Origin of the sequence: Alteromonas antoniana (assembly GCF_019249295.1) — a bacterium.
In the GTDB taxonomy this organism is placed as follows: Bacteria; Pseudomonadota; Gammaproteobacteria; order Enterobacterales; family Alteromonadaceae; genus Alteromonas; species Alteromonas antoniana.
Genome location: NZ_JAESDH010000008.1, coordinates 1 through 57,671, shown reverse-complemented (window position 1 = coordinate 57,671; position 57,671 = coordinate 1). Strand labels below are relative to the sequence as shown.

The 57,671-nt window shown below is 48.1% G+C and carries 51 protein-coding genes, 4 tRNA genes, 1 other RNA gene and 1 riboswitch; of the genes, 41 read left to right on the top strand and 15 right to left on the bottom strand.

Annotated elements, in window-relative coordinates; translation table 11 throughout:
- Nucleotides 1-56: 56 nt before the first annotated feature.
- The 7 genes from csrA (at nt 57) to JKP77_RS08555 (ending at nt 4,387) form a co-directional block, all read left to right on the top strand.
- Nucleotides 57-254 carry a carbon storage regulator CsrA gene (gene csrA / locus JKP77_RS08585; RefSeq protein WP_218310772.1) on the top strand — a complete coding sequence of 66 codons (198 nt, stop codon included), beginning with the start codon at nt 57-59 and terminating at the stop codon, nt 252-254.
- 160 nt (nt 255-414) lie between these two features.
- Nucleotides 415-505, top strand: a tRNA-Ser gene (locus JKP77_RS08580).
- Nucleotides 506-542: 37 nt separating this feature from the next.
- Nucleotides 543-619: transfer RNA gene (locus JKP77_RS08575), tRNA-Arg, on the top strand.
- A gap of 54 nt (nt 620-673) precedes the next feature.
- Nucleotides 674-750 (top strand) — tRNA-Arg (locus JKP77_RS08570).
- 420 nt (nt 751-1,170) lie between these two features.
- Nucleotides 1,171-1,443 carry an OadG family protein gene (locus tag JKP77_RS08565; protein ID WP_218310771.1) on the top strand — a complete coding sequence of 91 codons (273 nt, stop codon included), beginning with the start codon at nt 1,171-1,173 and terminating at the stop codon, nt 1,441-1,443.
- Nucleotides 1,444-1,465: 22 nt separating this feature from the next.
- Nucleotides 1,466-3,253, top strand: a complete 1,788-nt coding sequence (gene oadA / locus JKP77_RS08560; RefSeq protein ID WP_218310770.1) for a sodium-extruding oxaloacetate decarboxylase subunit alpha — start codon at nt 1,466-1,468, stop codon at nt 3,251-3,253.
- Nucleotides 3,254-3,256: 3 nt separating this feature from the next.
- Nucleotides 3,257-4,387 (top strand): sodium ion-translocating decarboxylase subunit beta, encoded by a 1,131-nt coding sequence (locus JKP77_RS08555; RefSeq protein WP_218310769.1) that lies wholly within the window; start codon nt 3,257-3,259, stop codon nt 4,385-4,387.
- A 162-nt stretch (nt 4,388-4,549) separates the two neighbouring features.
- Here JKP77_RS08555 and JKP77_RS08550 read toward each other — a convergent pair whose 3' ends face one another.
- The 6 genes from JKP77_RS08550 to pspF are packed head-to-tail and all read right to left on the bottom strand — an operon-like array spanning nt 4,550 to nt 10,987.
- Nucleotides 4,550-5,356, bottom strand: coding sequence for an ATP-binding cassette domain-containing protein (locus tag JKP77_RS08550; protein WP_218310768.1), 807 nt, complete (start codon nt 5,354-5,356; stop codon nt 4,550-4,552).
- Nucleotides 5,353-6,348, bottom strand: coding sequence for a peptide ABC transporter ATP-binding protein (locus JKP77_RS08545; RefSeq protein WP_218310767.1), 996 nt, complete (start codon nt 6,346-6,348; stop codon nt 5,353-5,355). Before JKP77_RS08545 ends, JKP77_RS08550 begins: the two co-directional genes overlap by 4 nt.
- The gene (locus tag JKP77_RS08540; RefSeq protein ID WP_218310766.1) at nt 6,348-7,241 is read right to left on the bottom strand and encodes an ABC transporter permease subunit; all 894 of its coding nucleotides are present in this window, start codon (nt 7,239-7,241) and stop codon (nt 6,348-6,350) included. Before JKP77_RS08540 ends, JKP77_RS08545 begins: the two co-directional genes overlap by 1 nt.
- On the bottom strand, nt 7,228-8,259 hold the full coding sequence (locus JKP77_RS08535) for an ABC transporter permease subunit (protein WP_218310765.1): 1,032 nt from the start codon (nt 8,257-8,259) through the stop codon (nt 7,228-7,230). The genes JKP77_RS08540 and JKP77_RS08535 overlap by 14 nt, the downstream gene beginning before the upstream one ends.
- Nucleotides 8,256-9,878 carry an ABC transporter substrate-binding protein SapA gene (sapA, locus tag JKP77_RS08530; protein WP_218310764.1) on the bottom strand — a complete coding sequence of 541 codons (1,623 nt, stop codon included), beginning with the start codon at nt 9,876-9,878 and terminating at the stop codon, nt 8,256-8,258. The genes JKP77_RS08535 and sapA overlap by 4 nt, the downstream gene beginning before the upstream one ends.
- Nucleotides 9,879-9,880: 2 nt before the next feature.
- Nucleotides 9,881-10,987 carry a phage shock protein operon transcriptional activator gene (pspF, locus tag JKP77_RS08525; RefSeq protein ID WP_218310763.1) on the bottom strand — a complete coding sequence of 369 codons (1,107 nt, stop codon included), beginning with the start codon at nt 10,985-10,987 and terminating at the stop codon, nt 9,881-9,883.
- Between the two features lie 199 nt (nt 10,988-11,186).
- Here pspF and pspA point away from each other — a divergent pair, with 199 nt between their 5' ends.
- The 9 genes from pspA to maiA all read left to right on the top strand — a co-directional run bounded on the left by pspA (nt 11,187) and on the right by maiA (nt 19,565).
- Nucleotides 11,187-11,876, top strand: coding sequence for a phage shock protein PspA (gene pspA, locus JKP77_RS08520; protein ID WP_218310762.1), 690 nt, complete (start codon nt 11,187-11,189; stop codon nt 11,874-11,876).
- 66 nt (nt 11,877-11,942) lie between these two features.
- Nucleotides 11,943-12,182 (top strand): envelope stress response membrane protein PspB, encoded by a 240-nt coding sequence (pspB, locus tag JKP77_RS08515; protein WP_218310761.1) that lies wholly within the window; start codon nt 11,943-11,945, stop codon nt 12,180-12,182.
- Nucleotides 12,179-12,640, top strand: a complete 462-nt coding sequence (gene pspC / locus JKP77_RS08510; protein WP_218310760.1) for an envelope stress response membrane protein PspC — start codon at nt 12,179-12,181, stop codon at nt 12,638-12,640. The genes pspB and pspC overlap by 4 nt, the downstream gene beginning before the upstream one ends.
- A gap of 190 nt (nt 12,641-12,830) precedes the next feature.
- Nucleotides 12,831-13,631 carry a phenylalanine 4-monooxygenase gene (gene phhA, locus JKP77_RS08505; protein WP_218310759.1) on the top strand — a complete coding sequence of 267 codons (801 nt, stop codon included), beginning with the start codon at nt 12,831-12,833 and terminating at the stop codon, nt 13,629-13,631.
- Nucleotides 13,632-13,791: 160 nt separating this feature from the next.
- Entirely contained in the window at nt 13,792-15,348 is a 1,557-nt protein-coding gene (tyrR, locus tag JKP77_RS08500; RefSeq protein ID WP_218310758.1) for a transcriptional regulator TyrR, read from the top strand.
- A gap of 241 nt (nt 15,349-15,589) precedes the next feature.
- A complete protein-coding gene (gene hppD, locus JKP77_RS08495) occupies nt 15,590-16,681 on the top strand; it encodes a 4-hydroxyphenylpyruvate dioxygenase (protein WP_218310757.1) in 1,092 nt (363 codons plus the stop codon).
- Complete coding sequence (locus tag JKP77_RS08490; protein ID WP_218310756.1) at nt 16,674-17,825, top strand: homogentisate 1,2-dioxygenase; 1,152 nt, start codon at nt 16,674-16,676, stop codon at nt 17,823-17,825. Before hppD ends, JKP77_RS08490 begins: the two co-directional genes overlap by 8 nt.
- A gap of 8 nt (nt 17,826-17,833) precedes the next feature.
- Nucleotides 17,834-18,844 carry a fumarylacetoacetate hydrolase family protein gene (locus JKP77_RS08485; RefSeq protein WP_218310755.1) on the top strand — a complete coding sequence of 337 codons (1,011 nt, stop codon included), beginning with the start codon at nt 17,834-17,836 and terminating at the stop codon, nt 18,842-18,844.
- A gap of 64 nt (nt 18,845-18,908) precedes the next feature.
- Nucleotides 18,909-19,565, top strand: a complete 657-nt coding sequence (maiA, locus tag JKP77_RS08480) for a maleylacetoacetate isomerase (RefSeq protein WP_218310754.1) — start codon at nt 18,909-18,911, stop codon at nt 19,563-19,565.
- 186 nt (nt 19,566-19,751) lie between these two features.
- Here the strand turns inward: maiA and JKP77_RS08475 are convergent, their stop codons facing one another.
- Nucleotides 19,752-20,219, bottom strand: coding sequence for an Lrp/AsnC family transcriptional regulator (locus JKP77_RS08475; protein ID WP_218310753.1), 468 nt, complete (start codon nt 20,217-20,219; stop codon nt 19,752-19,754).
- Between the two features lie 191 nt (nt 20,220-20,410).
- On the opposite strand from JKP77_RS08475, the gene JKP77_RS08470 reads away from it, so the two are divergent.
- A complete protein-coding gene (locus tag JKP77_RS08470; protein WP_218310752.1) occupies nt 20,411-21,469 on the top strand; it encodes a Glu/Leu/Phe/Val dehydrogenase dimerization domain-containing protein in 1,059 nt (352 codons plus the stop codon).
- Between the two features lie 83 nt (nt 21,470-21,552).
- Nucleotides 21,553-21,649: signal recognition particle sRNA small type (gene ffs, locus JKP77_RS08465), an RNA gene on the top strand.
- An 11-nt stretch (nt 21,650-21,660) separates the two neighbouring features.
- Here the strand turns inward: ffs and JKP77_RS08460 are convergent.
- Nucleotides 21,661-21,942 (bottom strand): late competence development ComFB family protein, encoded by a 282-nt coding sequence (locus JKP77_RS08460; protein ID WP_218310751.1) that lies wholly within the window; start codon nt 21,940-21,942, stop codon nt 21,661-21,663.
- Nucleotides 21,943-22,121: 179 nt separating this feature from the next.
- Here JKP77_RS08460 and JKP77_RS08455 point away from each other — a divergent pair, with 179 nt between their 5' ends.
- The 5 genes from JKP77_RS08455 (at nt 22,122) to JKP77_RS08435 (ending at nt 29,706) form a co-directional block, all read left to right on the top strand.
- Nucleotides 22,122-23,222, top strand: a complete 1,101-nt coding sequence (locus tag JKP77_RS08455; protein ID WP_218310899.1) for a tryptophan 2,3-dioxygenase family protein — start codon at nt 22,122-22,124, stop codon at nt 23,220-23,222.
- Between the two features lie 638 nt (nt 23,223-23,860).
- Nucleotides 23,861-26,500 (top strand): TonB-dependent receptor domain-containing protein, encoded by a 2,640-nt coding sequence (locus tag JKP77_RS08450; protein ID WP_218310750.1) that lies wholly within the window; start codon nt 23,861-23,863, stop codon nt 26,498-26,500.
- Between the two features lie 88 nt (nt 26,501-26,588).
- Nucleotides 26,589-27,506: a class I SAM-dependent methyltransferase gene (locus JKP77_RS08445; RefSeq protein ID WP_218310749.1), complete on the top strand. Its 918-nt coding sequence runs from the start codon at nt 26,589-26,591 to the stop codon at nt 27,504-27,506.
- Nucleotides 27,496-28,509, top strand: coding sequence for a sulfotransferase family protein (locus JKP77_RS08440; RefSeq protein ID WP_218310748.1), 1,014 nt, complete (start codon nt 27,496-27,498; stop codon nt 28,507-28,509). The genes JKP77_RS08445 and JKP77_RS08440 overlap by 11 nt, the downstream gene beginning before the upstream one ends.
- A 45-nt stretch (nt 28,510-28,554) precedes the next feature.
- On the top strand, nt 28,555-29,706 hold the full coding sequence (locus tag JKP77_RS08435; RefSeq protein ID WP_218310747.1) for an aspartyl/asparaginyl beta-hydroxylase domain-containing protein: 1,152 nt from the start codon (nt 28,555-28,557) through the stop codon (nt 29,704-29,706).
- Here JKP77_RS08435 and JKP77_RS08430 read toward each other — a convergent pair.
- Nucleotides 29,703-31,265: a tetratricopeptide repeat-containing sulfotransferase family protein gene (locus JKP77_RS08430; RefSeq protein ID WP_218310746.1), complete on the bottom strand. Its 1,563-nt coding sequence runs from the start codon at nt 31,263-31,265 to the stop codon at nt 29,703-29,705. The genes JKP77_RS08435 and JKP77_RS08430 overlap by 4 nt on opposite strands.
- 97 nt (nt 31,266-31,362) lie before the next feature.
- On the opposite strand from JKP77_RS08430, the gene JKP77_RS08425 reads away from it, so the two are divergent.
- The 7 genes from JKP77_RS08425 (at nt 31,363) to JKP77_RS08395 (ending at nt 38,558) form a co-directional block, all read left to right on the top strand.
- Complete coding sequence (locus tag JKP77_RS08425) at nt 31,363-33,183, top strand: tetratricopeptide repeat protein (protein WP_218310745.1); 1,821 nt, start codon at nt 31,363-31,365, stop codon at nt 33,181-33,183.
- A 431-nt stretch (nt 33,184-33,614) separates the two neighbouring features.
- Complete coding sequence (locus JKP77_RS08420) at nt 33,615-34,376, top strand: DUF3450 domain-containing protein (RefSeq protein WP_218310744.1); 762 nt, start codon at nt 33,615-33,617, stop codon at nt 34,374-34,376.
- Between the two features lie 6 nt (nt 34,377-34,382).
- On the top strand, nt 34,383-35,741 hold the full coding sequence (locus JKP77_RS08415; RefSeq protein WP_218310743.1) for a MotA/TolQ/ExbB proton channel family protein: 1,359 nt from the start codon (nt 34,383-34,385) through the stop codon (nt 35,739-35,741).
- A 1-nt stretch (nt 35,742) separates the two neighbouring features.
- Nucleotides 35,743-36,267, top strand: a complete 525-nt coding sequence (locus tag JKP77_RS08410; protein ID WP_218310742.1) for a MotA/TolQ/ExbB proton channel family protein — start codon at nt 35,743-35,745, stop codon at nt 36,265-36,267.
- A gap of 11 nt (nt 36,268-36,278) precedes the next feature.
- The gene (locus tag JKP77_RS08405; protein WP_218310741.1) at nt 36,279-36,677 is read left to right on the top strand and encodes an ExbD/TolR family protein; all 399 of its coding nucleotides are present in this window, start codon (nt 36,279-36,281) and stop codon (nt 36,675-36,677) included.
- Nucleotide 36,678: 1 nt separating this feature from the next.
- Nucleotides 36,679-37,290 carry an energy transducer TonB gene (locus tag JKP77_RS08400; protein ID WP_218310740.1) on the top strand — a complete coding sequence of 204 codons (612 nt, stop codon included), beginning with the start codon at nt 36,679-36,681 and terminating at the stop codon, nt 37,288-37,290.
- Between the two features lie 2 nt (nt 37,291-37,292).
- The gene (locus JKP77_RS08395; RefSeq protein WP_218310739.1) at nt 37,293-38,558 is read left to right on the top strand and encodes a tetratricopeptide repeat protein; all 1,266 of its coding nucleotides are present in this window, start codon (nt 37,293-37,295) and stop codon (nt 38,556-38,558) included.
- A gap of 150 nt (nt 38,559-38,708) precedes the next feature.
- Here the strand turns inward: JKP77_RS08395 and JKP77_RS08390 are convergent, their stop codons facing one another.
- Nucleotides 38,709-40,832: a GNAT family N-acetyltransferase gene (locus JKP77_RS08390; RefSeq protein ID WP_218310738.1), complete on the bottom strand. Its 2,124-nt coding sequence runs from the start codon at nt 40,830-40,832 to the stop codon at nt 38,709-38,711.
- Between the two features lie 65 nt (nt 40,833-40,897).
- On the opposite strand from JKP77_RS08390, the gene JKP77_RS08385 reads away from it, so the two are divergent.
- Nucleotides 40,898-41,338: an acyl-CoA thioesterase gene (locus tag JKP77_RS08385; protein WP_218310737.1), complete on the top strand. Its 441-nt coding sequence runs from the start codon at nt 40,898-40,900 to the stop codon at nt 41,336-41,338.
- A gap of 64 nt (nt 41,339-41,402) precedes the next feature.
- On the opposite strand, the gene JKP77_RS08380 is transcribed toward JKP77_RS08385, so the two are convergent.
- The gene (locus tag JKP77_RS08380; RefSeq protein WP_218310736.1) at nt 41,403-43,175 is read right to left on the bottom strand and encodes a helix-turn-helix domain-containing protein; all 1,773 of its coding nucleotides are present in this window, start codon (nt 43,173-43,175) and stop codon (nt 41,403-41,405) included.
- 646 nt (nt 43,176-43,821) lie between these two features.
- A riboswitch (TPP riboswitch) is annotated at nt 43,822-43,922 on the top strand.
- A gap of 56 nt (nt 43,923-43,978) precedes the next feature.
- On the opposite strand from JKP77_RS08380, the gene JKP77_RS08375 reads away from it, so the two are divergent.
- The 8 genes from JKP77_RS08375 (at nt 43,979) to JKP77_RS08340 (ending at nt 51,995) form a co-directional block, all read left to right on the top strand.
- Nucleotides 43,979-46,036 carry a TonB-dependent receptor gene (locus tag JKP77_RS08375; RefSeq protein ID WP_218310735.1) on the top strand — a complete coding sequence of 686 codons (2,058 nt, stop codon included), beginning with the start codon at nt 43,979-43,981 and terminating at the stop codon, nt 46,034-46,036.
- Between the two features lie 12 nt (nt 46,037-46,048).
- The gene (locus JKP77_RS08370; protein ID WP_218310734.1) at nt 46,049-46,309 is read left to right on the top strand and encodes a YkoF family thiamine/hydroxymethylpyrimidine-binding protein; all 261 of its coding nucleotides are present in this window, start codon (nt 46,049-46,051) and stop codon (nt 46,307-46,309) included.
- The gene (gene pnuC, locus JKP77_RS08365; RefSeq protein WP_218310733.1) at nt 46,309-46,929 is read left to right on the top strand and encodes a nicotinamide riboside transporter PnuC; all 621 of its coding nucleotides are present in this window, start codon (nt 46,309-46,311) and stop codon (nt 46,927-46,929) included. Before JKP77_RS08370 ends, pnuC begins: the two co-directional genes overlap by 1 nt.
- Complete coding sequence (locus JKP77_RS08360) at nt 46,907-47,707, top strand: choline/ethanolamine kinase family protein (RefSeq protein ID WP_218310732.1); 801 nt, start codon at nt 46,907-46,909, stop codon at nt 47,705-47,707. The genes pnuC and JKP77_RS08360 overlap by 23 nt, the downstream gene beginning before the upstream one ends.
- A gap of 116 nt (nt 47,708-47,823) precedes the next feature.
- Nucleotides 47,824-47,900, top strand: a tRNA-Trp gene (locus JKP77_RS08355).
- 55 nt (nt 47,901-47,955) lie between these two features.
- Complete coding sequence (locus JKP77_RS08350; protein WP_218310731.1) at nt 47,956-48,429, top strand: hypothetical protein; 474 nt, start codon at nt 47,956-47,958, stop codon at nt 48,427-48,429.
- 4 nt (nt 48,430-48,433) lie between these two features.
- Nucleotides 48,434-48,877 carry a ribosomal protein S18-alanine N-acetyltransferase gene (rimI, locus tag JKP77_RS08345; protein WP_218310730.1) on the top strand — a complete coding sequence of 148 codons (444 nt, stop codon included), beginning with the start codon at nt 48,434-48,436 and terminating at the stop codon, nt 48,875-48,877.
- A gap of 1,099 nt (nt 48,878-49,976) precedes the next feature.
- Entirely contained in the window at nt 49,977-51,995 is a 2,019-nt protein-coding gene (locus JKP77_RS08340; protein ID WP_000211147.1) for an ATP-binding protein, read from the top strand.
- A 129-nt stretch (nt 51,996-52,124) separates the two neighbouring features.
- Here JKP77_RS08340 and JKP77_RS08335 read toward each other — a convergent pair whose 3' ends face one another.
- Genes JKP77_RS08335 through JKP77_RS08325 form a run of 3 tightly spaced genes read right to left on the bottom strand, consistent with a single transcriptional unit; the run spans nt 52,125 to nt 54,614 of the window.
- Nucleotides 52,125-53,366, bottom strand: coding sequence for a tyrosine-type recombinase/integrase (locus tag JKP77_RS08335; RefSeq protein ID WP_001218618.1), 1,242 nt, complete (start codon nt 53,364-53,366; stop codon nt 52,125-52,127).
- 1 nt (nt 53,367) lies between these two features.
- A complete protein-coding gene (locus JKP77_RS08330) occupies nt 53,368-53,637 on the bottom strand; it encodes a hypothetical protein (protein ID WP_001995600.1) in 270 nt (89 codons plus the stop codon).
- A gap of 2 nt (nt 53,638-53,639) precedes the next feature.
- Nucleotides 53,640-54,614, bottom strand: coding sequence for a ParM/StbA family protein (locus JKP77_RS08325; protein WP_000497807.1), 975 nt, complete (start codon nt 54,612-54,614; stop codon nt 53,640-53,642).
- A gap of 482 nt (nt 54,615-55,096) precedes the next feature.
- Between JKP77_RS08325 and mobI the strand changes: the two genes are divergently transcribed.
- Nucleotides 55,097-55,522 carry a conjugative transfer protein MobI(A/C) gene (mobI, locus tag JKP77_RS08320; protein ID WP_000229427.1) on the top strand — a complete coding sequence of 142 codons (426 nt, stop codon included), beginning with the start codon at nt 55,097-55,099 and terminating at the stop codon, nt 55,520-55,522.
- Between the two features lie 10 nt (nt 55,523-55,532).
- On the opposite strand, the gene umuC is transcribed toward mobI, so the two are convergent.
- Nucleotides 55,533-56,705 carry a translesion error-prone DNA polymerase V subunit UmuC gene (gene umuC / locus JKP77_RS08315; RefSeq protein ID WP_001142610.1) on the bottom strand — a complete coding sequence of 391 codons (1,173 nt, stop codon included), beginning with the start codon at nt 56,703-56,705 and terminating at the stop codon, nt 55,533-55,535.
- Between the two features lie 283 nt (nt 56,706-56,988).
- On the opposite strand from umuC, the gene JKP77_RS08310 reads away from it, so the two are divergent.
- Nucleotides 56,989-57,582, top strand: coding sequence for a Tn3 family transposase (locus tag JKP77_RS08310; RefSeq protein ID WP_000107352.1), 594 nt, complete (start codon nt 56,989-56,991; stop codon nt 57,580-57,582).
- Nucleotides 57,583-57,671: the final 89 nt, after the last annotated feature.

Here is a 57,671-nt window from a genome sequence, read left to right as displayed (position 1 = left end):
CGGGGCGTAATACACTTTGAAAGGATTGTTCGTAAATAAGGAACAGGAGCAAGCGAATGCTTATTTTGACTCGTCGTGTAGGTGAGACCCTGATGGTTGGTGACGATGTGACCGTTACTGTTTTGGGTGTTAAAGGGAATCAGGTACGAATTGGTGTAAATGCGCCTAAAGAAGTATCGGTGCACCGGGAAGAAATTTATATGCGGATCCAGGCTGAGAAAGGTGGTCAGCCCGGCAGTCCCGATAAAGAGTAAGTCAAAAGAAAAGGCTGGTGTTTACCAGCCTTTTTTTATGAGAAAACCAACAAATTACTGCTTTTTTGCACAAATTGCTTAAAATGCCGTCAGGCAGTATTTTTTCACGAAAAAAGGTTTGACTAACCTCAGTGAATCCGTAAAATGCAGCCCCACTTAAGGAGAGGTGGGTGAGTGGCTGAAACCAGTTCCCTGCTAAGGAACCATACGCATTACGCGTATCGAGGGTTCGAATCCCTCCCTCTCCGCCATTATTCGTTGATGGTGGCAGTCAACAACAAGTTTTGCGCGTGTGTAGCTCAGCTGGATAGAGTACCTGGCTACGAACCAGGCGGTCGGAGGTTCGAATCCTTCCACACGCGCCACTACTTTAACTAAGTGTCACCTTTTGTGTTAAACTACAAAAGTAAGCAGTTTACGCGTGTGTAGCTCAGCTGGATAGAGTACCTGGCTACGAACCAGGCGGTCGGAGGTTCGAATCCTTCCACACGCGCCATATTGAATAGCCCACCTTTACGGTGGGCTTTTTCATTTCCGTATGTTGGATTTCCAGTCCCTCGCAGCGCTCGGGTCGTTCGAGCGGTGCAAGTCACTTTCTTAATGCCTCTGACGCATTGTAGTGGCATTCGCAACGCATTATTGCACACCTGATACTGCCATCTACCCGACAACCTCCTTAAGTGGCAGGTTATGGCGGCACTACTAAACTTTACTATGTAATCATTCGTAACTATAGAGCGTATATCCTTGGTGAATGCGCGTTGCGATAATATTTAAAAAAATCGCATAAAATATCAAGAAACGCCCTCTTTGACGGAAAAGTTTGACTAACTATTCAAAAGTGAGCGTAAGGTCGTGTTGTTTTTTATAACCCGACATGATACTTATCTACGTCCTTTAAAATGAGAGAATCGTCATGGCAGCAGAATCCGTCAGCAGTCAACTCATGGAAGCCGCCACCCTGATGCTGGTGGGGATGGTCTTTGTATTTGCGTTTCTGAGCCTGCTAATTGTGGGCGTCTGGTTAATAGCCAAATTTTGTGAAGCGTTCCCCGGAGAGCCAGAAACGCAGCCCTCGGTAAAACGATCTCCTGCCAAACCGATGCCTGCCACAGCGAAAGAAGAAAACAGCAGTGTTGTTGCTGCAATTACTGCCGCTGTCCACATGCACCGTCAATCGAATAAATAACAATTTTACACTGGGAGTTACCATGTCTAAGCCTCTGGCGTTAACTGAGCTGGTTTTACGCGATGCACATCAGTCCTTACTGGCAACCCGCATGCGCATTGAAGATATGTTACCGATTGCCGAAAAGCTGGATAAGGTCGGTTACTGGTCTGTCGAGTCCTGGGGCGGCGCGACCTTTGACAGTTGTATTCGGTATCTTGGGGAAGATCCCTGGGAGCGTATCCGTAAATTAAAGGCGGCCATGCCTAATACACGCCAGCAGATGTTGTTACGTGGTCAGAACCTGCTGGGATATCGCCACTACGCAGACGACGTAGTGACACGTTTTGTTGAACGCGCACATGAGAACGGTGTCGACGTTTTCCGCATCTTTGATGCAATGAACGATGTCCGCAACCTGCAAACTGCAGTCAAAGCGGCAGTTGATTGCGGCGCGCACGCGCAAGGCACAATTTCCTACACGGTCAGTCCCGTCCATAATCTCTCTCTCTGGCTGGAAATGGCGAAAAAGCTGGAAGATATGGGCGTGCACTCGATTTGCATAAAAGATATGGCCGGATTGCTCAAGCCTTATGACTGCGAAGCATTAATCAACGGATTAAAAGACACAGTATCTGTGCCTATCGCTATGCAATGTCATGCTACCACCGGTTTATCCACGGCCACTTACCAGAAAGCGATTGATGCTGGTATTGATATGCTGGATACCGCCATTTCTTCTATGAGCATGACCTATGGTCACTCTGCTACCGAGACGTTGGTAGCGATGGTAGAGGGAACAGAGCGTGATACCGGTTTGTCGTTGCCTGAACTTGAAGAGATTGCCAGCTATTTCCGTGATGTACGCAAGAAGTACGCAAAGTTTGAAGGCAGCCTGAAAGGTGTTGATGCGCGTATCCTGCTGGCTCAGGTCCCGGGTGGCATGCTGACCAATATGGAGAGTCAGCTTAAAGAACAAAACGCACAGGATAAGTTTGATGAGGTATTAAAAGAGATCCCTCGGGTACGTGAAGATCTTGGCTTCATTCCTTTGGTTACACCTACCTCTCAAATAGTGGGCACACAATCGGTGCTGAATGTCCTCACTGGCGAGCGTTATAAAAGTATTACCAAAGAAACCGCCGGCGTGCTGAAAGGCGAATATGGTGCCACCGCGGCACCGGTGAATGACGAGTTACAGGCGCGGATATTGGATGGTGAAGCACCCATCACCTGTCGTCCTGCCGACAATATTGCGCCGGAAATGGATAAGCTGACAGACGAACTTAAAGAACTGGCTCAGGAAAAATCTATCACGCTGGCTGACGAGCAGGTTGATGACGTACTCACGTACGCGTTGTTCCCGCAAATCGGCCTGAAGTTTCTTGAAAACCGCAATAATCCGGACGCGTTTGAGCCAGCTCCTGGCAACGAACCGGAAGAGGCTCCGGCCTCCGCCGCAAAAGCGAATACCAGTGCGCAGGGAAATAGCAGCTACGATGTAAAAGTTGACGGGAAAGTGTATCAGGTTGAGGTTGCCGCCTCCGGCACACTTACCAGCGTTAAACCTGCAAATGACAACTCTCAGGAAAATGCAGCGCCAGCGCCGTCAGGTGACGCACAGCATATTGATGCACCGCTATCAGGCAACGTGTTCAAGATCCTCGTTCAGGCAGGTGACGCTGTCGAAGAAGGGGATGTTGTGATGATCCTTGAGGCCATGAAAATGGAAACTGAAATCCGCAGTGCTTACACGGGAACGGTTTCTGAAGTCCTGGCGAAAGAGGGCGAGGCTGTTGCCAGCGGTCAGCCGCTGATCGCACTGGGGTAATTAATGGATAAGTTAAGTATTCTCTGGAACAGTACGGCGCTGGCGCACTTTGAGTCAGGTCAGCTGGTGATGATGGCGGTAGGGTGTCTGTTACTCTACCTCGCGATTGTCAAAAAATTCGAGCCACTGCTGTTGCTTCCTATTGGTTTTGGGGCGTTGCTCACGAATATACCGCTGGCGGGCTTTACGGAAGTCGGTGGTCTGCTTTATTACATCTATAAAATCGGCATTGATACCGGTGTGTTTCCACTACTCATCTTTATGGGAGTGGGGGCGATGACCGATTTCGGGGCGCTAATTGCTAACCCGAAAATGTTGCTGCTGGGCGCGGCTGCGCAATTTGGTATTTTCGCCACGCTTTTTGGTGCTATCGCGCTGAACATGGTTCCCGGTTTTGAGTTCACGTTGAAGGATGCGAGCGCCATTGCCATCATAGGTGGTGCTGACGGACCCACGGCGATATTCCTGGCGTCCCGGTTAGCACCAGATCTGCTGGGCGCCATTGCGGTTGCCGCATACTCTTATATGGCGCTGGTGCCGATTATCCAACCGCCCATTATGAAAGCGTTGACGACGCCAGAGGAACGCAAAATACAAATGGCGCAACTACGCCCTGTATCGCGTCGAGAGAAGATTATTTTCCCACTGGCTGTTCTTATCCTTACGATTCTCTTTTTGCCGTCAGCGACGCCCCTGGTAGGCATGTTTTGCTTTGGTAACCTGATGAAAGAGTGTGGTGTGGTGGAACGTCTGAGTAAAACTGCACAAAATGAGCTTATAAACGTAGTCACTATCTTTCTCGGACTTGCGGTGGGCTCTAAATTATCTGCAGAAGCGTTTCTTACCGTTGAGACGCTGGGTATTCTTGGACTGGGAGCGGTTGCATTCGGTATCGGCACAGCAACCGGTGTGATCATGGCGAAAGTCATGAGCCGGCTTTCCGGCGGAGCGATTAATCCGCTAATTGGTGCCGCAGGTGTATCGGCAGTGCCGATGGCAGCCCGCGTAGTGAATAAAGTCGGTCTGGAGGCAAACCCGCATAACTTCCTGCTTATGCATGCAATGGGACCGAACGTAGCAGGCGTATTAGGCTCCGCTGTAGCCGCCGGCATTTTGTTAGCGCTGGTGGGCTAGCAACCCAACCTTTAATGTATTGGTGGCTTAAATGGCGTGCCCGCAAGGGGACTCCGTTTTTATTGCCTGTTGGGTAATGTAATTGGCACGAAAACGCCACTGGCAAATATCCTATGTGAACTAGCGCTTATCTCACATAAGACAGATTAAAGAAGAAAGAGATCAGCGCAGAGTTTGCTGCGGCACCAGCGATTGATAGGCCATAATCAGCTTTTTGGTGAGTTCATGCTGAGGCCACCTGAAAATGGTCTCCGTTTTGCCCGACTCAACAATTTCACCGTTTTCCATCACCACAATTCTATCGGCAATATGGCGGACAATGCCCAGATTGTGAGAAATGAAGATAAAAGCCAGGCCCATTTCCTGTTGCAGCTTGAGGATCAGGTTTACGGTTTGAGAACGAATGGAGGGATCGAGTGCCGCAAAGGGTTCATCTGCAACCAGGACTTTAGGTTGCAGCATAATAGAGCGGGCCAGCGCCACGCGCTGTTGCTGTCCATCTGACAGCATATGGCGGTAGTAGTAGTAATGTTCCCGCAGCAGTCCGACCTTTTTTAACGTCTCTTCGATGACTTTTTTGCGCTCAGTTTCAGACAGTCTGGTGTTAAGCCGAAGCGGCTCATCCAGGATCCGGCCAACCGGGATCCCAGGATTCATCGCTTCACTGCTGTGCTGAAAGATCATACGAATGTCATGTGTGCGGGATTGCTCTGTCGCGGACGTTTTCACCCGGGCATTATACAGCTCGTTATTAAGCAGAATTTCACCATCGTCAGCAGCCAGGGCCCCAACCAACAACTTAGCCAACAGCGACTTTCCGGCACGGTTTTCACCAATAATTGCAATGGTTTCACCGCGTTTCACGGTCATGTCGATAGGACCAAGCTTAAAAATTTCCGCACGCTTTAGCCAGCGTTTGGTATCGCTGTGCCGAAAAGTGAGTCCTTTTACCTGCATCACGTCTGTCATAACTTCTCCATGTGCAACGGGAAGTGACAATTATAAGTGTGATCGTGAATTCGACGAACAACAGGGGTAACAACGCAGTCGCGTTGTGCTCTTGGACAGCGCGGCCCTAAACGACAACCAATTGGCATATGCTGAAGGGGGGGAATAGTGCCCTCCAGTGTCGGCAGTGTGGATTTTGGCGGCAGGTTAGTCCGGAAACTTGGCGCACTATCCAGCAGCGCTTTGGTGTATGGATGAAGTGGGCGCTTACGCAGGTGTTTCATTTTGCCAGACTCAACTGTTTGTCCAGCATACAGTACGGTCATGGTATGAGACATACTGGCAATCGCAAGCAGGTCATGACTGACAAATAATATCGATAACGACTTGGTCTGATTCAAACGGGTGAATAATTTCAGAATTTGTGTTTTTGTCGTTGTTTCCATGCCCCGGGTGGGGTCATCGGCAATCAGCAGTTTGGGCTGAGAAACCAGCGCCATCGCAATCATAAATTTCTGACAGATGTCGGTAGGCACCTGGTGGGGATAGGCGCTTAGGTAGTGTTTGTGATATTTAATGCCAACCTTATGAACGGTGCTGACCGCAATTTTTTTACGGTGTTGTTTGCGTTGCCAGAACCAGCTGCCTTCGACAAATTCATCGGGGATCCCTTCTTCCAGCTGCTCGCCTAATGTTGCTGATGGATCCAGTGCCGTTACCGGGTTTTGAAACACCACGGCAATATCCCGACGCATGACTTCCCGACGCTCTTCAGCAGTCATGCTCAATAAACTTTCTCCTTTCCAGCTTAACCGGTCAGCGGTCAACCGCCACTGCCCTGGCAGCGCGCCGGAGATAGCAGACACTATCAGGCTCTTGCCTGAGCCAGACTCTCCGACCAACGCCCGAATTTCGCCACTGTTTACGGTAAGATTCACTTTATCCAGTGCCTTCACCATGCCCTGACCCGTATCGATTTCCAGCGTCAGGTTTTTAATGTCTAGCATTGGCATTAGTGGCTTAACCTCTTACGTAATGCTGAACGCAACCCGTCACCGACGATATTGATAGCCAGGACCATCAGGAAAATGGTTAGTCCTGGCAGGGCAACGTTCCAAGGGGCCAGATAGGCGACATCCAGACCGTCAGCCAGAATGGCACCCAGCTCAGGCAGGGGGGGCTGTGCACCCAAATTGAGAAATCCCAGCGCAGAGATGTCAATAACAGCGATAGACAGAGCCAGTGTGCCTTGCACTACCAGCATTTCAATCATGTTAGGCAAAATGGAGTTGAAAAAGATTTGTCGGTTACTGGCGCCGTCCAGACGGGATGCGAGTATGTATTCTTTTTTCATTTCTGCACGGACGAACGAGCGGGTGTGATGAATAAACTGGGGAATGAGTGCCAGGGTAATCGCCCACATACTATTTACCAGGCCGGTTCCGAGGATCGCCACAATAATGATCGCAATTAACAGGGTTGGAATTGCCATCAGGGCATCAAGCAGGTGATTGATAACACTGGAGCGTACTCCCCGCATCATTCCGGCAATAGTGCCGATAGTGACCCCTACCAGCATTGCCAGTAAGACCAAAATGATACTGCTGCCCAGCGTTACCCGGCAGCCATAGATAATTCTGGAGAAAACATCACGGCCCAGCGCATCCGTACCAAACAAATAGCTGATACTGCCGTTAACCTCCCAGCTTGGCGGGATGAGCAACGCATCAATGTTTTGCGCAATCGGATCGTGGGGAGCCACCAGAGGAGCAAACAGAGAAAAGAACAGAAATATGCCCAGGACGATCAACCCTACAAACGCGACATGGCTGCCACGAAACTCGTGCCACGTTCGCTGAAGTGGTGACGGATGATACTCTTCTTCGTAAAGACTAAACTGTGCCACGTTCGTATTTTTCCCTGCTGGGGTCGATGAGCCGGTTAAAAAGGTCGATGAGAATGGTCAGTGTAATGACCAGAGTAGATACCGCAAGCATACCGATTCTGAGGGCCGGATAGTCGCGCTGATAAATTGCCTGTATCAGCCAGTTCCCAATGCCTGGCCAGGAGAATAATGTCTCTACAATCATGGCATTGGTAATCAGCGTGGTAATCTGAATTGCCATAAGCGGCAGAATAGGAAGCAGGGCATTGCGCAGAATATGCCGAGAAAATATCTGCCATCGTGACAAACCGCGTGAACGGGCAGCAGTGATATAAGGGCGACTAAGCACATCGATTACGGAGCGCCGGGTTAGTCTGATCATGGCTGCAGTGGTGATAATAGCGATTGCCAGTGTTGGCAGCACCATGTGATGCAGCGCGTCACGAAATGCCAGGCCGCGGTCAATGCCATCGGCAAGCAAGGTGTCGATAAGAATAAAACCGGTGACGTTAGGGATATCGAAAAGCAGGCTGATCCTGCCAGACAAGGGGGCGATACCCAGTTCAAGGCTGAATACCAAAATGAACACCAGCGCCAGCCAGTAAACCGGAAAAGAATAACTGAAAAGGCTGATCGAATTAATGGTGTGATCAGCCGTCGTATAGCCTTTCATGCCGGCGTAGTAACCCACTGGAATACCAATAACGATAGCAATGAGCATAGCGTAGGTACTCAGCTCAATCGTGGCAGGCATCGCAATACCTATTTCATCGCGCAGCGGCAAACCAGAAATAAAACTGTAGCCCCAGTTACCACTAAGAAGCTGGCCGATATAATGAATAAACTGAAAGAAATAGCCCTGATCCAGCTTGTACTGCCGCGCTAACGCCTCACGCTGAATCTCATTCTGTGGCGTGATGCCGGAAAGGTTAGTCAGCACATCACCAGGAAACAGATACGCCAGCGAAAATGATAATGCAGCCAACACCAGCAGGGTCAGTACAAAGAGCGTGAGATATCGGGTAAGGATGGTAATCACTGTGCTTTTGAAACCCCGCCAAATCTAACGCCACCGTAAGGGTTAATGGTCATGCCCTCCAGCTCATCTCTGTAAGCTCTGTATCGATAAGCATGGGCTATCGGTACGATGGGTAGTTGCTCATAAAGTAATCGGTTTACTTGTTGGTAAATCGCCTTACGTTGCGCTGTATCTTCAGTTTGTAGCGCCTGATTCAGCAGCTTATCATAATCGTTATTACACCACATGGCGCGGTTCGTCCCTGAGGGGATAGCGCCGCAGCTGAGCAGCGGACGATAAAAGTTGTCCGGATCGCCGTTATCCGCTGACCAGCCAATCAATACCGAGTCATGAAGCCCTTCGCGTAAATGGCGACGGAACGTGGTCCAGTCATAGGTGACAATGGTGGCTCGAATTCCAACATCTGCCAGATAGCGCTGTATCAACTCTGCCATTTTAGCTGCATTTGGGTTATAGGCGCGTTCTACCGGTATTGCCCAAATTGTCATGGTAAAGCCCGGTTCTACACCGGCATCATCGAGTAGCTTGCGAGCCAATACGGGATTGTAAGCGGTATCGTCAGCATCAGCCTGATAGGCCCAGCTTGCCCCGGGCAACAGGGTTTTAGCTCTGGTCGCACTACCAAAATATACCGCTTCCAGAAGCGTGTTCTTATCAATTGCAAACGCGAGAGCACGGCGCACATCGGGGTTGTCGAAAGGAGGGCGTTGGGTGTTAAAGGCCCAGAATCCGATATTTAGCCCGGGCTTTTCTGCAAGCAGCAAGTTTTCCCGGTTGCGAATAATTTCAAGCTCAGTTTGCGCAGGAAAGGCAATTGCGTCGCACTCACTGGTAATCAGTTTGGCCAGGCGTAGTGAGCTTTTGGGAGTGATATCGTAAATCAGTTGTTCAGCGGTAACTTCATTTTTCCAATAGTTGTCGTTGCGCTGATACCGGATGTAGTGATCTTTACGGTAGCTGTCGAATTTAAAGGGGCCGGTGCCAATGGGGAAATGGTCAATTCGCTCAGGAACGCCACGATTCAAAAGGTGTTGAGCGTACTCTTCGGAGAGAATAACCGAGAAGTCGGTAGCAAGGTTTGCCAGAAACGAGCTGTCTCTGCGCTGCAATGTTATCTCGACCCGGTAACCATTAATTCTTGAAACACTGGCAATATTTTCAGCCAGTCCCAGGCTTTCGAAATAAGGATACCGTCCACCAGATACGTTGTGATATGGGTGTGAAGGCAATCGCCAGCGATTGATACTAAACAACACGTCGTCGGCATTGAATGTGCGGCTTGGCGTAAAGTATTCGGTGGTGTGAAAGTTGACGTCTTTTCTTAGCTGAAAAGTGTAAGTTAACCCGTCATCAGAAATCAGCCAGCTCTCTGCAAGGCTGGGTATGATGCGGCCGGTGTCTGGTTCGAAATCTAACAGTCGACCATAAATCTGATGGGAAGTGGCATCAGATGTAGTGCCGGACGTGTCCAGCTGGGGATTAAAGTTCACCGGGTTGCTTTCAGAGCAATACACAATACCAGACTGGTAAAACGAGTCCTGTGGACTCTTAGAGCACGCAGCGACGCACAGCGCAGTGGTCAGAATGACACAACAACGTCTGACAAAACCTGCAAACATGCTCAGGATCCCATTGATTCTGCGGAAGAGTCCAACAGATTATATTTCTTTAGATATCCTCGCAACTGATGATAAGTCAGACTGAGCTTTTCGGCGGTCTTTTTCTGGTTGTACTGACTGTCTTCCAGAGCCTGCTGAAGCATTTCTATCTCAAACTGCTGCGAACGCTCTTTCAGGTCAATGGGGTAGCTGAATGACTCTTGAGACGCTACCACTGACGGCTCGTTCGCCGCAATGGGCTCTGCAGCGTCGCTAGTCGCATCCGCAGCGACTGCCGGTGCAGGCGTGCTGATCCGGTCAGCTGTCTTAATACGTGACGTGGGACGGAAGGGGGAGTCAAATGGATCCAGCGCTATCTCATGAACCGGCAAATGCGGGTTATTCGTGCGATATACCGCTCTCTCAACGACGTTTTTTAATTCACGGATGTTGCCTGGCCAGTCGTATTCGAGCAGTGTGCGTTTTGCTTTCTCGGTGAAACCGCTGAAAAGCTCCATTTCCAGTTCGCGGGCCATATTGATAGCGAAATGCTCTGCCATCATCATAATGTCTTCACGGCGCTCGCGCAGAGGGGGAATGGTGATAACATCAAACGCCAGCCGGTCGAGCAAATCGGCGCGAAATTCGCCGGCGTCAGCCAATGCAGGTAAGTCTTCATTGGTGGCGGCAACTAAACGAACATCGGTTTTAATCGTTTTGCTTCCACCGACACGCTCAAACTCACCATACTCAATAACCCGGAGCAGTTTTTCCTGTATAAGACCTGAAGTATTGGCCAGTTCATCAAGAAATAACGTGCCGTTGTGGGCGACTTCAAACCGCCCTTCACGCCGCTTAGCCGCGCCGGTAAATGCGCCGGCCTCATAACCGAACAGCTCACTTTCTAACAGGCTTTCATTTAGTGCGGCACAGTTCAGCTTTATGTAGTTCTGATCCCAACGCTGTGAGAGATAATGCAGACGGGCTGCAATCAGTTCTTTACCCGTGCCTCGTTCACCTATCACCAGTACCGGCTTATTTAACGGGGCCAGTTGAGAAATTTGTTCCAGTACTTCCAGAAAACTGTTTGCCTGGCCCAGTAAATTATCCTGCTGTCGGTAGCGACTCATTAATTCCCTCAAAAGTTAGTCATTTCGACCAATTAGTAGTGTAGTTTAAAATGGCGTTAGATTCGACAACTATTTGCAAGAGAAAAAATTCTTAAATTACAACAGGATAAAAAAGGAGTGTGGTTGGCAAGCAATTTGAATAGTTATATCCAACGAATGCCATAGTGCATGTTTTCACCACGAGTTAGAGGTAAATATTATGGGTATCTTCTCGCGTTTCACTGACATAGTGAACTCAAATATCAACTCATTGCTGGATAAGGCTGAAGATCCTGAAAAAATGGTTCGCCTCATTATTCAGGAAATGGAAGACACGCTGGTTGAAGTGCGCTCTGCATCAGCAAAGACACTGGCCAGTAAGAAAGAGATTGTAGCGCAAATCAGTAAGTACGAAACGGATGCGGAAGACTGGGCTGCGAAAGCGGAACTGGCCCTGAGCAAAGATCGTGAAGATCTGGCTCGTGCCGCACTTCAGGAGAAGAAGAAGTCTGCAGAAGCTGCTGAAGCACTGAAAAAAGAGCTGGGAATTGTTGAAGAGCAAATTTCTAAGCTACAGGACGAAATCAGCCAGCTGCAGGAAAAACTGGCAGATGCGAAAGCACGTCAGAAAACCATCATCATGCGTCAGAAAACTGCGAGTTCGCGTTTGGAAGTTAAGCGCACGCTGGACAGCTCAAAAGTTGACAATGCGATGGGACGCTTCGAGCAGTATGAGCGTAAGATTGATGACCTGGAGTCACAAGTTGACGCTTATGATCTTGGCAAGAAGACGCTGCAGGATGAATTTGCCGATTTAGAAGCCGGTGATAAGATTGATGAAGAGCTTGCTGCTTTGAAAGCCAAAGTGAAAGGCGGCGATAAGAAGCCTGCAAAAGCAAAATCAAAATAAGAGTTTGTACCCCACGCGTCAGGATGACGCGGGTCAACACATCACCGTCTTAGAGGAGGTATGGTTATGGAAGAGGGAATTGTAGCTTTAGTTATCGCGCCGCTGATTATTTTCATGATTTTCGTCGCGCCTATCTGGCTTATTCTGCACTATCGCAGCAAGAAGCAGGTAAATCAGGGCTTAACGGCAGAGGAATATGCGTCGCTACAGGAGCTGGCAGATAAAGCTGAAAAGATGTCAGATCGCATAAAGACGCTGGAAGCTATCTTAGATAGTGAATCGCCAGAGTGGAGGAGCCGGGCATGAGACACAGCAGAACGCTTTACCGAGATACCGAGCACGCTCGTATCGCCGGAGTTTGCGCAGGAATAGCTAACTATTTTGGAATTGAGCGCTGGCTGGTAAGGATTCTGGCGGTCACAGGCTTTTTCCTCCTCGCAGGACCATTCATGCTGGTTGCTTATGTTGCAGGGTGGTTTATCCTGGACAAAAAGCCGCAAGGTCACGAGCCGGTTGTTACGAAAAAATCATCAAATGTGTTTCAGCATACCGGAAAAGGATGGAGAAACGTTATCTCAGCGGATGGTGATGATTCTCAGAAAGTCTCTGTTAAAACGAAGGTTTGGCAGGCCGGTGAACCCCCTAAGCAAGCGTTTCATGATATCAGCAAGCGATTTACTGAGGCTGAAAACCGTTTACGGAGTATGGAGCGTTATGTCACCTCCCGTGAATTTCAGCTAAACCGTGAGATTAGCAAGCTGTAACGTTTTTAGTACACCTCTGAAGGCAGCATCCCGCTGCCTTTTTTATTCCCTTCCTCAAAGAATCGTTACTGATATGTAAATTTGGTGTTACGCCGGTTGCGTAGCCTGAAAGTAAAGCGGGGCTTCTGCGCTGCCGTATTTTCATTAGACTAGCTCTCATCCTATGTCACGAAATGAAAGGTTTTGCTAAATGGGTAAAACGACGCAGTATAAGTCGCGAAGTTCAGACGAGAACGGCATCATCCACTGGAGCGATGAAGAAAATCAGATTTGGTCAGAGCTGTATGCTCGCCAGATTGATCTTATTAAGGGCCGGGCATGTCAGCAATATCTGGATGGGCTGGAGCTGGTTGGATTGTCTGAAAATGAAATCCCGCAGTTGCCAGATATTGATAAAGTACTGATGCGTGAGACCGGATGGCAAACTGCCGAAGTGCCTGCACTTATCAACTTTACCGAGTTTTTTCGCCTGCTGGCGAACAAGCAGTTTCCGGTAGCGACCTTTATTCGTACTCGCGAAGAGTTCGATTACCTGCAGGAACCGGATATCTTTCATGAAGTCTTCGGGCATTGTCCGTTGTTGACCAATCCGGCCTTTGCGCATTTCACTCACACCTATGGCAAATTAGGTCTGGCGGCGAGTAAAGAAGACCGCGTGTACCTGGCTCGTCTTTACTGGTTCACCGTCGAATTCGGTCTGGTGAAAACCGGAGATGGTCTGCGTATATATGGTGGCGGGATCCTGTCCTCTCCCGGAGAGACAATTTACGCACTGGAAAGTGATACGCCTCAACGCCATCCACTAACACCACTGGATGCACTCAGAACGCCGTATCGTATCGATATCATGCAGCCGCTGTATTATATTCTTGACCAGTTTGACGATCTGTTTTCGCTGGCAGAAATGGATATCATGAGCCTGGTGACTGAAGCCAAAAAGCTGGGATTATACGAGCCACTGTTTCCGCCGAAAGAAAAGCAGGCAAGCTGACCAATATTGTTGTAACAACAATACTCTGAATAGCGTGTCCGGCGAGCTCTGCACCGGACACTCAACCCCCCCGATTTCCCTTCGTAAAAGTAACAAAGTATTGGTTCTTAGTTATAAAGTTGTGATAAGCTGTAAAAATAACTTTACATAAGAATTGGTTATGCGCTTAGAAATAATATGCCAGGACCGCCTGGGCATCACACAGGATGTATTAGATATCCTGGTTACACATGAAATCGACCTGCGCGGAATTGAAATCGATCCTGCAGGAAAAATCTTTCTCAATTTCCCGAATATCGAATTCGCCGACTTTCAGCATCTGATGCCACAGATCCGGCGAATCGATGGCATTGATGACGTCAAAACGACCCCTTTCATGCCTGGTGAAAGAGAAAAGAATCAAATTTCTGCCATCCTGCGCACGTTACCCGATCCGGTGTTTTCTATTGATACAAAAGGCCAGGTGCTGATGTGCAATGAAGCGGTTACCAGTGGTCTGGAAATGAGTTTTACAGAAATTGCTGGCGCTGAAATTGCCGATCTGGTCAAAGGCTTCAATTTTGGGCGCTGGATGGAATCGAAGAAACCCGAGCATCAGACAGCAAAAGTAAAGTTTATACAGCAGGATTATCTGGCAGACGTGCTGCCAATCTATGTGCCAGATGGCGATAACAACCCCATTATGGCTGGCGCTGTGGTTATTCTGAAATCTGAACTTCGGCTAGGCCAACAGTTCAGCGCTTTCCATCAACCGGAAACGGACAGCTTTGAGCGATTCATTACCGCGTCATCCGCGATGCGGAAAACGGTGAAAGAAGCGAAGCAAGTCGCGGATCTGGATGCGCCAATTCTGATTTTTGGTGAGACCGGAACCGGAAAAGAAATGATTGCCCGGGCCTGTCATCAGGCAAGCCGTCGTAATGGCGGTGAATTTCTGGCATTAAACTGTGCGTCATTGCCGGACAGTGTGGCTGAAACCGAATTGTTTGGTTACGCCGCTGGTGCATACAATCAGCCAGATGGAAAAGCCGGGCTGCTGGAGCTGGCAAAAGGCGGGACACTGCTTCTGGATGAAATCGCAGATATGTCGGCACAGCTGCAGGCTAAGCTGTTAAGAGTGCTGGAAGACGGTGAATTCAGGCGCGTGGGTGATAATAAGCCGGTAGAAGTTGATGTTCGCTTTGTCTGTACCACCTGCCGCGATTTAGGCCAGTTAGTAGAAGAGGGGCGCTTCAGAAAAGAGCTGTATTACCGTCTGAATGTACTGAGTCTGATGATGCCATCACTGAAAGAACGTCGCGCCGATATTGTTCCGCTTGCTGAAACCTTCATATTGCAACACAGCGGAAAACTCGGTCGCCGTCCGGCAAAGTTGAGCAAGTCCTGTGTTGAGTATCTACAGCAATACCCCTGGCCGGGCAATGTGCGTCAGCTTCAGAATGCGCTGTATCGTGCATTGTCGCTGTTGGACGGTAATGAGATCACCAAAGAAGATATTCAGTTACCCAGTTGTGCCCCCAGCGTAACTTACATCGATGAGAACTTTGATGGCACGCTGGATGAAGAAGTGAAGAAGTTTGAAAAAGACCTGCTTCGTCGTCTTTATCCGTCTTATCCCAGTACCCGTCAGTTGGCGAAAAAGCTTGGTTTGAGCCATACCGCCATTGCTAACAAGCTGCGCGAATATGGCATCAATAAAGGCACTGTAAAATTTTAGGTACGGTTTGTCACTTCAGCTTTACGCCTTACAGCCTTTGTGAGGCGTGATTTACCGCGTCATTTTCATTTCTTTCCCTCTGTTCATTTTTCTATACGCTTTTTACCAGCCGTTTGCCAATAGCCATGTGATGCCGCGCTCTTCTCTGTATGTAAAAAATGATGCCTAGTATGCAAAAGAATTGTTAAGACGCATGGCAACATTCGTTATTGCCGTGCTCTTTACGCGAAGGAGCATAAAAATGACAACGACTGATTACTCTTACAATCCACTGGGCACTGATGGCTTTGAATTTGTTGAATACACAGCGGCAGACGAAAAAGGAATAAACGACCTGAAAGCGCTGTTTTCTTCATTAGGATTTGCTGAAGTTGCGCAACATAAATCCAAGCGGGTCTGGCTGTTTAAGCAGGGTGATATCAACTTCATCGTTAATGCCGAACCTGCCTCTCAGGCAGAAGAGTTCGCGCGTCTGCGTGGACCAAGTGTTTGCGGTATGGCTTTCCGCGTAAAAGATGCGGGGAAGGCGCTGAAGCATGCGCTGGAAAATGGTGCTAAACAATTCGTGGGTAATTTAGGCCCGATGGAACTGAACATCCCGGCTGTATACGGCATTGGTGAAAGCACACTGTACTTTGTCGACCGCTACCAAGAGCAAAATATTTACGAGGTCGACTTCAACTTTTATGACGGCTGGGAAGAAAAATTAAAAGAAACCAGCGCGGGGCTGGAAGTATTGGATCACCTGACGCACAACGTGCGCCGCGGCAATATGGCGGTATGGGCAGATTTCTACGAGCGCATCGGTAACTTCCGTGAAATTCGCTACTTCGATATCGAAGGCAAACTTACCGGCCTGGTAAGCAAAGCGATGACGTCACCGTGCGGCAAAATCCGTATTCCTATCAATGAGTCGTCAGACGATAAGTCACAGATTGAAGAGTTCATTAAAGAATACAATGGTGAAGGTATTCAGCATATTGCCTTGTCTACCGACGACATTTATCAAACGGTTCGCGATCTGAAAGCACGTGGCATGGCATTCATGGATACGCCGGATACCTACTATGAGCAGGTCAACAACCGAGTGGAAGGCCATGGTGAAGATCTGGACAAGCTGCATGAGCTGAAGATCCTTATTGACGGTGCACCGATGAAAGACGGGATCCTGCTTCAGATATTTACTGATACCGTTATCGGGCCGGTGTTCTTTGAAATTATTCAGCGCAAAGGCAACGAAGGTTTTGGCGAAGGTAACTTCAAAGCGCTGTTCGAGTCTATCGAGCAGGATCAAATCCGTCGTGGCGTAATCAACGAGAAACAAGATGCGTAACTGGATTAAATTCCCTGCCGCGCAGGGAACCCACTCCCGACAGGCGCATGCGGATTTTCCGCAAGAGGGAATTTATGAGCGTGAACTGGGCCGAAATGGTTTCTTTGGTCCGGCTACACATATGCATCATAAGCATGCACCTACCGGCTGGGTAGAGTGGGAGGGCGATTTGCGTCCTCGTGCCTTCGACTTGAATCAACTGGAAGAAAAGGCCAGTTCACCTGCCACTAACAGCCCGTTTGATGCGCCGGTAATCCTGTTTAATGCGCATTGCCAGTATCGTCTGTGGCATTGTTCAGAACCGATGACCACACTGGCACGCAACGCCGATGGTGATGACTTGCTCTTCATTCATGAAGGGGAAGGCGACCTGTTCTGTGACTATGGTCACATGAAGGTGGTGCAGGGTGACTATGTGGTATTGCCACGCTCGACAATGTGGCGACTGTCTCCGCATCAGCCGATGCAGATCCTGCTGATAGAAGCTACGAACGACAGCTATCAGCTGCCGGATAAAGGCATGCTGGGCGGACACGCTATTTTTGATCCGGCGGTACTGGATATTCCGCAGATCAATGATACGTTCCTGGCGCAACAAGACGAGAACACCTGGCATGTAGAGGTGAAGCGACATCAGGCGCGTTCACGTATCACCTATCCATTCAATCCGCTGGATGCTGTTGGCTGGCATGGTGATTTGTCTGTCGTAAGGCTGAACTGGCGGGATATCCGCCCGCTGATGAGCCATCGCTATCATTTACCGCCGTCGGCGCATACCACTTTTGTGGCGTCGCGCTTCGTTGTATGCACCTTTGTGCCCCGTCCTATTGAGAGTGACCCGGGTGCATTGAAAGTGCCGTTTTATCACAACAACGACGATTATGATGAAGTGCTTTTTTATCATGAAGGCGATTTCTTTAGCCGGGACAATATAGAGAGAGGCATGGTGACTTTTCACCCTGCCGGGTTTACTCACGGTCCGCACCCTAAAGCGTTTGCAGCTGGTATGGCACATAAGAAGACATTTACCGACGAGGTCGCAGTCATGCTGGATACCCGCGACGCCCTGATGTTTTCTGACGATGCTGCCAAGGTAGAAAATCCCGATTATGTATACAGCTGGCGTGCCGACGATAAAAAATAAGGAAGACTATGAAATTCGCAACATATAAAAATGATTCCCGTGACGGCCAGTTAATGCTGGTGTCCCGCGATTTGAGCCGGACGTGTGAAGTCTCAGACATTGCTTCTACACTCCAGCAAGCGCTGGATGACTGGAAAAACCTGGCGCCTAAACTGGAAGCCCGTTATCAGGAATTAAATGATAATCTCATCGACAGCGTACCGTTTCAGGAAACTCGCTGTGAATCGCCATTACCCCGGGCTTATCAGTGGGCGGATGGCAGCGCTTACGTGAATCACGTCGAGCTGGTTCGCAAAGCGCGTGGCGCAGAAATGCCGGAGAGTTTCTGGACCGACCCGTTAATGTATCAGGGGGGCTCGGATGACTTTATAGGCCCCAATGAAGACATTATTCTGCCTAACGACGAGTGGGGAATTGATTTTGAAGGGGAAGTGGCTGTTGTGACTGACGATGTGCCCATGGCCTGTTCTGCAGACGAGGCAGCCTCGCGTATTCGTTTGCTGATGCTGGTGAATGATGTGTCACTGCGCGGACTGATTCCCGGCGAGCTGGGCAAGGGCTTTGGATTCTTCCAGTCGAAGCCTGCCTCAAGTTTCTCACCGGTAGCGGTAACACCGGATGAACTGGGTGAAGCGTGGAAAGACAATAAAGTTCACCTTCCGCTACGCTCTACCTATAACGGCGCATTGTTTGGCAAGCCTGAAGCGGGTGAAGATATGACTTTCGACTTTGGGCAACTGGTTGCCCATGCCGCGAAATCCCGCAACCTGGGCGCGGGTGCCATCATCGGCTCCGGCACCGTATCTAACAAGCAGGGTACTGACCATGGTTCTGCTATCAGTGAAGGTGGCGTGGGGTATTCCTGTATTGCAGAAGTACGGATGATTGAAACGATCCGTGACGGTAAGCCGTCGACACCGTTTATGCAGTTTGGGGATCGCATTCGCATTGAGATGCTGGACGCAGCCGGAAATTCTGTTTTCGGAGCGATAGAGCAGCAGGTCAAGCCGCTGAACTAAGACTATAATCAGAGCATGGTGGATAGGATCGCCATGCTCTGTGCAGGCTTTGTGGAGTAACACTATGAGTCTTACGTTATACAGTTACTGGCGCTCTACTGCGTCATACCGAACGCGAATCGCACTGAATCTGAAAGGACTGGAGTACGAGATTAAACCCGTGCATCTGGTCAAAGATGGCGGGGAGCAGCATCTTGAATCCTACCATCGTCTGAATCCTGCTGAGTTGGTTCCCACGCTGGTGGATGAAGACGAAGACATAATTCTGAATCAGTCACTCAGTATCATCACGTTTCTGGATGAGCGCTATCCTGAACCCTATCGGCTATTACCGCAACATGCTGTTGAAAAAGCCCGGGTGACCGCATTGGCACAGGATATTGCCTGCGAAATTCAGCCAATTTGCAATTTGCGTGTGCTTAATGCGCTGAAATCCCGATACGGGGCCTCGCAGGACAATGTCTCGCAGTGGGCGGCATACTGGATAGAGCAGGGGTTTAAAGGAATAGAGCAACGCTTACAGACGCAGGCCGGAAAGTACTGCTTCGATTTTGATGTCACGCTGGCAGACGTATGTCTTGTGCCACAGGTCTATAATGCAAACCGGTTTGGCGTAGATATGGGGAATTTCCCGTTAATCAGTAAAATCGCAGATAACTGTAATCAGTTAGAAGCGTTTCAGAACGCAGCGCCTGAAAATCAGCCGGACGCCCCCCGGTAGTCAGAACAAGTTAAAAAAAAGCGCCATCTGGCGCTTTTTTCATTTGAGGGTGCTCGTTATGTATAGTGCTGACACGCTTCACATTATCAGCGATGGTATCAGTGGTATGCCTGCGCGAAAATAGACCATCAGCCTCTCTAACAGCCTCAACCACGTAGATGCTGCCTAGCTTTTGATGCAAACAAGTTACTGGTTCTTTATTGGCAGTTCAGTAGTGTTTTTCACCTGCTTTAATGCGAAGGTCGAGCTTAAATGGTCTACCAGGGGCAGGTGAGTCAGTTTGTTCTTGAGCAGATACTCATACTCCTCGATGCTCTCCACGATGACCTTAAGCAAGTAATCTTTCTCGCCGCTGGTGGTATGACATTCTACGATCTCATCAATCGACTGTACTGCATTTTCGAAATCTGTCAGTGAGTCACCGTCATGATTCTTCAGAGTCACGTAAATGAAAACCGATACGCCCAAATTCAGTTTTTTGCTGTTCAGCAACGTTACTTTCTTCAGGATAATGCCATCGGCTTCCATGCGTTTTACACGACGCCAGCATGGGGTATGAGAGAGGCCAACCTGCTGACTCAGATCGGCCATGGATACAGTTGCATCCTGCTGTAAAACGCGAAGGATCTCGCGGTCAAACTTGTCGAGTTTCATTAACGGCTATTCCACACTAATTATGATGGCTATTATATATTAAAATTATTTATAGGATACATATCCTAGCTTAGGAATACTTACAAAGATTGCATTTCAGTTTGTAAATTCCATTAACAAAGTTCGCAACGCATGTCCTCAACCAGTTGAACTACTATATTGTAAAATTCAAGCAACCTATTTGAGCGACTATGTCTGTTTTTGACCATTCTGAATTCGATAACCACGAACACGTAGCTTTTTATCATGACAAAGAAGCGGGTCTGAGTGCGATTATCGCTGTGCACAACACCAACCTAGGTCCTGCATTGGGTGGTTGTCGAATGTGGCCTTATATTAACAGCTCAGAAGCACTGACAGACGTTCTTCGTTTATCTAAAGGCATGACGTATAAGTCGGCCATGGCGAACCTTGAACTAGGCGGTGGCAAGTCTGTAATAATTGGTGACCCGCGTAAAGCCAAAACACCCGAAATGATGCGCGCAATGGGTCGGTTTGTTGATTCTTTAGGCGGCAAATACTTTACAGCGGAAGATTCAGGCATTGCAGTAACTGATTTGCAGGCCATGGCGGAAGAATCTCCCTATATCGCCGGCGTAAATGCACGCTATCACTACAACGGCGAAAACGCTGACGGCAACCCGGCACCATCCACGGCTTATGGGGTGTTTGTCGGTTTGCGTGCTACCGTTGACTATGCAATGGGAAGAAGTCTTGAAGGCGTTTCCGTTGCGATTCAGGGCATGGGACATGTAGGTTACCGTCTTGCAAAACATCTTCATGACGCTGGCGCGACGCTGTTTGTCACCGACATCTACCCGGAAGGAGTAGAGCGAGCGGTGAAGGAGTTTGGTGCAACGGCGGTAGCGCCGGAAGAGATTTTCACGCTGAACGTAGACGTAATTGCACCGTGTGCACTGGGTGCAGCCATTAATGACGAATCGCTGCCAACCATTAAAGCCAAAGTGATTGCTGGTGCAGCAAACAACCAGCTTGCCCGGGAAGAAATGGGAGAGTTGTTACGTGAAAAAGGGATCCTTTACGCACCAGATTATGTGATTAACGCCGGTGGCGTTATCGATATCTTCCATCAGCGGATGGAAAGCTCATCTGACGACGCGTTGCGGGCCCATCTGGAGAACATCGGAACCACATTGAAAGAAATTTATGCGCGTTCTGATGAAGAAGGGAAAGCAACCAACCGGGTTGCCAATACCATGGCGGAAGAACGATTTAACCGCAAGGGTTGAAACCTTCATAACAAGTCGTCATAATGCGCCGCTCAGTTCATACAGACACTCTGTTTTGAACTGAGCCAGTTTCTATGGTGGGCTCTTGGTCCTCCCGCAATGATACTCTGTGAATCCGGTCAGGCCTGGAAGGGAGCAGCCGCAGCAGACGACTCATGTGCCGGGATGTGGCTGGGAGTCTGCCACCCAATCTACGCTTTTTTCGGTTTTCTGTCGGCTGCCTGGTCGAGAAACTTCATCGCCTTTGTCACCGCATGTTCGACGTTCATTTCCATTTGCTGTCTTTCACTTTGCGGCAGGTAAAACGCCATGTCCACTTCATAACGAATATAGCGTGGTGGCACCTGGTTTAACGCAAGACAACACAGGTCAGCCAGGTAATCCGCAGACTTGGTTTTATCCAGCTTGAGATCAGTGATCCTCTCCAGTACAAGATGTTCATAATAGTTATGGATATCATCGTCCAACTTCATTTTTCAGATTCCTTTACAGTGGTTCTCTATACCTTATAGCTGGTTCTCTGTTGATGTCGAGAGCAGGGTGGTAAGATTCGGCAAAAATCAGTGACAGCGGTGCTTGCTCTTGCTATTGGCATGACGCGTTCCTACGGACAGTGCACTGAACACTAACAATGCAAATCTGCGAGAACATGATGAAAAGAAACACCACGCCGGTTTACTACGGCGATTACCTGCAGTTAGACAAATTATTGGGTGCCCAGTCACTTCAGAGCACGAAATACGGTGAGCCCGCTCATGATGAAATGCTGTTTATTATTGTGCATCAGGTTTACGAGTTATGGTTTAAGCAGGTGTTGCATGAACTTAACGCGGTCATCGATACTTTTAATACTGATGAGGTGAAAGACCAGCAGCTCATCAGCGTGGTGCACCGCCTCAACCGCATTATTCAAATTCAGCAGTTAATGAATGATCAGATAAGCGTGATGGAGACAATGACGCCCCAGCAGTTTTTGTCTTTTCGGGACTTGCTGGTGCCTGCCTCTGGTTTTCAGAGCATTCAGTTTAAGCGTCTGGAAATCTCACTTGGCCTGAAGCGCGAATACCGTATTGATTTCGACAAACAGAGTTTTTACAACCGGCTTAGCGATGAAGACAGAAGTTTACTGGAGTCGCTGGAGAGCAAGCCCAGCCTGTTTGAGTTGATTGAGCGCTGGCTTGAGCGATTGCCGTTGCTAAAAATGAAGGACTTCGACTTCTGGCTGCATTATCAAAGTGCGACAGATGAGTTGCTGTCGAATGACAAAGAAATCATCGAAACGAATGACACGCTGACTGATAAGGAAAAGCAGCAGGAATTAAAAGACTGGCAATCAACCAGGGAAAATTTCGATGCGCTATTTAATGAAACCAGATATTCGGAATTACAGTCAGAGGGCAAGTTTCGTCTCAATCAGCGCGCCATGCTGTCGGCACTGTTTATCAAGCAATACTCCGAGGAACCCATCTTCAACCTGCCGTTTCAGGTAATTACCGCGTTAACGGAAATAGATGAAAAGCTCACTATCTGGCGCTACCGACACGCTATGATGGTGCAGCGCATGCTGGGAACAAAAATAGGAACGGGTGGCTCATCAGGACATCAGTATTTGAAGAAAACCACAGAATCTAATCGTATCTTTCTGGATTTCTTTAATATGGCTACATTCTTACTTCCAAAAGATATGCTGCCGCCACTGCCGGATGAAATATCCCGGTACCTGGGGTTTTATCTGAGCGCAGACAGAACCTGAGTACAGTGCGCTTACAAATGTTGATTTCCGGGAAGGCAATTTGTAATTGCCTTCCCGGCGTAACCAAAACGGATTAATCAAAAGAAGCGGGAGTGCACGTTAATGCAAACGTGGCCCCCTAAATTTTCGTAGAAAGCCAACAGAAATCAGTTTGCAGCTTATCTGACGGGGAGTCGTTTTTTGACAATCTGTCCATTTATTTGTTTTCCACTCACTCTAGCCCAATTCAGTATTTTTCACTGCGAAAGATTGAGACATAGCTGGCACAGAGTTAGACGGAGTATTTTGTCGACGTGAACAACAGTGAATTATTGGAAAAAATGCAGTAGGGCAGAAATAAACGATGTGGTGAGGGAATGTATTTTTGTTTCGCAGTAGTATGAAAAGTAACCGTATTTTTACCGGGAAAGTAAATCAAGCGTTAATAAAGGTGGAGGTGTAAGTTAATTTTTACAGCTAAACGATAAATGACTGAAAAAAAATTGAACTTTTAAAACCCGCTCGTCCGATCACAGTTGACCCTCGTCGTTGTATGTGGTTATTATCATTCCTGAGGCTTAGACCTTATAAATAATAAGTCGTTCCAAGCGATTTTAAAAACACACACTAAGAGTTTTAGTGGTCCAGGGAGACAATACATGTTTACAAACTCGAAACTGGCAAAGTCAGTTAAGCTGGCTTGTGCTTTTGGTGCTGCGTCTGCAGCCATGATCGCACCTTCTGCTTTCGCACAGGCAACTGCTGAAGTTGACGCTTCTGCAGATCAACCAATTGAGAAAATCTCGGTAACAGGTTCACGCATCAAGCGTACAGACCTTGAAGGTGCTTCACCTGTTGTTTCAATCACTGCAGCAGATATCAAACTGGAAGGTGACTTCACAGTTGCGGACGCACTGCGTTCAAGCTCACTGAACTCTTTCGGTTCTTTCTCTGAGCGTTCAGGTTCTTCTGCACAATCGCAAGCCCAAATTAACCTGCGTGGTGCTGGCGCACGTCGTACACTGGTTCTTCTGAACGGTCGTCGTTTCCCAGGTTCACCAACACTGGGTGGTGCTTCTGCTAACCTTAACGCCATTCCAATGGCTGCCGTTGAACGTATCGACATCATGACTGAAGGTGCGTCTTCAATTTATGGTTCAGACGCAATGGCTGGTGTTGTAAACATCATCCTGAAAGACAACTTTGAAGGTCTGACGTTCAACATTGGTGCTGGTCAGCGTGACCAGGACGAAGGCACAACGTCACAAGAATTCTCTATCGTGGGCGGTTTGTCTAACGATAAAGGTAACATCACGTTCTCATTCGACCACCAAAAGCGTAAAGGTATTTCTGATGCAGACCGTTCTTACACTCAAGCGAAACTGGGTGATTTGGATGGCGACGGCGACATCGAAGCATATACTGCTGATGCCCCGGGCTGGTCTATTTATGGCGCAACAGTAGCGTCACCTGACTTTTCTGAAGCGCAAGCTTCACCAATCTGTGACGACTTGATTGCTGAATACGGTAACGACGTATTTGCAAAAGTTGATGCAAACGAAGACTGGGGCCCAGGTTCTACGTACTGTATGTATGCGTTTGCTAACGTTTCATACAACACCGCGTCTATCGACCGTAATACACTGTATGTAAATGCTAACTATGAAATCGCTGACGAAGTTGAGTGGTTTGGTCAGGCGATGTTCGTACAAAACTCTTCATTTGGTCGTTATGCACCACCTGCGGCTCCGTGGAGCAACATGGCTGCTGACAACCCTGCTAACCCTTATGACGAAGCAACTACAGGTTACTGGCGCTGGGTTGGTATCGGTACTCGTGACGGTAACGTAGACGACTACAACCAGGATTACACTACTGGTCTGCGTGGTACGCTTGACTGGCAGAATGCTTCTTGGGAAGTTTACTACCACTACAATATGGCTGATAACAAGTCTGTAGGTGAGTACTACCTGTCTTATGGCGGTCTGGCGTATAACGAAGCAAACGGTATCGATCTGGGTTCAGACGAAGGTGTTGCTAATATGAAGACAACGACGTTGCAAAACTCTGGTTCTACATTTAACCAGTACTTTGCCGGTCTTGGTTTCGACATGTTCGAACTGCCAGGTGGTCTTGCTGGTCACTACGTAGGTGCAGAGTACTTCGAACAAACTTACGAAGACATCTACGACGGTCAGTCTGAAACTGGTCTGGTTGGTGGTTCTGCTGGTAACTCATCTTCTGGTGAGCGTGATGTAACTGCGTTCTTCTTCGAATCAGTACTGCCAGTAACTGATACCGTAGAAGTGAACATTAAAGCGCGTTACGATGACTACTCTGACTTCGGTGACAAAGTTTCTCCAGCAGCATCTGTACGCTGGGAAGCAATGGAAAACCTGGTTTTACGTGCATCTTACTCTGAGTCTTTCCGTGCTCCAGGTCTTGATCTGCTTAACGCGGCGACGACGTTCTCAGCGGAAGGCGCTATCGACGTTGTTAACGGTTCTACAACTGAAGCTCAGTACGATACCTATTACTCTGCAAACCCTGACCTTGGTGCAGAAACGTCTGATTACACCAACTTAGGTATTGCATACGACTTTAACGACAACCTGAGCGTTAAGCTTGACTACTTCATGCTGTCTATCGACAACGTGATTCAGTCTAAGACTCTGCAAAGCCTTATCTATGATGAGCAAGCAGGTCTACTTCAGTCAGTCGCTCCAGATGCAGATGTATCAGGTCAGACTTTCTATCTGAAGCGTGCATCTAGTGGCCGTCTGATCGAAGCAGGTACGTCTTACTTTAACGGTATTGGTTTCGAAATCGAAGGCTTCGACTTTACTGTTAACGCTAACGTAGAAACGGAATTCGGTGACTTCCGCTTCCAGAACGTTCTTAGCTACATCATGACTTATGACACAGAAGTGGGTGGCGTAGTACAGGATATCGCTGGTTGGTCTGGTACTCCTGAGTACAAGTCTGTAGCAACGCTGGCTTGGTCTCTGGAAGATCACTCTATCTCTTGGAACCTGACTTACACCGACAGCACCTCTGAGTTCGAGCGTGATACAACTGGCGACGGTTATTATGACGAACGAGAAGGCGAACTGGACAGCTGGTTAATCCACAACGTAACTTATACTTACGACATGGGTAACTACGGTGCGGTAACCTTCACAGTTAACAACCTGACTGATGAAGATCCGGTACTGTCTTCTGCGGGCACTTGGGATGACCAAGACCTGTACAACAACTTCGGTCGTGACTACCGCGTAGCTTACCAGGTAAGCTTCTAATAGCATGAACGAGTTGTCGTAAGACAAGTCATAAAGAAAAGGCCGATTTTTATCGGCCTTTTTTATTACATAAAAACAGAGAGTAGTGATGAGTAATTACTGGACGGACTATTGGCAACAAGGCCACCTGACCTCCTTCGGCGAAGATTTAACCAGAAATTACACTGGCGATGTGTTATCCGGGTGGGTGCAGTTTTTTGCCCAGGTGAAAAATGAATCGGTAAATGTGGTAGATATTGGCACAGGTAATGGTGCCCTGATTGATATTGCGGTGAACACCGCAGATTGCAAAACCCCACACTTCTTTGGTGTCGATTTCGCAAAGCTGAAAATAAGCAGCGAGCTGGATGCTGACAACATCACGTTTTGTCCCCAGACGTCTGCTGAAAAGCTGCCGTTTGACGATGACAGTGTACATATTGTGGTTTCGCAATTTGGAATTGAATACAGTGATTTATCTGAGTCGGTGCCGGAAGTGGCCCGGGTGCTCGATGAAGGCGGCAAAATACGGTGGCTGATGCATGCCAGAGAGAGCTCCATCGTCAAACCTAACAGTGCGATTTTTGATGCCATCATTGCGATGCAACAGGACAGAGGCCTGCTTTTCGTTCTGCGTCAGTTAATTAACGCCCTGGCTAAATTTGGTCCACAGTCTGCGCAGGCAGAACAATGCCGGAATGAACTCAATGGTGCTATTCAGCAGTGTGTTCAGCACAACGCTCAGGGGCTGCACGGCACCGGTTTCCCGGCGTTTCTTAAGGCGGTTATGAATCCGTCGGTGCAGTTTAGAGACAAAAAGCACATGCTGAAAGTGTTCGAGACGGAAATGAAAGGGCAGTTCGAACGCCTTAGAGACCTTATTGATACATCACTCAGCGAGTCAGAGTTAGCGTCCTTACTCGAATTACTAAGCGCAAATGGATTCGAGAACGTTTCCAGCAGCCTGTTTATGCAGGACACAAAGAGTGTGGGTTATCTGATAACCGGAGTGAAGCGTGGCAGCTAGTTTTACCCGCCCGGTATTTATTATTGCCTCGCCTCGCTCTGGTAGTACATTATTGTATGAGACGCTGGCAAAGCATCCTGAGCTGGTTTCGTTGCAGGGCGAAAGTCATGCTGTTATCGAACATATTCCCGCGCTCAGTACCGTAGCGCGCGGGTTACATTCGAACAGTCTCGGAAAAGACGATGCTACCGACGACATTCGATGTACGCTTACGTCACGCTTTCTGGCGTCGGCGAAAAATGCTGATGGTTCACCGTACCAGGGGGATCGCGAAGGCGTAAGATTCCTTGAGAAAACGCCGAAAAACGCACTTAGGGTGCCGTTTCTTCACGCGTTATATCCTGATGCGCTGTTCGTGTATCTGGTACGCCAGCCAGTGCCAAATATTTCCAGCATCATTGACGCCTGGCACTCGGGCAAATTTGTGACCTATCCTCAACTGCCTGGGTGGCAAGGGCCCTGGTCGCTGTTATTACCACCAGACTGGCAAAAACTGTCAGGTGGGGCAGTAGCAGAAACGGCGGCATTTCAGTGGAAACAGGCAAATTTACAGGCGATTGCTGCATTCGAAAACCTCCCGCAATCGCAGGTCCTCAGCGTCAATTATGACGATTTATGTCGCACGCCGGGGCAGTTAGTAAATCGCATTTGCGATTTCATCGATGTCTCGTCATCTGCAATCGACGTCAGTAAACTTCCGCTTTCCAGATATACATTGAGTGCGCCCTCTGAGACAAAGTGGCACCGCCATGCACCGGCGCTGGAAAATGCTATCACTGGCGTTGAAGACATTGCAGAGAAAATAAATGTGTTTCTTGAACGCGATAAGGCGTCGGCAATAGCCATCGAGCCAGAACTGCATCGTGTTGCAGAGACGATGCGCAGTCAGACACGCCATGCAACAGAGAATCAACGGCCCTCAACCGGCTCGCCTCAGCGCAATGCGCCTTGTCCGTGTGGTTCAGGAAAGCGTTACAAGCAATGCCATGGTAAGCTTTCATGATGTTTATTATCTTCTTACCCTCAATTTTGTTGTAGAGGATTTCCCATGAAGCTACCTCACGAATTTATCCGACTTCCACTTGAGTTTGATGCGCAACTGCTGGCCCAAGAGGTCGGGGCTATCGACAGCGCGCTATGGCGTCCACATCACGAAGGCTTTAAGGGAAACTATTCAATTCCTCTCGTCTCAGTTAACGGCGAAGATAACAACGATTTCAAAGGGCCAATGGCAGCAACCGACGTGCTGAATGCCTCACCCTATTTGAAAAAGGTCATCGCCAGCTTTGGTGAAGTGATTGGTCGCTCCAGGCTTATGGCATTGGACCCGGGGGCAGAGGTACCTGTTCATTCGGATATTAATTATCACTGGTATAAACGCGTGCGCATCCATATCCCGATAACCACAACGCCGGATGTTATATTTTATTGTGGAGACAAGTCGGTCAATATGCGCGCCGGAGAAGCATGGATATTCGATTCCTGGAAGTATCACCGGGTCGTCAATGCGTCGGATATTTTCAGAGTGCATCTGGTGATTGATATTTGTGGATCCTCAACTTTCTGGGAGATGGCAGAAAGAGGTAATGTACCCTGGCTGCCACAGCGCACGCCAACCGATGAGTTTACGTTTATCAATAACGATACAGCATCCGCCCCAACTGTACTTACTGAGCAGTATAATACCCCGCTGGTAATGAGCCCGGGGGAAATGGAGGGGATGGCACAGGAACTCTTTTCTGAATTGGCAGACGCCAGTGACAACCCGAAAGAAGAGGAAGCCGTATTTGTTAATGCGGTAAAAGGATTTTGCCAGGACTGGCGGGTATTGTGGTCGCAATATGGTCTGAATGAGGCTGGATGGCCTCACTACCATGCCCTCAGACAACGCGCCTTCGAGAGCGTGAAACACTTCGACAGTGTGCTCAAACTGGCAAACGGAACACAGGCACCGAGGATGTTTTTGTTCTGTATGATCGATCCGGCGTTGAATGTTGAGGTAAAGGACAGCTTTTTAGGGCATCAACCAGCCACGACAACACCAAATACACCGCAAGCACCAGGTCGCGCGACGTCTTCAGATAAGCGTCAACAAAAGACGTCAGTGTCTGGCGATATAACAGCGCCGGCAAGTCGCACAGCGCCATGTCCCTGCGGTTCAGGTAAGCGTTACAAGAATTGTCATGGAAGGTTGGTTTAACCGGACTGTTTCAGGAGAGCCTGACGCTTACTCTCCAGTGCTTCGGGACTGATTGCGCAAGCCGCAAACAGGCTCCGGTAGCGCTCGCCGCTTCCCAGGCTTTTATTGTTCACCGGCTGACGGACCTGACTGGCGCTGGGAGTCAGCACCGGCGAATCCATGTCATAAAAGCGAAGGCACTGGGCCTCAAATGTAAGGCCGCACGTATCGAGCAACTGCGAGATAGTGGCGTTGGTATCCCCTACAAGTTGTTCATAGTCGACGATGTTGACTGCCCCGGGTAAGCGGGTGCGCCAGAAATGCATGAGATCATAAAAGGCATTGGTGTACGAGGTCAGCTGTTCTGGCTGAAAGGCATAATCATTCCCTTTACTGAACATCTGACGGTATAAACTCGCAAGATTGTCCATTACCGGGCGTGACAAACAAACGATCTTCGCCTCAGGGAACAATGTATGAATAAGACCAATGTGAACAAAATTATTCGGATTCTTGTCGATAAATCGTGAAGCCTGACCAAGCGGGTAATGACCTGCTTGCTGCAGATAAAATGCGCGACATCGCTGCCTCTCATCCTCCGGAAGTGCATGCAGTGTCTTCGGGTAAAAGCCCTTTTTCGCCAGATACATCGCGATCCTCTCCATGAACGGCAATTCGTCGGTTGTTGCCACCTCCGAATGTGCAGCCAGGATCTGCTCGGTCAGCGTGGTGCCGGAACGTGGCAAGCCGACAATAAAGACAGGCTGAGGAGTCTGTTCACTTTCTGGTAAAGCAGGGATGTCTGCTCTTACGTCTGTGGCTAACCGGAGAAAGCCTTCCTGATTGAAAGGGCGTAACCCGGACATCAACTGGTTTGCCTGCTGAAGCAGCGCCACCGCATCCTCTGAGCCTTGTTGTTCTGCCACACGCTGACGCGCAAATGTCAGAAGCGCAGTCTGATATACGCTCGACAACGTCACATCGTCCATTGACTGAATATCTTCATCGCTGAACCGATACGCTTTCAGATCGGCCAAAGACCAATAGCCTGTGCCGGCAAATTGCGGCTCAAGCTCTATATATCGGTGATAGGCTTCGGCTGCGTTCCTGGTATCGGAAAGTGCCTTGTTGGCATGCCCAAGCTGAAGCTGAATTTCTGCCTCGTCAGGCGCGATAGTGGCGCAGCGGGTCAGCACACTAATGGCTTCTTTTACTTCCCCGGTTTGTAGCAGCAACTGACCAAGATGAATATGTACAGCGAGATTATCGGGTTGGGCATCAGCAATACGCGCAATGATCTGTTTTAAGGAAAAGTGTAATTCAAATTGCTGTAAGGCGGCTATCAGGGCATCGAGCGTGTCAGAAGTGAGGTCACTGTGTTGACTTAGCTGGGTGAGAATCGACGTCCCAGTCAGGATCTCATTTTGCAGCAGCGCGATGCGTGCATCCCGTATTTTCAGCTCCGGCGAGTCAGGGAATTGCCGGCGAATTTTGTTAAGTGCCAGCATGGCTGAAGTAAGGTTGCTCTGGGCTAGTGCGTTGTCTGCCTTTGCAATTAACCTTTGACACCGATCATCCATTTTCACACTTCTCTTTTTGTTGTTTTGCGTAAGATGGTATCTTTTGTACTGCACAAATAACAGCACCTCAATGAATATCAGGGAGTGAAACCAGAACATGAGTAATTCACAGCAGATTCAGCAGTATTTTAATCAGGCCGTGCAGCTCATGCAGCGAAATGATTTTACCGGTGCGTTGAAAATTTTCGTCGCGCTTGAAAACACAGGTTGGAAAGACTTTCGCTTATTCCGTCTCACCGGGATAGCGTATGAGAGATTGCAGCGAAACAAGCTGGCATGTGACTATTTCAAGCGTTCGCTGACAGAAAACCCTGCCCAGCATGACTTATTCTCCTCATTAGCTCGCCTGCAGGCTGCCCTGAAAAACTACCCGACAGCCAGAGAATGGCACCAGAAAGCGGTATCGGCGGCCCCCGGAAGCGACGCGTATACAAAATTTGCTGCGTTTCTGCTGTCTGATGCAGTAGGGGAGGCTGATGAGGCGCTAAGCTGGTTAAATAAAACAGGTCCGGAAGAGGCGAACTCTGAACGCGTGTTGTTACTGAAAGCGCGGGCGTACGAGCTAAAACACGAATTCGAACAACAGCTTTCAACGCTACAGACTGCCAGAGAACAATTCCCGGATTCTAAAGCGGTATTGACGGCGCTTGCAGGTTACTACAATTCAGCAGGGCAAGACGACAGGGCGGAACAGGCTTACAAAGATGCTTTGGCGCGCCCACATGTCAGTGACAGAGACTGGGAGAACCTTGCCATGTTCTTACTGGGTAAACAGCGTGCTGATGAGGCTGTCGGCGTTGTTAAAAAAGGCTTAACAGCTTTTCCACAATCCCGGACATTGCTCAGACTTTTGTCATCCCTTCGCTACGAAATGGGCGAGGAGGACTATCTGAGTGACTACCGACACACGCCGCTTACCCATCAACCTCTGCCTGTGGCACTGGATTACGTCGATCAGAGCATCAAAGCTGGAAACTATGATCAGGTTGCAGCGGTATTGCAGAAACTGATCGGGCAGCACGGCAACAACCCTACGATATATCAACGTGTTGCGCTACTTGCCTATGAACAGGCTGACTATTCAAATGCCATAGAAACGTTTAAGGCATTAAGTGAACACACGCCAGAAAACGACAACCTGAAAGAGTGGCTGGTGAAAGCCCTCATCGCTGATAGGCGGGTGAGTGCGGCGCAGCCTTTTATCACCCAGCTTATTGATGCTGACCCCCGAAATCAGATTTTCTGGGCATTGCAGGCAACAGCCTGGCGGCTAACAAATGACGAGCGTTATCACTGGCTGTGTGACTACGACAAGTTAGTTAAGGCAGTTCCTTTGATTACGCCATCGGGCTACGCTAATACTGCGTCGTTTTTGGATGCGTTAAAGCCCGCTCTGGTCGCATTGCACACAACACAAAGACAGCCCCTTGAACAAACACTGAGACAGGGAACACAAACCACCGGAAATTTACTGGATAATTCAGATCCTGTTTTGCAGTCGTTAAGAGAAGCATTACACAACACCGCCAATGCGTCGTTAAGCGACTTACCCAATGATGCTTCTCACCCCACACTTTCCCAAGCTGGTCGCAAAATTGATTTCTCTGCGAGCTGGTCAGTGAGGCTAAAGGATCAGGGGTTTCATATCTCACATGTACACCCTAAAGGTTGGTACAGCAGCGCGTTCTACGTAGACTTGCCTGACACAATCAACGAATCCAGCAAGTCAGGCTGGTTACATCTGGGGAAACCAGGGATCGCGGTACAGGGAAATATTGACGCTGATCACTGGATTAAACCAGAGCCCGGAAAGCTTGCATTGTTCCCTTCTTTCGTGTGGCACGGCACCGAGCCTTTTCAGGCCAGTCGGCATAGATTGACAGTGGCTTTCGACCTTCGCGCTGCCTCGCATCCCTGAACATTGCTTTTTGCTGATTTCTTGCTATCACTTTAAGCAGCGTTGACGCCATGACCGGATTCATCCATGATGGATATATCGGTGGATTCGTTAACTGTGTAATTTTTTTACAACAATTGGTGAATAATTCGTCGTTTTCAGACAACTTTCAATGAGACCTACTCATGGAATGTCCTCTGAACCCCAGTGAATTGGGTTGCTGTTGGTCATAAGGTGAGCAAAAGCGCTCCTCGGACCGGGTGTTAAGAGGGTGTTACTTGACTACTCCGAGTAATCCATGTGACTATTAGGAGTTCGTAGTGTTGGCGTAGTCGCGACAATTACTACCTTCCTGAAACAAAAATTGTGAAAGTTTATAAGCCCCTTGCCGGAAAGTTTTTCCTTAGTGGCGAGGATTCAAATAAGAAATTTGGTTGGGAACTATGTCCAAAATGAGCAAGAGAACTCTTATTGCTTCTACTGTGATGGGTGCATTCGCACTGACAGGTAGCGCAGTCTCTGCAGATACGCTTGACGATCTTCACAAAGAGCAAGCTAAGATCCACGCAGCTGCAGCGAAATCTCAAGAAAAAATCAACACGTTGTTTGAGCAGTCTCAAGAGCTGTTGGTTGAATACCGTCAAACAGTCGATGAGACTGAGAACCTGAAAATTTACAACGACTACATTGCAAGCCTGGTTGCTGACCAGCAGCGAAGCATTGACTCGTTGCAGCGTCAGATTGACAGCATTGAGCAAACTAAACAGGGCATCGTACCACTGATGTTCCGTATGATTGACAGCCTGGAAAGCTTTATTAAGCTGGATCGTCCTATTCACCTGGACGAGCGTTTAGAGCGTGTTGAGCGTCTTCGTGACCTCATGGCTAACTCTAACGTTACCGTTTCTGAGCAATTCCGCCAGGTAATTGAAGCGTATCTGGTTGAAGTTGAGTACGGCACAAAAATCAATTCTTATCAGGGTACGATTGATGACAACGGTACTGAAGTAACTGTTGACTTCTTTAACCTTGGCCGTACGGCGCTGATGGCTCTGTCTCTTGATCAGAGTGCAGCCTGGGTATGGAACAACGAGACCCGCGCATGGGAGCAACTTGGTGACGAGTATCTGTCATCAGTTGTTGAGGCAGTTAAAATGGCGAACAACGTCGTACCTGCCGACCTAATCAAACTACCAATTAGTGCAGCGGAGTAAGTGTTAATGAAAACTGTATTCAAATCTCTTGTAGCCGCTGCAACGATGGCGGTTGTCGCAACCGGCGCTCAGGCTCAGGAAGCAAAGAGTCTGCAGGAGCTGCTAGACCAGGTTCAAAAGAACCGTGTTTCTGAAGCGCGCATTAACCAACAGCGTGAAGCTGAGTTCCAATCAGCACGCGCTGATAAGCAAGCGCTTCTTCGCAAAGCGCAAGCAGACCTTCAAGCTGAACAAGATCGTGGCGATCGCCTGCAGCAGCAATTCTCTGACAACGAAGTAACGTTGAACGATAAAGCCGCAGAATTAGACCAGGCGACTGGTACGCTGGGTGAGATGTTCGGTGTAGTACGTCAGGCAGCTTCTGAAGCTTACGGACGTGTTTCTACTTCTCTGGTAAGTGCACAGTATCCAGGTCGTGATGACTTCCTTGCAGAAATGTCAGAAGAGTCTAAAGGCCTTCCTAACATTCAGGAACTGGAAGACCTGTGGTTTGCACTGCAAAAAGAAATGACTGAAGGTGGCCAGGTTGTTCGCTTCAGCACACAAGTGGTAAACCTTGACGGTGGTACATCAGAGCAAGAAGTTGTTCGTGTAGGTACGTTCAACCTGGTTGGCCAAGATGGCTACCTGACTTACGACGTTGAAAACGAAGTAGTTCAGCCACTGGGTCGTCAGCCAGATAGTCACCTGGTAGCATCAGCAGAAGATCTGCTGGACGCCACTTCAGGCATGGTTCCTTTCTACGCTGACCCTTCTCAAGGCGCGATTCTGGGTCTGCTTAAGCAAAAGGCGACATGGTCTGAGCGTTATCACGCAGGTGGTTACGTAGGTTACACCATCACGGTTATGCTGGTAATTGGTCTTCTAATCGGTCTTTATAAGCTGGTTACGCTGACTGTCACTGGCGGCAAAATCCGTTCACAGCTGAAAAACCCAGGTAACCCTTCTGAAGGTAACCCTCTGGGCCGTATCCTGAAAGTGTATCAGGAAAACAAAAATGCGGATGCTGAGAACCTGGAACTTAAACTGGACGAAGCGATTCTGCGTGAGCTGCCTTCAATTGAAAGTGGTATCAACGTAATCAAAATCTTCGCAGCGATTGCACCTCTGCTGGGTCTGTTAGGTACGGTACTGGGTATGATTGCAACGTTCCAGACAATTACACTGTTCGGTACGGGCGACCCTCGTATGATGGCAGGTAGTATCTCGATGGCTCTTGTGACAACTGCACAAGGTATCATTGCCGCGTTACCTCTGATTCTGACTCACAGCATCGTAGCGTCTCGCAGCAAGTCAATCGTTCACATTCTGGATGAGCAAACTGCGGGTATCGTAGCGGCTCATACAGAGGCGGAGAAAGCGTAATATGGTATACCTGATTGGATTAATGGAATCGGTCAGGGACTTTATCGCTACCGGCGGTGACGTGTTGTATTTCGTTGCCGTCGCGCTCTTTCTCATGTGGGCATTAATGATTGAGCGCTACTGGTATGTAACTTCGGTTTTCCCAAAGGTGAAGAAAGACATCATCCAACGATGGGATAACCGTAGTGATACCACATCATGGTATGCGCATAGAATCCGTGACGCGTGGATTTCTCAGGCGTCAGACGATCTGAACGCTAGAATGCTGATTATCCGCACATTGATTGCAATGTGTCCTTTAATCGGACTACTGGGAACAGTAACCGGTATGATCAGTGTTTTCGAGACAATGGCAACGCAGGGAACCAGTAATGCACGCTTGATGGCATCTGGTATTTCCATGGCAACAATCCCGACAATGGCGGGTATGGTTGCGGCGCTGTCCGGACTGTTTATCAGTTCACGTCTTGAGGCTAAGGTGAAGATGGCACGCGAAGGCTTAGTTGATAGCCTGCCACATCATTAGAGAGAGAGATTATGGCTCGAAAAGTCAGAACCGAGGAAGAAGACGCGCAGATTGACATGACGCCAATGCTGGACATCGTGTTTATCATGCTTATCTTCTTTATCGTTACCACCGTTTTCGTAAAGGAAGCTGGTATCGAAGTTAATAAGCCAGACGCGAGCCAGGCGGTACTTCATAAGAATGCCAATATCTTCATCGCAGTAACAGAAGATGGCACCGTTTGGTTAGACAAACGTGAAGTATCACCGGACAGCGTTAGAGCGAATATAGAGCGACTGTTAACGGAACAGCCAACTGACTATGTCATCATTCAGGCTGACGTTAAGGCCAAGCATGGTCTGGTGGTGGAAATCATGGACCAGGTTAAAGCTGCAGGCGTTGATCGCGTATCGGTAGCAGCAAGGGGATAAAATGGCACGATTTATCGTATCTATATTATTAGGTGCAGGTGTTGCATTTGCCTTGTTTGTCTTAATGGCGAAGTTGATTGAAAACTCGTCCAGACCAGCAGATGAAGTACCGGAAGCGCCCGTTATTGATATTGTCATGCAGGAGCCGGACGACGAAACGCAGACGCGTACTCGTGTTCCACCTCCGCCTCCACCACCGCCTCAACAGCCGCCTAAAGTGCAGCCTGTTGAACCTGAAGCGGCAGAACCGGATGCAGATGGCTTTAGCCTGAACATCCCTTCTATCGACACAGGTGGTGTGGGAGTAAACATTGGTGCTGTTGGCGCGATGCAACGAGATGGTGAAGCTACACCTATCGTTCGTATCGATCCAAAGTATCCACCGGAAGCTGCACGTGACGGTAAAGAAGGTTGGGTTAGACTTTCCTTTACCATCAACGAGGTAGGCGGTGTTGAAGATATCGAAGTTATCGATTCTGAACCACGTCGTATTTTCGACCGCGAAGCACGTCGTGCATTGCGTAAGTGGAAATACAAGCCTAAGATCGTTGAAGGTAAGGCGGTTAAACAGCCTGATATGTTCGTACAGTTAGACTTTAAACTGGAGCAATGATCATGATGAAACGTACATTCAAAATGTCAGCCGTTGCTTTAGTCATGGGTTTCGGCGCTGCCATTGCTGCTCCTGCAGCGATGGCGCAGTCTGCCGCAGTAGTTTGTCCTGGCTATGAAAAAGGGAAAACCACGCTGGTAGGTGAACGTACTGGTAAAAAGGTACAGAAAGCGTTTGAAGCTTATAATGAAGACCGTGTAGATGAAGCACTGCAAATTCTGTATGACATCGACACGTCAGACGAGTTTGATAAGTCTTACGTTGGACGCTTTATTGGTAACCTGCTTGCCGCTCGTGAAGGGCAAGGCACAAAAGCATTGGGTTACCTGACCGATTCAGTGCAACCTAAAGTACTAAACGACACTGAACATGCCCAGACGCTGAAATTGATTGGCGATTTGAGCATGCAGGAAAACAAGTACAACGACGCCGTTAAGTGGTACAAAGAATGGATGGACTTTACCTGTAAGGAAGATCCAGACGTTTATACCCGCATGGCGCAGGCATATTATGAGTCTAAGCAATTAGATAAAATGGTAGACCCTGCTGATAAAGCGATTGCGCTGTATGAGAAGCCTAACAAGAACCCTTACGTTCTTAAGCTGACTTCTTACTATGAGCGTAAAATGTACCCAGAGACAGTGGCTGTAGCAGAAGAACTGGTTTCTAAGTTCCCTGAAAATGGTCGTTGGTGGACACAGCTTGGTTTCTTCTACATGCTAGTGGAAGACTTCAAGAAAGGTTTGTCTACGTTTGATTTAGCTTACGAACAGGGTTTCCTGAAGAAAGCCAATGAAATCAAAACTCTGGCTCAGCTTTATGCGACAAACGGCGTTCCTTATAAAGCAGCGAAGTTGATGGAAAAATATATCGACTCTGGTCTGCTTGAAGATAATGCGGACATGTTAGCGAGCGTTGCTAACTCGTACCACCAGGCCAAGAACTATGACCTTGCAGCAAATTACTACGGTAAAGCTGCGGCGAAGAGTTCAGACCCTGAACATTATCGTAAGCAAGGTACATTGTTACTGGTTGCCGAAGATTACGACGGTGCGATCCGTGCCCTGAACAACGCGCTAGACCGTGGTGCTGAAAATCCTGCGAACATTCACTTCTCGTTAATGGAAGCGAATTTCTACAAAGGTGACTTCAAAGCCGCTTACGAGCATGTACAGGAAGCGAAGAAAGATCGTTCTATGCGCCGCAACGCGTCAGCATGGGAACCGTACATCAAAGAAAAAGCGAAGAACCGCGGGATTAACATTTAATTCTCCGGTATCGCAAAAAAAGCCCCGAATGGGGCTTTTTTTATGTCTGTTATTCATGTCAATGGCAAGCCGGCTGACGGGTAATCTATGCCTGGAACACCAAACAAGATGTTAAACACACTGGTCATGGTCATTCACTGCTGACATCCGTCATTTGTCGTTACTAATTGTTATAACTTCCCGCAAGGTTAACGCCCGGCTGACCTCAGATTGCAATGCGTGCTTTACCTCTGATTTGCTCGGTAGCGAACCATGACGTTGAAGTGCGGCAGCATCAAACGGGTGGTTATGCAGATATTCCAGTAAAGAATAGCCGTTATGAAAAGAGGCGGTGTCTCTCTGAAGAGAGGGGCTTCTGCGAATGATGCCTGCGAGCCAGTGCAAGCTCCCCAGACAATGCACCGCGTCGCGGGTGCCGGTAACAAACTGCTGAAGCTTGGTAATATGTAGTGAAGTAAGCCAGGCGGCTACCTCTTTTAGACACGTTTTGTTCTCAGATGACGACGATGCGATACCTAATGCGATATCTTCTTGTGACTTTATCGCATGCAGCTGTAGTTCAAGGTGTTTTGCCTGCTGGCTGATAGCGCGAAATACCAATGCACTGGCGTGACCACTGGCTTTATCTTTCTTAACACCGTGCTGGATAACGCGAAAGCTGTTAGCTCGCCAGAATCGTCCCAGTGCATCAGTAAAACCAAATGAGCTGGTAATGGCGTCAATGTTGTTCCGCGTGGCATCATCTGCAATTTTCGCCAGCATCTGGCTACCGTATCCTTTATTCTGTCGCTCAGGCGCCACTGCAATGCGATTAATACGCCAATAGCGTACGGTAGCTGCAAGGGAGTCGCTAAGCATCAGGGCGATTCGTTGTGCGCTCAGGTGACCTTTCACTCGTCGTACACCACACGCAATCCCTGTTGCAACCTCTTCAAGTGGTTTACCACCCTCAATATTAATTACGGTAGCGCCGACAACATCATCACCCAGGGTAGCCAGCAGCAATTTGATATCAGGGGCATCAAGAAGGCGCATCAGATCGTCGGGTGTAGTCTGATAATGTGCCTGAACGAGTAACTGCATGACACGGTGCACAACTGATTGTGAGAGCGCTGAAAAGTCAGCCCAGTTCAGCTCCAGTTCGTGATTTTCATCAGCGCGGTACTGCATTCGGTTTTCGGAGGAAAAGAGCAGGCCAGCTGCGGTAAGGCGCTCTAGTGGATCGTCCGTAAGCCAGCGAATAGGCGTTGTCAATTGATAGTGCACCGCATTGGTTTCAGACACATAGCGCGGAAGAAAACGGTGGAGAAAACCCTGGCCGCTGCCTTCATAGCCATCCGTTGTGGTTGCCAGGACAGTGCGCGCTGGCTGTGTAATTAATGTCTGAATTTGAGGAAGCGGTAGCGATGCCGCTTCGTCGATTATCAGAACCGACGAGGTGCACGTAAATAATAGCGGGTTATCAGGCGCTACCCAGGTCAATGTCATGTTATTCGACTTATGCGTAAAGCCACCTCTGAATGTTTCAGTGAGGTCAGCTTTCGTTCTGAGTCTTGCAAACAATGGCTGTACCGATTCATAGTGCTTGCTTGTCAGCATAATGCTATTGCCGCTTGCTAATAGCGAGGCGGCGATTTCGCCCAACAGCGCTGTTTTGCCTCTGCCTCGGGGCGCGGTAATGATGGCATTGGCATCAGTATCCAGCAGCGCTTTATAGGTCTGGCTCTGGTCGCGGGTGATAAACCTGTCATCAGTTTCTGGTTGAGGACATATCCCATGCGTTACCGGCATATATTGATGATGCGCATCGACTATCGCAACGGCAGGATCATGACGGGCAAGTTCGATCCAGTGATTAATATAGCGGCTTTCGGAAAGTTGCCAGCCATGACTGACAAAATGCGTATCCAGAACATCGCGGTGACAAGGCCAGTCTGAAAGTGGCGGACACGCGATAATCAGTCTGCCTCCGTGACGTACTGTTCCGGCAAGCGCCAGCAGTGCGGAGGGGCGAAATGGCGTGAACGCATCGTATACCGCCACATCAAATTCCTGGCCCAATAGTCTGCGATATTGTGCTATCGGTACCTTAACAGCATTCTCAGGGGCATCATCTCCCATCCAACACAAGGATTTCGTCTCTGGCGCATAAGCGAGCAGGTCTTTTGCCTGTGTTATCGCCTTATCATGGCTTAAGAGCAAACACTGGCGATGCAGGCCTTCAGGCTTACCGATATCGTTAGTGAAAAATACCCAGTTGACTAGCTCTTGCACGCCATACTCACTGTTTTGCTGTATACTGAACGCGTGATTTTAACCATTAACTGCAAGGAATTCGAATGCGCTTTCTATCTCGCCGCCTGGTGATGCCAAATGATCTTAACTATGCCAACTCATTATTTGGTGGCCGGGCTTTGGAGTGGATTGACGAAGAGTCAGCAATTTACGCAATCTGTCAGCTGGAAACCAATTGTCTGGTGACCAAGCATATTGGCGAGATTAATTTTGAGTCTCCGGCTATGCAGGGAGATATCGTCGAGTTTGGCCTTGAGACAAAAGGCGTGGGCAGAACCTCAATTAAAGTCAGCTGCCTGGTTAGAAATAAAGCGACGAAGAAAACGATTTGTCTTGCTGATGACATTGTTTTTGTCAAGGTGGATCCGGTAACCAGACAGCCTGTACCTCATGGTAAAACACTGGAAGGCTTGAAAACGCAAACCGAAGAAGAGGTTCGCAGTCTGCATCTGTTGCCTAAAGATAACGTGGAAGATAAGGACTAATACCAATCCGAAGTAGTGTGCGCTCACTCAGAGCTGATAACACACTATTGCTGATGGGTATAAATTACAGTCCAGCCAGAAGGGCGCGCATTGCTTCCTGCTCAGCTTCAGGTAATGCAGTGTATTTATTCAACTGCACATCGGCATGCGCTTTCCCGAACAATAACGCCGTTACAGTGAGATCATGAGTCGCAACGATACGGTACTGTTGTGGTGTTATTCTGGTATCGTTGCCGGCATGGCAAAGCTTCCATAGCTGCTGATTAATATTGCTGGTAAACCCCCAGCGAAGCAACATCAGTGATGTGGCTCCGTAAAGACAAATCCCGTAATTGGTTTTGATGTCCTGCGCAAACTGCGCAAAGTTGTCAGCCTGTTCCCAATGCTGCAATGCGCCCTCAACATACAGACAGTCGCTGTGGAAAACGATTAACAGTGACAATAAGCCAAACAGCAGTAATTGTCGGGTTTGGATACTTTCCGCATTGTCCTCAGGCTGCCCGAATGTGTCGGTGTAAACCCGATCGCTGAGTAGCATAGCATCGGTCAGTAGTGTGACGTCACGAAAACGGCTCTGTGCGGTCAGTAGCTGCTGCGCTGAAAATATCACTGCGATATTTTTGATATTGCCCAGGCCCAGATTTCTCCCAATTGCCTGCTCCAGCGAGTCAGGTGTTCTGCCGAAGGATGCGCGGCTGGCTTTGCCCATGACATGCGCATGAAAAATAGGATCTGTTTCAATAATACTGACTACCTGAGACAGTGACATTTTGTCGTCGTCCAGTGCCAGGAGTTGACTGACGGTATCCGGCAGTGGGGGCAAATGTTCCACAATATCCAGTAAATGCGTATTGCCCTTTTGAAAGCGCAACCTGTTACCCAGCTGACGTACCTGACCGGCGTTAATGCCGCTGTGCTCTTTAAAGCTGCGATCGAATGAGCGCCGGTCTGAGAAGCCAAGGGTGGTAGCGACATTCTCGGTTTTTTCTCCGGCCAGCAACAGCTGGCATGCGCGGTCGTGAATATAGTTTTTCAGGGCCCGGCTGAAGCTGATATCTTCCTGCTTCAGTTCTTTTCGTAATGCTGACTCGCTTCTTCCGAGGCTCTGCGCAACGTTTTCCAGCCTTATTCTTGCAGGATTAGGGCTTTTTTCGAAAATCGCTTCAATACGTTGCAACGTAGATAACACGGGCTGAATGTTCAGAGACGACGACAACACGGATTTAAGCTGCGCGCTGTGATAAAACGAGGGGGTTTTCATCCACGATGACGCAAACGTTAGCGTGACAGTCTCCGCGTCTAGCATGGTTGCTGAACTCAGATTGGTGAAAAGAAGTTCGGTGGTCTTGCTGTCAGGCAGCTTGATATGGATGAAATCAAATTTTCGTCCCGCCAGATGTCTGGCGACGCTTAGCAGAAAATAGGCGAACAGGGCTTCGAGCTCAACAAACTGCGACGGCTTCCAGGTGACAGTGGTTTGCTCACTGTCGGTGCAAAAATCAAATCCGGCGTCGCTCCTGAACAGTTTATTCTGGAACTGACGCAACGCCTCAAACATTTCCGCCACATTTTTCGATGCGGTTAGAAACATGATTAAGGTACCCATTTTGTTGAAGTCCAGATACCCAATCAGTGACCTGCCAATTACCGGTAACAATTCTGGGGGCGTCAGCCGGGAAATCAGGCTGGCCAGCGCAGCCTCATTCAGATTTCCTGCTTCAAGGCGCTCCAGCAGGGTGAACGCGTAGCTGTCATCCTCAGTCTGCGTTTGCGTGTCCCTGCGCAGGCTGAGAATGGCACGCACCATGGCCGACCAGAAAAGCCCTTTATTTTCCACGATAATCCTTCATGTCGTCCTCTTGGTGTTGTAACGGTGTCGCCATACCTGCAATGACACCGCCGTCCTTTCGCTTACCGCGAGCGTTACTTCGATTTCTCATTTCGCGTTGCCGGCTCAAATACGGCTTATGCTTCCCACCAGTCATTCCATTTTATTAATTGCCTTTAAAAAGAAGCAAGTGGGTTTGGTTCGCGTAAGCAAATAAGCGTGTTAGTCCTATGGCTACCAACTTCTCTGACATTAGCACAGGGCGTGGCAGGGAAACAGCTACCCGGACGCTCAGGCGTCAGAATATTGATAGAAACTGTCCTATCCTGGCAAAGAGGTGTCCTATCTTTACGTCACCGATGCAACCTATAATTCTCAGTAACGTGACACGCTTTCTTATTAAGAAGCTGTTTCTGAGTGAAACTTCATACGACACTAATGTGAATGCTCACTCACTGCTTTGAGTACACGGGCATACCGCCAATTTGTCCTGACTTCCCAAAGCAGCAATGGTCAACGATGCCAAAAGACATCAAACCAACATGGTCACTCCGACATTACAACGCCCGCTACCTGTCCGTAGACGGGCGTTTTTCTTTTCCGGCAGCTTGATTCATGCGCCAATACTGATAGACTCGCCGCTGTTGATGAACATCAACACACCAAGGGGTGCCGAAACCGGCTGAGATCCACAACGTGGGAACCCTTTTACCTGATCCGGATAATACCGGCGTAGGGATGGTTTACACAATTAGCCACATCACCTGCCGACATGCCGGATCTTTTTTTCTTCAATGAAATAAGAGATCCAAATGAACAAAACTGTTTTACTTCTTTCTCTGGCCTCGTTACCCGCACTGGCCCAAACTCAGGATGCCGATGTTGAACGGATCACTGTCACCGGGGATTTCCGCCAGGCTACGCTTGATCAGTTAAGCAGCAGTGCTTCTGTCATCGATCAGGCCCGTCTTGCTACCCGACAGGCAACGCATCTCGACGGTATGCTGAATATCGCACCTAATGTGAACTTTGCGTCAGGCGCGTCTCGCGGTCGGTTTATACAAATTCGTGGGATCGGTGAGCGCAGCCAGTTCGCTGAGCCTATCAATCCGTCTGTGAGCTTTCTTGTCGATGATTTTGATTTTTCCGGCCTTGCCGCTTCCGGTGTGTTGTTTGATACACAGCAAGTTGAAGTTTACCGGGGACCTCAGGCTACACTTTTTGGTACCGGCGCGCTGGCCGGAGCGATAAAAATTCAGAGTCACCAGCCGGGAAGCGATGCGCCGTCGCACGCCGAAGTGCGGGTGGCTACAAAAGACAGCTATCGCGTAGAGCTCGCTCATGGCGATAATATTACAGAGGACGTCGCGTATCGCGCCGCCCTGATGCACAACCGCAGCGATGGCTTTATTGAAAATACCTTCTTAAACCGCGAGGACACTGACAATATCGATGAAAGTGCGGCGCGGTTGGGGATCACGGCGCAGGTCGATGATCGCACCACCTTCACGGCCAATTATCGCTGGTACGATATCGACAACGGCTATGATGCGTTCTCTTTGGATAATACCCGCGAGACGTTGTCGGATGAGCCGGGGTATGACTTACATCAGACCCATGCAGTGAGCGCAAAGACGCAAACACAGACGGCGGGTGGGCAGTTAGATCTCATCTTCACACATGCCTCACACAATATCGCCTATGGCTATGACGAAGACTGGACTTACACCGGTTTTCATCCATGGGGCTATACCTCGTTCGATGCCTATTTCCGGGAAGTAGAAACGCAAACCGCAGAAGTGCGTTTTACGTCTAACGATTCCGCCGCTTTATTTGACGGCAAAACCGCCTGGATAATCGGTGCGCTTTACAAAGGCAGCGAAGAAGATCTGCTGCGCGAATACACTTACGCCGATGGTGACTTTCTTAGTGTATACGAGCCCGTCACCACCTCTGCTTACGTTCAGACAGATACCCGTTTAACGGACAACCTGACGCTTATAGCGGGTCTGCGTGTAGAAAATTATGATTTTGAATACACTGACAATCAGGGGCTGGATAACGCACATGACACCACGATGACCGGCGGCAAGCTGGCCTTGCAATATACGCAGGGTAAGCACTTCTGGTACGGCAGTATCTCACGAGGCTATAAAGGTGCGGGTATCAATCCGGATCAGCAGGTGAGTGACGAAAAGCGCTTTTTCGATGCAGAGTATAACTGGAACTACGAAGTGGGCGTAAAGGGGCCACTGTTTTCTCCGGATATCATGGTTCGCGCAGCCGTGTTTCATATGGAGCGGGACAATACCCAGGTAAATGACTTTGATGTTCAGGTAAGGGAAGATGGCACGCCGGAGTTTATCGACATTATCGATAATGCCGACCTGGGCACTAATCAGGGCGCAGAGGTGGAGTTTACCTGGCAGGCAACAGAAAACTGGTTGCTTGAGGGGAGTGTAGGGTACCTTGATGCGACGTTTGAGGATTACACGACCGCAGATGGCACTTTAGTGGAGAAGCAAACTCAGGCACAGGCTCCAAAGTACACGGCAAACCTCTTTAGTGAACTGGCCCTGAGTGACAGTTGGTTATGGCGCGCGGACATTGATTTCAAAGATGAATACCGTTTTTCTGATGGCCATGACGTGACCTCACCTTCCACTACGCTGGTGAACTCCGAGCTGGTTTGGCTGTTGGATAACTGGACGGCGACGCTGTGGGTGAACAACGCGTTTGATGAAACCTATTATGTTCGCGGCTTTGGCGGCTTCAGCAACGATCCGCGCGACTTTTACGAATTTAATGAACCTTACTATCAGCTGGGTGACGGCAGACAGTATGGTATTACCGTGCGTTACACGTTTTAAGGAGAGTCGATTATGCAGGTTATGGTTGAATTATCGTTATACCCGTTAGTGGATGATTTCATTGGGCCGATAGCGGCATTTATTGAGCGTCTCAATGGATACGACGGGTTGTCTGTTATGACTACCTCAACCAGCACGCAGGTTACCGGCGACTATCCGCTGGTTATGCAAGTGCTGGGAGATGAAATGCAGCGAACTCACGAGGAAGTAGGGCAGGCAATTTTTGTCGCCAAGTTTCTAAACTTTGATGCGATGCAAAGCAGGAAGGGCTAATGGAGAATGCAGGCTCTCAGTTCCTGGAACAGTTGCTGGCGACGTCGTTGCCCGAATGGGTTGCGGTATTACTGGCGCTTGCCTATGTCTGGCTGGCGGCACGTCAGAACAGCTGGTGCTGGGCCTGCGCATTTTTCAGTACCGCCATTTATACCTGGCTTTTCTGGCAGGTTACGCTGCCGTTTCAGTCTGCTCTGAACCTCTTCTACATGGTGATGGCCGGTTATGGTTATTATCAGTGGAATAAAGGAGATAGTGACGACAGTACACCTGTGCGATCCTGGCCCTGGTGGTGGCATGCGTTGCTTGTGCCCGGGATCCTGCTCATTGCCTGGCAGCTTTCTGAACTCGCGGCATCACAATTTAGTAGTGAACATTTGTATCTTGACGCCAGTATTCACTTGCTAAGTGTGGTAACCACATTTATGGTTGCACATAAAATATTACAAAACTGGCTGTATTGGTTTGTCATTAACCTGGCATCGGCATACTTGTTTGCACAGACAGGGCTGATGTTATCAGCATGTCTGTTCCTCGGTTATGTGGGCTTTTCAGTCTATGGATACCGCGAGTGGTTGAAGCAATGGAAGATGCAACATGCAACAAGAACGTATACTTAGCGCGCTAAAGGAACCGCTTGGTCTGTCTGAGGATGCACGTCTTATCCCTCTGACCGGTGGCGAGGTAAATCATGTTTATCGCTTAACCGATAGACATAAGGACCTGGTGGTTAAATGGACCGGTGAAGACGCATTCAGCGGTATTAACCGGTTTCACCAGTTTGTGCTGCAAGAACAGGTGTCACAGAGGTTGTTGGCACCTGAGCCCGTGTGGCTAAGCGATGACGAATGCCTGTGGGTAGAAAAGTTCATTGAGGGCCCGACGTTGTCGCGCTCAGGTACCGATATTCCGGCGGCGCTGGGGCGGATACTGGCGTCGATCCACGACCAGCCTATTACCGCCAGGCCCCTTCAGCTTACAAAACGGTGGCAACACTATATTGATTCTGCCAAGCTTTCCTCAACCGATCCGAGAGTGCATCGTGCCAACGAGTTGAACGAGCGCTTACATCTGGATTACGAGGACGATGGCGTGTTAGCACTGTGTCACAACGATTTATCAGCAGACCACATTGTGTGTGGCGAACACTCTGTGATTGTAGACTGGGAATACGCCGCGATGGGCAACCGCTACTTCGATCTCGCCGGTTGTGCGCTCATCAATAAACTGAGCGATGATGCCTGCGACGAGTTATGTCAGGCCTATGCACAAGCGGCATCGGTTGAAATTGATACGGTGTTAAGGCTATTTCGTCAGCAACGCGAAGTCGTGACTGTGACGAACGCCCTGTGGGAAGCGGCATTAAATGTACAACTGAAAGGAGCAAGAACCGCCTGATATGCAGCGAAACGCTCGATTAATCAACGAATTGGTTAATCGTTCAGCGTTAGAGTGCAAAAGGAAGTAAAAGTGCTTTACCTTTCACATTGCATACGTATAATGCTCACCGCGCTAGGGGTGTAGTTCGAATTGGTAGAACAGCGGTCTCCAAAACCGATGGTTGGGGGTTCGAGTCCCTCCACCCCTGCCATTTTCCTCTCTGTTAAGATACACTTTGTTTCATCATTCTATCTTAAGATTTCTGTATGTCTTTGCTGACTGACTATCAACGAGCCGCGTTAGAAGTAATGGGTATCCCTGTGTGGGTGTCGCAATCTGAACAGCACGCGGCATCGCCACAAGAAACCGTCACAGATACGGTTCCGGCGACACCTAAGTCAGCGACACCAGCAGACAGAGCGGCAAAGCTGGCAGCACTGAGAGCACAGGTTTCTTCAGCCAACACTTCGCCGGATACGACCGAAAATGCTTCTGTTAGCGACGCGCCAACAGCGCCGCATACCCGGGCACTGTCTGCGCAGGAAGTAAAGGCCGCTGGCAAACTACTCAGTGATATTCAACTGGCTGCAAGTGCTGTCAGTTTTACTGAGAATACGCTGGCGTTTGAGGTGGGTGAACAACTTAGCACCACCCCAGACAGAATCACGTTGCCATGCCCCCCTGAAGCCCTGACCGCAAAACAAAAGCGCGCGTTGTGGAAAGCGATAAGTCAGGCGTAGGTATATGTCGCTCCAGGTGCAACCACTTACTGCCGATTTTCTTGCAAACGCTTACCGAATTCATCAGCAGGCACAGCCTCGACCGTGGTCGCTAACTACCTTTGAAGACTGCACAACAGCGCCGTATGCCGGGCTGGTGGCAACCGTTGATGGGCAGGTTGTCGGCTACGCCGTGTTGTTGTTTGTTGCTGATGAAGGCACGCTGATGGACATCGCAGTAGATAACGCCTTTCACCGGCAGGGCATTGCTAACGCTCTGATGGATAGCAGTATTCTTATGTGCGAACAAAAACAGATGGGGTCATTGTGGCTTGAAGTCAGGGTGAATAATCCGGCTGCGGTTTCACTGTATGAAAAATACCAGTTCGCCCATATTGAAACGCGCAAGAAGTATTATGATACCCCTGAGGGAAAAGTCGATGCGCATATTATGATGCGCAATATCTGACCGCTATCTATTTGACATCTGACGACACTCTTTATGCACTCCGGGCTACATGCTCATCGTTTCCTTTGCTATCTCAACACCATCTATCGTTGCATGTGATACCACTGCGCAATAGTGTGTGAACAGCCGGTAAGTGTCGCCAAACACGTCAAATCGATTGCTCACAACGCTCAGGCATTCAAATTCACCCCATAAGCGGGTACAATTCGCGCCCTCTCTATTAACAACGATTCAGAACGCTGCATGTCATTAGCTCAAGAAATTGCAAAACGGCGCACCTTTGCCATCATCACGCACCCTGATGCCGCCCAGCCTTTCAACGCTTAAAACCACCTTTCATTGCACACCACAATCACATCTCTACGTACTGAATTTAAAGGCTTTTTGTCTTTTTCTCGTTTCTTTGCTTTTCAATGATGTTCAAGCGTAACCTCGGAAAATGTGTACAAACTTGAGTACAAATCGCCATATTTACCGTTTTTAGCCAAATTCCATGACACAAACCTAGCTGTAGGCCTTGTTCCTACTGGGTTTTAGCCAAAACTTGCCTATATTTTTTATGCCAAAAATCGAGAAATGATGGTAAGACGTTCGCGATTATCTCTAATTGTTTGCCGGTTGAGTTGGTTACCGGTTGCTTTCTTGCTGTCCTAAAAGTTCATTTGTATGGGCCTGATCTTCTGAACAAATCATGCATCTTTCTGACCATCAACAAGTGATGAATCAGGCGATGATAGCTTTACATTGATTTTCAGGAGAATGCAGATGACAGCAGTAGCGCACCAAGTAACCCCTTTTCTAACGTCTTACGAAGTTATGGCTCGTTACCACATTAGCTATACGACGCTCTGGCGAAGAATAAAAGATGGCAGCTTGCCGCAACCTCGTATCAACCGAAATACACGAAACAAGCTGTGGCACATTGAAGACTTGGAGGAGTATGAGAAGAATTAGGAATAGATAGCGTAGCTTAGTTTTTCTGTTGGAGCTTGGACTAACGCTTTGAAACGCCGGCTTGTGCCAACAATATAGTTAATATGTACACCAACTTAGGCTAAGATAGCAGCATGGATTTTTTATTGATTGGATGGATAGGTAAGTGACGACTCCTCAAGAACGGACAACAGGTATTACAAATGCGTCGATAAAAAAACGTTTCGGCTCAATTCCCGCTTGGAAGATGTTGAGTGAATATATCTGGAACGGTTTGGATGCTGGTGCATCAGATATTGATGTCATTATTAACACCTGTGATCTCGGCGGGGTGGAGTCAATAGAGATCCATGATAATGGTGAAGGAATTGACTTTCATAACCTAGACCGAAATTTTGATAATTGGGATGACTCATCCAAAAAACAGGTTACCCAAAAAGGCAGTCAAGGCAGAGGGCGGTATTCATTTCATAAATATGCTGCAACAGCAACCTGGCTTACGAGAAGACAATCTGAGAATGCACGTATTACCATAGACTCGTCTCGTATTAAAACGTACAAAGTTGAGTTGATCGACGATAAAGAACAGCATAGTAGTATTCTTTCAAATGGAAGTGGGACATCAGTATTTCTTACGGGCATTACGAGTGAAAAATCTCAAAAAATCCCTAATATTGAAAATATCATGGAGGAGCTTTCAAATGAATTTGGTTGGAAGCTAATAGTTTTTTCTAACCTTAAAATATCAGTTAATAGAGTCCGAGTGACGCCTCCCCAACATAGGTTGTTTCAAGAGCTTATAGATGTTGATGGAAATATATTTAGTTCAAGTATCATTCAGTGGATAAAAAAACCATCTGGTGAAAAGTCATACAATTATTTTAGAGATTCAAAAGAACATCAGAAGTATAGAAATCTGACTGGTTTTAACTACAAAAACAATTTTTTCATAAGTGGATATATACAATCTGAGTGGTTCGATAATTTTCAAGATACCTCATCTCCAAATGCTGATCTCTTCATTAGTGAAAAGAGTGATGGGAATAAAGTTTTAGCTATGCTGCTAAAAGAACTGCGCAACAAAACAGCCGAGATTTATCAGGGGTTCCTTAGAGAAAGAGCTGTTCAGCTTGTCGATTCTTTCGAAGAAAAAGGATATTTTCCTGTTTACAATTGGGAGTCTGACGAAGATCGTTCCTTTAGAATTGCACATACGAAGAAATTAGTAACTAGTATCTGCGTTGCTGATCCAGCAGCTTTTAATGGGCTAAAGGCTAAGCAAACAAAAATTATAATCGGTTTGCTTGATAGGCTATCTACATCAAGTGAAAATGATAGTTTGATAGATATATTGGAAGGCGTTTTAGACTTAAATAAGGAGCAAATGGATGAATTTGCATCTCAAATAAGTAAATCTAAACTTGATTATATAATTAGCACGATTGGACACATTCATAAGCGAGATCTAGTCGTACAGAAAATGAAGTACCTTTTTAAAGAGCACGCTAAAGAAGTTCTAGAAACACCAGACTTACAAGGTATTATTGAGGCTAATACATGGTTGTTTGGCCCTCAGTACACAACTATAGGTGCCGAAGAGGATGACTTTTCTAATACAGCTAGAAATCTTCGGAATTCAGATATTGAAATATTGGATGGGGACGATATCAGTACCAGTGATCTTATTGAAGGCGCTACCATAGAGGGGGCAAAAGGCCAAGTAGATTTGTTTCTTGCACGCAAAATGGTCACAATTGATCATTCTACACAAGAAGAATTTATTAAATGTACGATCATTGAAATAAAAAGACCAAGTGTAGCATTGAATAAGAAACATTTAGCTCAAGCTGAACGTTATGCTGAGGTACTTGATAAGCATCCTGCCTTTAATGATGAGAGAATGAGATTTGATGTTGTTCTTGTTGGAACTAAAATCTCCCAGAATGATACTCAAATTACAAGGCGGTTGAAAGACCTTGCTGGTAAGGGCGGCGCGGGCCTTGTTTCCGGGGCGGATGAAAGAATTCGAGTATACGTTAAAAGTTGGTCTACAATTTTTAATGATTTCGAGGTGACTCATAGTGCTTTATTACAAAAGCTAAAAATAAAGAGAAGCGAGCTAGAGTATAAATCTAAGCAAACCCTTGTGGATGAATTGCAAATACCTCTCTCTGAGGCGTCGTGAGACTTATAATAATTATTCGATAAGTTGTTTTTTTGTAACTGGAAAAACAACTAATCTAAACCGAGCCAAATGCACTACTTGACTCGGTCATTTGTACTAGCTCAGTCTCTTCCTTAATTCAGCTACCCCTTATTGTCCGAAACGCCAGTTGAATGGAAAGCCTGTCGGCTCGATGATGGTTTCTAGTTGTTGATACCAAACGTCGTAAGCATGACGCATTTCGTCCAGGTACTGATATTGGTTGTAGATAGCATCCAGCCCTTTTTTGCTGTGGCCAATCATCAACTCGGCAACTTCTTGCGTCGTGATGGCAGACATTCGCGTTCGCATCGTTCTGCGAAGATCATGCATAGACCAGTGTTCCATCTCAATACCAAGCGATCTGCGAGCCCAGATTTTCACATTGTTAGGAATAGTGGTATCAAAGCCATTTGTGGCAAGCTCTTCTTGTCCGTTCGCGGGAAACAAGTAAGTTGATTTGCTCATCTGCATCGCCAGTTCAATCAGCTCAATAGCTGGCTTAATCAATGGCCGCATGATCGGCGCTCCAATTTTCTCACCTTGTTTGCGGATCTCTATGGGCACTGTCCACATTGCAGATTGCAAGTCAAAGTGATGCTTTTCAGCTTGAATGAGTTCGCCCTTGCGCCCTCCCAATAAGAGAAGCAGTTTTATGTAGATGCGATTCTTCTCAGTGATTTTTGACTCATGCAAATAGCGCCAAAGTATCCTGATCTCGTTGTCATTTAGCACCCGAGTTCGTTTTCCTTTTTTACCGCCAACCTTTTTTGCTGTGATCCCAGCGGCAGCGTTAATTTCCAAAATTTGTTCATCAATCAGCCAGTCATAGAACTTATGCAGTACAGACACTAGGCGCTCTGTGTTTGACGGAGACGATTCCGAAACCTCACGAAGACAGTTTCGCAAGGACAATTCAGTGATGTCAGTTAATGGATACTTGCCAAGTCGGGGCAGCAAATATATTTCACTGCTGCGTTTTTGGTAGTGCCACGTTTTCTCCTTTAGCCCTTGCTTACCGGCAGAGTCTATCCAGTCTCGAAAAATCGATTCGAAGCTTTGATTAGCAGAATACTTAGCCCGTTCCTGCTGTAGGTAAAGCTTGGGGTTTCGGCCTTGATCAAGTACTGCCCTTAACCTATCCAGCTCATTCCTGGCTTCAGCCAGCTTCATAAGGGGGTAAGTACCTATGTCTACCCGCTGTTGCTTGCCATCGAACCGATAACGAAACTGAAAAACAATTTTGCCCTTGGGCGATACCCGAGCACTTAGCCCATCTCGGTCGGCTTTTACTACGGTTTCTTTTGCTTCTTTATTTAACCTGGCATCGAGCCAGCTAACTGATAACGCCATGTTATAAGCCCAGCCCTAGTTTTGATTTTAATGATTGTTTACGTGTTTCTGCTTTGGGTTCTGGCGCTGTACTCATAGAAGTAACTTCACCATCTGGTGCAAGGCCATCCACCGGTACAGATGTCGTGGATAGATTGGGTTGGCTCATTTGAATTAACCCAAAGGTTGCCAGCATCCGCAGACGCTCAGCGCGTTCCCGTGGTGGCGTCTTTTCCAATTCTTTGAGTAGTTCTGGGTGGCTCCCTGGGGGAATGTTGACGACAACTCTCATGATCATGCCCCATAAAACCAGAAGCCTCGGACGTTCGCCAAAACAGACTGCTCAGGCACGATGATCTTGCTTCGTGAAAAAATCTCCTTGGCCGCTTCCTTATAAGCCAAGGCTCCACCTCCGGCGATCAATACCAAGTCCGCATTAATGCTTTCGTCACGCATGGATTGACGCATGGCTGTAAGAGCAACAGGCGCTACCTTTTTCATGGCAGCATTCAGATAAGGTGAAATATCGACTTTTTCTCCAAATAGCAGGACCTGTAAGTCGCCGGTTCTCATGGCTTTTTCAAGTCGATCCATTCCGACTTTGGCACCATGATCTTCCGAAATCAGCTTATCGATGGTTTCCAGTAGCACGGACATTGCCTGAAGACTGGTTCCTGATGAGCTGTAGCGAATTTCTCCGGCCTCAAGGGCAACCCAATCAACAGAAAAGAAGCCGGGATCAATGACGACGACACGACCTTCTTCAATCAAGCCCAGATCACCACCCGTTTGAACCAGATCCATATAGGCACCGGCAGGCTGTGGTAGTACTTTGACGTCATGAACGGTGATGCTGCGCTTAGGCGTCACTTGATGGACACCTTTTAAACGCTGCACAAGGTCAGACTTACGTTGTGGTTCATGAAACTGGGAAACCGGTAATCCAGTGACAACCAAATCGATGGATTCTGTTTCAGCCATTAACAAGGCGGCATGAAAAAGTGCCTTATAGGTTTTTGTGGTGGGATATTCCGGGTGAAGCTCTCGTTCCCAGCCTTGAAGGCGTCCAGCAGGAACACCAGCGGCCCAGCGCTCATTATCGACAGAGACATACAAACAAGTTTCATCATCGCCTCCACCGATACGCTCCGGCATACGATCCGCTGGACCGGCACCCGCAGGTAGAATAATGGTTTTCGGTTCACTACCTGATTGGCCAATTGCCAGCTTCAGGTTTGAGTAACCGATATCTACGCCTAGTACAAACATACTTATCTCCTGTGCACTCAAAGTGCTCTAACGGTTTTCAATCAACCGCGCTGTTCACGCTTGGGCATTTCCAAGTGCTCTGGCGGTTTACTCAAATGTCATTATCAGGATTCGGTGCACTGGCGGTGGGCAGAAAGGTGACAAATCCTTTCATCTATCTGCCTATTGCATTTTTGCAAAAGTATGAGAATAGGCTCTGTTTGGCGGCTGGTGACCTAGCCAAAAAAATTGAGACGCCAAACGTCGTTTGCATTCTGGCCTGAACTTGCCAAACGGTTTGTATCTTCATGGCGATACGTCTTTTTAGGTGTTTTTAAGTGAAATCAGCCTGTATCCCTTGTCGGGTATGGGATTGAGCGAGTCGATTTATATCGAGACGCCAAACAGTGATTGTGACGGCAGTTTTACGTTTGGCGTTTCGATCCAAAAGCCAAACGGATAGTGGTTTTGGCTTTAGGGGTTAATTGGATGGGGAAATTGGTTTGGTAGAAATCGTCAATGAACAATGGAAAGCAGATGTATCAGATTTACTTCAGCAAGAAACGGACAGGCTAAAAGCGCTGGCACGAGCTGAAGTTGATGACTTTTGGGTTACCCATTACAAGGTTCGAGAGAATGAGCCCTTTAAAGACTGGGGTCTGCTTGGTGTCCGTATCAGAGACTTTAAGTATGGCTTTGGCATAGAGTGGTATATCAACAGTTTTCACGGTCAACGAGGCAAACGCGTGGTCTTTAGCAAGGGGCTGCGTATCTCAAAGACGAAGCTGAGATACGCATTTTTAGACTGCCAAGGTTTGGCCAAAGAATGGGAGCTAGCGCTGGCCATGGAGAAAGAGGAATTCTTCAGTGATATTCGACGCCAGGTTGATAAGCTCAACATGCTGCGTCGCAGAGTGAATGCGTATTGAGTCAACTGCGCTACTTCACTCGCGGTAACTGGTCCCAGCGTGTTGTATAAGCGGGAGACAAATGCTCTCGCTTCATCGACCAATCTTTCTTGAGTCCTTGTCCAGCAAAGAAAACCTTTCCGGCACCGCTTTGGTTAATGGTGTCCAATACAGACATTAGCTGCTGGCTATTAGAGCGGGTCGATACGTCATCGAATAGTCCTGGTTGAAACATGCCAGGATCGTAAAAGTCAGACAGCATGACGCCCGCTTTGGCATAACGAAAACCATCCTTCCATATCCGCTTGAGTAAGTGATTGGCCAGCTCGATAAAATCCCGCGTGTCGCAACTGGGGATTAGCAATTCACCCGATGCAGAGTTGCTGTACTGCGGCTCGTTGTCCTTAAAGGGGCTGGTACGTATGAACACGGTCAGCACTTTGGCTTGCTGCTGTTCTTTGCGAAGTTTCTCAGTGGCGCGGGTTGCGTATTCGCATACGGCTTCACTTAAAAATTCAAAGTGCGTCACTTTTACGCCAAATGAACGGCTACAGACGATTTGCTTCTTAGTTGGCGGGATCTCTTCAAGTTCAATGCACGACTCACCATTGAGCTCTCTGACGGTTCTTTCTAAAACCTCTGAAAACTGGTCTCTGATGGCTCTAGGAGAGGCATTGGCGAGATCTAAGGCTGTGGTGATACCCAACGCATTTAAACGCTTAGAAAGCCGTCTACCAACGCCCCAAACATCATCAACCGGGACTAATGCGAGCAATCGACGTTGCCGATCTGGATTGGTCAGGTCTACAACCCCCTGAGTAGCTGGATATTTTTTGGCGGCATGGTTAGCCAGTTTGGCGAGTGTTTTAGTCGGTGCAATGCCTACACAGACGGTGATCCCAATCCAGTGGCCTATGCGCTCTCGCACTTGTTGTCCGAACTCGACAAGAGATATGGCAGACTCAATACCGGTTAAATCCAAAAACGCTTCGTCAATAGAGTAAACCTCTACTCGTGGTGCCATCTCCTCCAAAGTGCGCATCACTCGACTGCTTAAATCTGCATACAGCGCGTACAGTTGGCTAAGAATTCCCGCTAAAAATAGACGAGTAAGTGAGCAACCATTCTGCCGCATGGGTTGCTGGCGTCTAACACCAGAAAAATCACCCAGCCCAACCCGCTGTCTATTTTTTAAGGTGGGCATTCATCTACATGTCTAATTTTTTACCAATTTGATCGCTAAGATGTACTAATTTGATTACCGAGGGAGACTGACGGACTAATTACTTAGGGGCTTAATCGTACAATCTCCACTCGACACCACACAACTCACTTCTGGACATTTCTGAGTTGCATTTTAGCTAATTTAGAAAAACATGAATTAGATAAAGTATGGAAATTTCAAATCAATATGAGGCGGACATGAAGAAATTGAAAAAAGTAGCTTAACTGGGTTGGTCAATTTTGGTTGACCACGTCATGTTCCGGTGAGTACGCAAGTCATTGGCGCTAACGAATATGAAGGTCACTTTGCTTTTGACTTACTCTATAACAACTCTTCAGATATACAGCCTAATACCTTATCGACCGATACGCATGGTACCAATAATGTTAACTTCGCTATATTAGATTTCTTTGGTTACACATTCGCCCCTCGATACGCGAAAATGAAAAAGGTGTTTTTTGAGCTATTTGAAGTGACTGAAGAGAACGGAGGCCGTATTCAATTAAAGAAAGATATTAATCATAAGCTAATTGCTGAAGAATGGGACAATATTCAGCATATTGTTTGTTCATTGAGTCGTAAAACCACCACTCAAAGCACAATCATTAGAAAGTTGAGTAACGGCAAGAGCCGAAGATTGTCAGCATTGCATGAGTACGACCGTTTAATTAAATCTATTTATGTTTTGGAGTATGTTGATAATTCAACGTTGCGTCATTACGTCCAGCAAGCCTTGAACAGAGGTGAAGCATACCATCAGTTAAAACGTGCTATTACTTCAGTTAATGGCAATAAATTTCGTGGGGGGAATGATTACCAAGTATCACAATGGGGTTCTAGGGATTTTCCCCTCTAAAAAGACTTAATCCTCTGTAGACCACACCAATAAATGGCTGCGGAGGTGGGTTACTACTTATAAGTGTGGCAAATTAGGTAAATATCGTA

What these genes read in the sequence shown, in the direction of transcription:
- csrA (WP_218310772.1), top strand. Translation starts at nt 57, where the DNA reads ATGCTTATTTTGACTCGTCGTGTAGGTGAGACCCTGATGGTTGGTGAC.
- JKP77_RS08565 (WP_218310771.1), top strand. Translation starts at nt 1,171, where the DNA reads ATGGCAGCAGAATCCGTCAGCAGTCAACTCATGGAAGCCGCCACCCTG.
- oadA (WP_218310770.1), top strand. Translation starts at nt 1,466, where the DNA reads ATGTCTAAGCCTCTGGCGTTAACTGAGCTGGTTTTACGCGATGCACAT.
- JKP77_RS08555 (WP_218310769.1), top strand. Translation starts at nt 3,257, where the DNA reads ATGGATAAGTTAAGTATTCTCTGGAACAGTACGGCGCTGGCGCACTTT.
- JKP77_RS08550 (WP_218310768.1), bottom strand. Translation starts at nt 5,356, where the DNA reads ATGACAGACGTGATGCAGGTAAAAGGACTCACTTTTCGGCACAGCGAT.
- JKP77_RS08545 (WP_218310767.1), bottom strand. Translation starts at nt 6,348, where the DNA reads ATGCCAATGCTAGACATTAAAAACCTGACGCTGGAAATCGATACGGGT.
- sapA (WP_218310764.1), bottom strand. Translation starts at nt 9,878, where the DNA reads ATGTTTGCAGGTTTTGTCAGACGTTGTTGTGTCATTCTGACCACTGCG.
- pspF (WP_218310763.1), bottom strand. Translation starts at nt 10,987, where the DNA reads ATGAGTCGCTACCGACAGCAGGATAATTTACTGGGCCAGGCAAACAGT.
- pspA (WP_218310762.1), top strand. Translation starts at nt 11,187, where the DNA reads ATGGGTATCTTCTCGCGTTTCACTGACATAGTGAACTCAAATATCAAC.
- pspB (WP_218310761.1), top strand. Translation starts at nt 11,943, where the DNA reads ATGGAAGAGGGAATTGTAGCTTTAGTTATCGCGCCGCTGATTATTTTC.
- pspC (WP_218310760.1), top strand. Translation starts at nt 12,179, where the DNA reads ATGAGACACAGCAGAACGCTTTACCGAGATACCGAGCACGCTCGTATC.
- phhA (WP_218310759.1), top strand. Translation starts at nt 12,831, where the DNA reads ATGGGTAAAACGACGCAGTATAAGTCGCGAAGTTCAGACGAGAACGGC.
- tyrR (WP_218310758.1), top strand. Translation starts at nt 13,792, where the DNA reads ATGCGCTTAGAAATAATATGCCAGGACCGCCTGGGCATCACACAGGAT.
- hppD (WP_218310757.1), top strand. Translation starts at nt 15,590, where the DNA reads ATGACAACGACTGATTACTCTTACAATCCACTGGGCACTGATGGCTTT.
- JKP77_RS08490 (WP_218310756.1), top strand. Translation starts at nt 16,674, where the DNA reads ATGCGTAACTGGATTAAATTCCCTGCCGCGCAGGGAACCCACTCCCGA.
- JKP77_RS08485 (WP_218310755.1), top strand. Translation starts at nt 17,834, where the DNA reads ATGAAATTCGCAACATATAAAAATGATTCCCGTGACGGCCAGTTAATG.
- maiA (WP_218310754.1), top strand. Translation starts at nt 18,909, where the DNA reads ATGAGTCTTACGTTATACAGTTACTGGCGCTCTACTGCGTCATACCGA.
- JKP77_RS08475 (WP_218310753.1), bottom strand. Translation starts at nt 20,219, where the DNA reads ATGAAACTCGACAAGTTTGACCGCGAGATCCTTCGCGTTTTACAGCAG.
- JKP77_RS08470 (WP_218310752.1), top strand. Translation starts at nt 20,411, where the DNA reads ATGTCTGTTTTTGACCATTCTGAATTCGATAACCACGAACACGTAGCT.
- JKP77_RS08460 (WP_218310751.1), bottom strand. Translation starts at nt 21,942, where the DNA reads ATGAAGTTGGACGATGATATCCATAACTATTATGAACATCTTGTACTG.
- JKP77_RS08455 (WP_218310899.1), top strand. Translation starts at nt 22,122, where the DNA reads ATGAAAAGAAACACCACGCCGGTTTACTACGGCGATTACCTGCAGTTA.
- JKP77_RS08450 (WP_218310750.1), top strand. Translation starts at nt 23,861, where the DNA reads ATGTTTACAAACTCGAAACTGGCAAAGTCAGTTAAGCTGGCTTGTGCT.
- JKP77_RS08445 (WP_218310749.1), top strand. Translation starts at nt 26,589, where the DNA reads ATGAGTAATTACTGGACGGACTATTGGCAACAAGGCCACCTGACCTCC.
- JKP77_RS08435 (WP_218310747.1), top strand. Translation starts at nt 28,555, where the DNA reads ATGAAGCTACCTCACGAATTTATCCGACTTCCACTTGAGTTTGATGCG.
- JKP77_RS08430 (WP_218310746.1), bottom strand. Translation starts at nt 31,265, where the DNA reads ATGGATGATCGGTGTCAAAGGTTAATTGCAAAGGCAGACAACGCACTA.
- JKP77_RS08425 (WP_218310745.1), top strand. Translation starts at nt 31,363, where the DNA reads ATGAGTAATTCACAGCAGATTCAGCAGTATTTTAATCAGGCCGTGCAG.
- JKP77_RS08420 (WP_218310744.1), top strand. Translation starts at nt 33,615, where the DNA reads ATGAGCAAGAGAACTCTTATTGCTTCTACTGTGATGGGTGCATTCGCA.
- JKP77_RS08415 (WP_218310743.1), top strand. Translation starts at nt 34,383, where the DNA reads ATGAAAACTGTATTCAAATCTCTTGTAGCCGCTGCAACGATGGCGGTT.
- JKP77_RS08410 (WP_218310742.1), top strand. Translation starts at nt 35,743, where the DNA reads ATGGTATACCTGATTGGATTAATGGAATCGGTCAGGGACTTTATCGCT.
- JKP77_RS08405 (WP_218310741.1), top strand. Translation starts at nt 36,279, where the DNA reads ATGGCTCGAAAAGTCAGAACCGAGGAAGAAGACGCGCAGATTGACATG.
- JKP77_RS08400 (WP_218310740.1), top strand. Translation starts at nt 36,679, where the DNA reads ATGGCACGATTTATCGTATCTATATTATTAGGTGCAGGTGTTGCATTT.
- JKP77_RS08395 (WP_218310739.1), top strand. Translation starts at nt 37,293, where the DNA reads ATGATGAAACGTACATTCAAAATGTCAGCCGTTGCTTTAGTCATGGGT.
- JKP77_RS08385 (WP_218310737.1), top strand. Translation starts at nt 40,898, where the DNA reads ATGCGCTTTCTATCTCGCCGCCTGGTGATGCCAAATGATCTTAACTAT.
- JKP77_RS08375 (WP_218310735.1), top strand. Translation starts at nt 43,979, where the DNA reads ATGAACAAAACTGTTTTACTTCTTTCTCTGGCCTCGTTACCCGCACTG.
- JKP77_RS08370 (WP_218310734.1), top strand. Translation starts at nt 46,049, where the DNA reads ATGCAGGTTATGGTTGAATTATCGTTATACCCGTTAGTGGATGATTTC.
- pnuC (WP_218310733.1), top strand. Translation starts at nt 46,309, where the DNA reads ATGGAGAATGCAGGCTCTCAGTTCCTGGAACAGTTGCTGGCGACGTCG.
- JKP77_RS08360 (WP_218310732.1), top strand. Translation starts at nt 46,907, where the DNA reads ATGCAACAAGAACGTATACTTAGCGCGCTAAAGGAACCGCTTGGTCTG.
- JKP77_RS08350 (WP_218310731.1), top strand. Translation starts at nt 47,956, where the DNA reads ATGTCTTTGCTGACTGACTATCAACGAGCCGCGTTAGAAGTAATGGGT.
- rimI (WP_218310730.1), top strand. Translation starts at nt 48,434, where the DNA reads ATGTCGCTCCAGGTGCAACCACTTACTGCCGATTTTCTTGCAAACGCT.
- JKP77_RS08335 (WP_001218618.1), bottom strand. Translation starts at nt 53,366, where the DNA reads ATGGCGTTATCAGTTAGCTGGCTCGATGCCAGGTTAAATAAAGAAGCA.
- JKP77_RS08330 (WP_001995600.1), bottom strand. Translation starts at nt 53,637, where the DNA reads ATGAGAGTTGTCGTCAACATTCCCCCAGGGAGCCACCCAGAACTACTC.
- JKP77_RS08325 (WP_000497807.1), bottom strand. Translation starts at nt 54,614, where the DNA reads ATGTTTGTACTAGGCGTAGATATCGGTTACTCAAACCTGAAGCTGGCA.
- umuC (WP_001142610.1), bottom strand. Translation starts at nt 56,705, where the DNA reads ATGCCCACCTTAAAAAATAGACAGCGGGTTGGGCTGGGTGATTTTTCT.